53 protein-coding genes (1 of these 53 only partly in view) are annotated in these 56133 nt (G+C 67.8%); 27 read left to right on the top strand and 26 right to left on the bottom strand.

Annotated features, from left to right (window positions below; translation table 11 throughout):
* Nucleotides 1-98, bottom strand: partial view of an ExbD/TolR family protein gene (locus tag C664_RS14280; protein WP_004262259.1) — the beginning only. The gene continues 325 nt to the left of window position 1, outside the view; only the first 98 of its 423 coding nucleotides appear in the window; it begins with the start codon at nt 96-98; its stop codon lies beyond the left edge, outside the window.
* Nucleotides 99-109: 11 nt separating this feature from the next.
* Nucleotides 110-718 (bottom strand): MotA/TolQ/ExbB proton channel family protein, encoded by a 609-nt coding sequence (locus tag C664_RS14275; protein ID WP_004262257.1) that lies wholly within the window; start codon nt 716-718, stop codon nt 110-112.
* Between the two features lie 349 nt (nt 719-1067).
* Here C664_RS14275 and xseA point away from each other — a divergent pair, with 349 nt between their 5' ends.
* The 4 genes from xseA (at nt 1068) to tal (ending at nt 5304) form a co-directional block, all read left to right on the top strand.
* Nucleotides 1068-2450 (top strand): exodeoxyribonuclease VII large subunit, encoded by a 1383-nt coding sequence (xseA, locus tag C664_RS14270; protein ID WP_004262254.1) that lies wholly within the window; start codon nt 1068-1070, stop codon nt 2448-2450.
* Nucleotides 2451-2610: 160 nt separating this feature from the next.
* On the top strand, nt 2611-3195 hold the full coding sequence (locus C664_RS14265) for a superoxide dismutase (RefSeq protein ID WP_004262252.1): 585 nt from the start codon (nt 2611-2613) through the stop codon (nt 3193-3195).
* 118 nt (nt 3196-3313) lie between these two features.
* Nucleotides 3314-4114, top strand: a complete 801-nt coding sequence (locus C664_RS14260) for a pseudouridine synthase (RefSeq protein WP_004262251.1) — start codon at nt 3314-3316, stop codon at nt 4112-4114.
* A 113-nt stretch (nt 4115-4227) separates the two neighbouring features.
* The gene (tal, locus tag C664_RS14255; protein ID WP_004262249.1) at nt 4228-5304 is read left to right on the top strand and encodes a transaldolase; all 1077 of its coding nucleotides are present in this window, start codon (nt 4228-4230) and stop codon (nt 5302-5304) included.
* Nucleotides 5305-5373: 69 nt separating this feature from the next.
* Here tal and C664_RS14250 read toward each other — a convergent pair whose 3' ends face one another.
* The 10 genes from C664_RS14250 to C664_RS14205 all read right to left on the bottom strand — a co-directional run bounded on the left by C664_RS14250 (nt 5374) and on the right by C664_RS14205 (nt 15831).
* Nucleotides 5374-7269 carry a chemotaxis protein CheA gene (locus tag C664_RS14250; protein WP_198291534.1) on the bottom strand — a complete coding sequence of 632 codons (1896 nt, stop codon included), beginning with the start codon at nt 7267-7269 and terminating at the stop codon, nt 5374-5376.
* Between the two features lie 119 nt (nt 7270-7388).
* Entirely contained in the window at nt 7389-8234 is an 846-nt protein-coding gene (gene cheZ, locus C664_RS14245; protein ID WP_004262240.1) for a protein phosphatase CheZ, read from the bottom strand.
* A 30-nt stretch (nt 8235-8264) separates the two neighbouring features.
* Nucleotides 8265-8660, bottom strand: a complete 396-nt coding sequence (gene cheY, locus C664_RS14240) for a chemotaxis response regulator CheY (RefSeq protein WP_004262228.1) — start codon at nt 8658-8660, stop codon at nt 8265-8267.
* A 31-nt stretch (nt 8661-8691) separates the two neighbouring features.
* Nucleotides 8692-9648 carry a chemotaxis protein gene (locus C664_RS14235; protein ID WP_004262225.1) on the bottom strand — a complete coding sequence of 319 codons (957 nt, stop codon included), beginning with the start codon at nt 9646-9648 and terminating at the stop codon, nt 8692-8694.
* Nucleotides 9649-9656: 8 nt separating this feature from the next.
* Nucleotides 9657-10628, bottom strand: a complete 972-nt coding sequence (locus C664_RS14230) for a chemotaxis protein (RefSeq protein WP_004262221.1) — start codon at nt 10626-10628, stop codon at nt 9657-9659.
* Between the two features lie 93 nt (nt 10629-10721).
* On the bottom strand, nt 10722-11756 hold the full coding sequence (motB, locus tag C664_RS14225; protein ID WP_004262220.1) for a flagellar motor protein MotB: 1035 nt from the start codon (nt 11754-11756) through the stop codon (nt 10722-10724).
* A gap of 43 nt (nt 11757-11799) precedes the next feature.
* Complete coding sequence (motA, locus tag C664_RS14220; RefSeq protein ID WP_004262219.1) at nt 11800-12654, bottom strand: flagellar motor stator protein MotA; 855 nt, start codon at nt 12652-12654, stop codon at nt 11800-11802.
* A gap of 206 nt (nt 12655-12860) precedes the next feature.
* Nucleotides 12861-13427: a flagellar transcriptional regulator FlhC gene (flhC, locus tag C664_RS14215; RefSeq protein ID WP_004262217.1), complete on the bottom strand. Its 567-nt coding sequence runs from the start codon at nt 13425-13427 to the stop codon at nt 12861-12863.
* Between the two features lie 10 nt (nt 13428-13437).
* Nucleotides 13438-13755: a flagellar transcriptional regulator FlhD gene (flhD, locus tag C664_RS14210; protein WP_004262213.1), complete on the bottom strand. Its 318-nt coding sequence runs from the start codon at nt 13753-13755 to the stop codon at nt 13438-13440.
* A 135-nt stretch (nt 13756-13890) separates the two neighbouring features.
* Entirely contained in the window at nt 13891-15831 is a 1941-nt protein-coding gene (locus C664_RS14205) for a diguanylate cyclase (protein WP_004262208.1), read from the bottom strand.
* 197 nt (nt 15832-16028) lie between these two features.
* Between C664_RS14205 and C664_RS14200 the strand changes: the two genes are divergently transcribed.
* The 15 genes from C664_RS14200 to C664_RS14130 all read left to right on the top strand — a co-directional run bounded on the left by C664_RS14200 (nt 16029) and on the right by C664_RS14130 (nt 28593).
* Nucleotides 16029-16589 carry an NUDIX hydrolase gene (locus C664_RS14200; protein WP_004262206.1) on the top strand — a complete coding sequence of 187 codons (561 nt, stop codon included), beginning with the start codon at nt 16029-16031 and terminating at the stop codon, nt 16587-16589.
* A gap of 76 nt (nt 16590-16665) precedes the next feature.
* Complete coding sequence (gene rsxA / locus C664_RS14195) at nt 16666-17250, top strand: electron transport complex subunit RsxA (protein WP_004262203.1); 585 nt, start codon at nt 16666-16668, stop codon at nt 17248-17250.
* A gap of 46 nt (nt 17251-17296) precedes the next feature.
* Nucleotides 17297-17848 (top strand): electron transport complex subunit RsxB, encoded by a 552-nt coding sequence (rsxB, locus tag C664_RS14190; protein WP_004262200.1) that lies wholly within the window; start codon nt 17297-17299, stop codon nt 17846-17848.
* Nucleotides 17845-19557, top strand: coding sequence for an electron transport complex subunit RsxC (gene rsxC, locus C664_RS14185; RefSeq protein WP_004262198.1), 1713 nt, complete (start codon nt 17845-17847; stop codon nt 19555-19557). Before rsxB ends, rsxC begins: the two co-directional genes overlap by 4 nt.
* A 4-nt stretch (nt 19558-19561) precedes the next feature.
* Nucleotides 19562-20572 carry an RnfABCDGE type electron transport complex subunit D gene (locus tag C664_RS14180; protein WP_004262195.1) on the top strand — a complete coding sequence of 337 codons (1011 nt, stop codon included), beginning with the start codon at nt 19562-19564 and terminating at the stop codon, nt 20570-20572.
* Nucleotides 20569-21243 carry an electron transport complex subunit RsxG gene (gene rsxG / locus C664_RS14175; RefSeq protein WP_004262193.1) on the top strand — a complete coding sequence of 225 codons (675 nt, stop codon included), beginning with the start codon at nt 20569-20571 and terminating at the stop codon, nt 21241-21243. Before C664_RS14180 ends, rsxG begins: the two co-directional genes overlap by 4 nt.
* The gene (locus C664_RS14170) at nt 21240-21950 is read left to right on the top strand and encodes an electron transport complex subunit E (RefSeq protein WP_004262191.1); all 711 of its coding nucleotides are present in this window, start codon (nt 21240-21242) and stop codon (nt 21948-21950) included. Before rsxG ends, C664_RS14170 begins: the two co-directional genes overlap by 4 nt.
* Before the next feature lie 13 nt (nt 21951-21963).
* Entirely contained in the window at nt 21964-22596 is a 633-nt protein-coding gene (gene nth, locus C664_RS14165; RefSeq protein ID WP_004262190.1) for an endonuclease III, read from the top strand.
* A gap of 43 nt (nt 22597-22639) precedes the next feature.
* Nucleotides 22640-23071 carry a DUF1841 family protein gene (locus tag C664_RS14160; RefSeq protein ID WP_004262188.1) on the top strand — a complete coding sequence of 144 codons (432 nt, stop codon included), beginning with the start codon at nt 22640-22642 and terminating at the stop codon, nt 23069-23071.
* A 91-nt stretch (nt 23072-23162) separates the two neighbouring features.
* On the top strand, nt 23163-23498 hold the full coding sequence (locus C664_RS14155; RefSeq protein ID WP_004262185.1) for a PepSY domain-containing protein: 336 nt from the start codon (nt 23163-23165) through the stop codon (nt 23496-23498).
* Nucleotides 23499-23501: 3 nt separating this feature from the next.
* Nucleotides 23502-24161, top strand: coding sequence for a response regulator transcription factor (locus C664_RS14150; protein ID WP_004262182.1), 660 nt, complete (start codon nt 23502-23504; stop codon nt 24159-24161).
* 19 nt (nt 24162-24180) lie between these two features.
* Nucleotides 24181-25512 carry a sensor histidine kinase gene (locus C664_RS14145; protein WP_038011911.1) on the top strand — a complete coding sequence of 444 codons (1332 nt, stop codon included), beginning with the start codon at nt 24181-24183 and terminating at the stop codon, nt 25510-25512.
* A 117-nt stretch (nt 25513-25629) separates the two neighbouring features.
* Nucleotides 25630-26757: an aminotransferase class V-fold PLP-dependent enzyme gene (locus C664_RS14140; RefSeq protein WP_004262177.1), complete on the top strand. Its 1128-nt coding sequence runs from the start codon at nt 25630-25632 to the stop codon at nt 26755-26757.
* A gap of 134 nt (nt 26758-26891) precedes the next feature.
* Complete coding sequence (locus C664_RS14135) at nt 26892-27197, top strand: PepSY domain-containing protein (protein ID WP_004262174.1); 306 nt, start codon at nt 26892-26894, stop codon at nt 27195-27197.
* A gap of 67 nt (nt 27198-27264) precedes the next feature.
* On the top strand, nt 27265-28593 hold the full coding sequence (locus tag C664_RS14130) for a ferredoxin reductase family protein (protein ID WP_004262171.1): 1329 nt from the start codon (nt 27265-27267) through the stop codon (nt 28591-28593).
* Nucleotides 28594-28676: 83 nt separating this feature from the next.
* Here the strand turns inward: C664_RS14130 and C664_RS14125 are convergent, their stop codons facing one another.
* The 5 genes from C664_RS14125 to C664_RS14105 all read right to left on the bottom strand — a co-directional run bounded on the left by C664_RS14125 (nt 28677) and on the right by C664_RS14105 (nt 35696).
* A complete protein-coding gene (locus tag C664_RS14125) occupies nt 28677-29036 on the bottom strand; it encodes a hypothetical protein (protein ID WP_004262168.1) in 360 nt (119 codons plus the stop codon).
* A 144-nt stretch (nt 29037-29180) separates the two neighbouring features.
* Nucleotides 29181-32396 carry an efflux RND transporter permease subunit gene (locus tag C664_RS14120; protein ID WP_004262163.1) on the bottom strand — a complete coding sequence of 1072 codons (3216 nt, stop codon included), beginning with the start codon at nt 32394-32396 and terminating at the stop codon, nt 29181-29183.
* Complete coding sequence (locus C664_RS14115; protein ID WP_004262160.1) at nt 32389-33921, bottom strand: efflux RND transporter periplasmic adaptor subunit; 1533 nt, start codon at nt 33919-33921, stop codon at nt 32389-32391. The genes C664_RS14120 and C664_RS14115 overlap by 8 nt, the downstream gene beginning before the upstream one ends.
* Entirely contained in the window at nt 33918-35219 is a 1302-nt protein-coding gene (locus C664_RS14110; RefSeq protein WP_232435108.1) for a TolC family protein, read from the bottom strand. The genes C664_RS14115 and C664_RS14110 overlap by 4 nt, the downstream gene beginning before the upstream one ends.
* A 120-nt stretch (nt 35220-35339) precedes the next feature.
* Nucleotides 35340-35696: a copper-binding protein gene (locus C664_RS14105; protein WP_004262157.1), complete on the bottom strand. Its 357-nt coding sequence runs from the start codon at nt 35694-35696 to the stop codon at nt 35340-35342.
* Nucleotides 35697-35858: 162 nt separating this feature from the next.
* Between C664_RS14105 and C664_RS14100 the strand changes: the two genes are divergently transcribed.
* The 3 genes from C664_RS14100 to C664_RS14090 are packed head-to-tail and all read left to right on the top strand — an operon-like array spanning nt 35859 to nt 38412.
* Entirely contained in the window at nt 35859-36536 is a 678-nt protein-coding gene (locus C664_RS14100; protein ID WP_004262155.1) for a heavy metal response regulator transcription factor, read from the top strand.
* Nucleotides 36530-37960, top strand: coding sequence for a heavy metal sensor histidine kinase (locus C664_RS14095; RefSeq protein WP_004262152.1), 1431 nt, complete (start codon nt 36530-36532; stop codon nt 37958-37960). The genes C664_RS14100 and C664_RS14095 overlap by 7 nt, the downstream gene beginning before the upstream one ends.
* Nucleotides 37957-38412 (top strand): DUF411 domain-containing protein, encoded by a 456-nt coding sequence (locus C664_RS14090; protein WP_004262149.1) that lies wholly within the window; start codon nt 37957-37959, stop codon nt 38410-38412. The genes C664_RS14095 and C664_RS14090 overlap by 4 nt, the downstream gene beginning before the upstream one ends.
* Nucleotides 38413-38434: 22 nt before the next feature.
* Here the strand turns inward: C664_RS14090 and C664_RS14085 are convergent, their stop codons facing one another.
* The 4 genes from C664_RS14085 to C664_RS14070 form a co-directional block, all read right to left on the bottom strand.
* The gene (locus C664_RS14085; RefSeq protein ID WP_004262146.1) at nt 38435-39388 is read right to left on the bottom strand and encodes a DNA-3-methyladenine glycosylase family protein; all 954 of its coding nucleotides are present in this window, start codon (nt 39386-39388) and stop codon (nt 38435-38437) included.
* Nucleotides 39385-40434, bottom strand: coding sequence for an RNA methyltransferase (locus C664_RS14080; protein WP_004262143.1), 1050 nt, complete (start codon nt 40432-40434; stop codon nt 39385-39387). The genes C664_RS14085 and C664_RS14080 overlap by 4 nt, the downstream gene beginning before the upstream one ends.
* 93 nt (nt 40435-40527) lie before the next feature.
* Complete coding sequence (locus tag C664_RS14075) at nt 40528-40878, bottom strand: c-type cytochrome (protein WP_004262141.1); 351 nt, start codon at nt 40876-40878, stop codon at nt 40528-40530.
* A gap of 11 nt (nt 40879-40889) precedes the next feature.
* Nucleotides 40890-41210, bottom strand: coding sequence for a c-type cytochrome (locus C664_RS14070; protein ID WP_004262139.1), 321 nt, complete (start codon nt 41208-41210; stop codon nt 40890-40892).
* A 162-nt stretch (nt 41211-41372) separates the two neighbouring features.
* On the opposite strand from C664_RS14070, the gene C664_RS14065 reads away from it, so the two are divergent.
* The 3 genes from C664_RS14065 to C664_RS14055 are packed head-to-tail and all read left to right on the top strand — an operon-like array spanning nt 41373 to nt 44825.
* The gene (locus C664_RS14065) at nt 41373-42224 is read left to right on the top strand and encodes an AAA family ATPase (RefSeq protein ID WP_004262137.1); all 852 of its coding nucleotides are present in this window, start codon (nt 41373-41375) and stop codon (nt 42222-42224) included.
* Between the two features lie 8 nt (nt 42225-42232).
* A complete protein-coding gene (locus C664_RS14060) occupies nt 42233-43624 on the top strand; it encodes an EAL and HDOD domain-containing protein (protein ID WP_004262130.1) in 1392 nt (463 codons plus the stop codon).
* A 22-nt stretch (nt 43625-43646) separates the two neighbouring features.
* Nucleotides 43647-44825, top strand: coding sequence for a vWA domain-containing protein (locus C664_RS14055; RefSeq protein ID WP_004262127.1), 1179 nt, complete (start codon nt 43647-43649; stop codon nt 44823-44825).
* A gap of 34 nt (nt 44826-44859) precedes the next feature.
* Here C664_RS14055 and C664_RS14050 read toward each other — a convergent pair whose 3' ends face one another.
* Together C664_RS14050 and C664_RS14045 are read right to left on the bottom strand one after the other, a co-directional pair.
* Nucleotides 44860-46038: a multidrug effflux MFS transporter gene (locus tag C664_RS14050; RefSeq protein WP_038011907.1), complete on the bottom strand. Its 1179-nt coding sequence runs from the start codon at nt 46036-46038 to the stop codon at nt 44860-44862.
* 10 nt (nt 46039-46048) lie between these two features.
* Nucleotides 46049-46549 (bottom strand): YkgJ family cysteine cluster protein, encoded by a 501-nt coding sequence (locus C664_RS14045; RefSeq protein WP_038011926.1) that lies wholly within the window; start codon nt 46547-46549, stop codon nt 46049-46051.
* Between the two features lie 235 nt (nt 46550-46784).
* Between C664_RS14045 and C664_RS14040 the strand changes: the two genes are divergently transcribed.
* Both C664_RS14040 and C664_RS14035 read left to right on the top strand, forming a co-directional pair.
* Nucleotides 46785-47906, top strand: a complete 1122-nt coding sequence (locus C664_RS14040) for an ABC transporter substrate-binding protein (RefSeq protein WP_004262121.1) — start codon at nt 46785-46787, stop codon at nt 47904-47906.
* Nucleotides 47903-49132, top strand: coding sequence for a sensor domain-containing diguanylate cyclase (locus C664_RS14035; RefSeq protein WP_004262113.1), 1230 nt, complete (start codon nt 47903-47905; stop codon nt 49130-49132). The genes C664_RS14040 and C664_RS14035 overlap by 4 nt, the downstream gene beginning before the upstream one ends.
* A 95-nt stretch (nt 49133-49227) precedes the next feature.
* Here C664_RS14035 and C664_RS14030 read toward each other — a convergent pair whose 3' ends face one another.
* From C664_RS14030 to C664_RS14020, 3 genes are all read right to left on the bottom strand, one after another.
* Nucleotides 49228-51411 (bottom strand): malate synthase G, encoded by a 2184-nt coding sequence (locus C664_RS14030; RefSeq protein WP_004262111.1) that lies wholly within the window; start codon nt 51409-51411, stop codon nt 49228-49230.
* Nucleotides 51412-51619: 208 nt separating this feature from the next.
* On the bottom strand, nt 51620-54463 hold the full coding sequence (gene fdhF, locus C664_RS14025) for a formate dehydrogenase subunit alpha (RefSeq protein WP_004262109.1): 2844 nt from the start codon (nt 54461-54463) through the stop codon (nt 51620-51622).
* Nucleotides 54460-56133, bottom strand: a 1674-nt coding sequence (locus C664_RS14020) for an NAD(P)H-dependent oxidoreductase subunit E (RefSeq protein ID WP_004262106.1), incomplete at its 5' end; no start/stop codon positions are given. The genes fdhF and C664_RS14020, both read right to left, overlap by 4 nt.

Here is a 56133-nt window from a genome sequence, read left to right as displayed (position 1 = left end):
GTCAGCATCAGGAAGATGATGATGACGAGCACGACGTCGATGAGCGGGATCAGGTTGATCTCGGGCTCGGCACCTCGGCTGCCGCGGCGGAAGTTCATGCTGGACGCCCTCAGTCGCGACGCTCGCCGTGCGCGACTTCGACAAGTTTGATCGCCTGCTGCTCCATGTCGATGACCAGATCATCGATCAGGGCCCGGAAGTGGCGCCAGAAGATCATCGCCGGGATTGCAATGATGAGGCCGATGCCCGTCGTGTAGAGCGCAATCGAAATACCCTTCGCGAGCTGCGCCGGATTGGCGCCATTGACGCCCTGCGACGCAAAGATGTCGATCATGCCGATGATGGTGCCGAACAGCCCCAGCAATGGGCTGATCGCCGCGATCGTGCCAAGGGTGGTCATGAAGCGTTCGAGTTCGTGCGCAACCGCCCGGCCCGTTTCCTCGATCGCCTCCTTCATCATCTCCCGCGGGCTGCTGACGTTGCGCAGGCCCGCAGCCAGCACGCGCCCCAGCGGCGAATGCGCACCGACGCGCTCGACCATCGCCGTCGACACCCCGTGCTGACGGAGATCGTTCAGCACGTTGTCGAGCAGACCCGCCGGCGCCACGCGCGAACGACGCAACGTGACCGAGCGCTCGATGATCAGCGCCAGCGCCACGACCGAAGCCAGAATCAAAGGCCAGATTGGCCAGCCCACTGCCTGGATGATCGCGAACACGCTGTCAGGTCTCCGGTATGCAAAGGCGGAACTTTAGCGCTGCCGTACCGGGCCGACAAGGGCGAGCGCTCCACCTAATGACAATGGGAAGCCCCCAAACGGCATGAACAAGGATGTGCCGCGGCAGGGAGAAGCAATCCACAGAAGCTGTGGATAACTTTGTGGGTTCTTTCTGGATGTCGCCCCGAAACCCAATGATGGCAAGCCTCCGGACACTCCGATGCAAAATTGTGCAACAAATTACATCGTTTAAAAACAAATAGTTATAAATACACCCCTTGAAGATCAAGGACTTGCATCAACAGGCTTGACACGTGGGGGCGGCTGTGGATTCCGATACAATCCGCACATGCTCGACGCAGCCATTTCCTCCGATAACACCCCCTCGCGGCCGCCCGCGGGCCCGATTCCGCAGATCCTGACCGTATCGGCGCTCAACAGGCTCGCACGCGAGGCCCTCGAGGCTGCCCTGCCCCTCATGTGGATCGCAGGCGAGATCTCGAACCTGACCCGTGCGGCCTCTGGCCATCTTTACTTCACGCTCAAGGACGCCAACGCGCAGGTGCGCTGCGCGATGTGGCGCAACCGCGCACAATTGCTCGCCTTCCGGCCCGAGAATGGAATGCGTGTCGAAGTGCGTGCGCTGGCGACCCTGTACGAGGCGCGCGGCGACTACCAGCTCAATGTCGAGACCATCCGGCCGGCGGGCATCGGCGACCTCGCCGAAGCCTTTCGCAGGCTGAAGGACAAGCTGGCCGCAGAGGGTCTGTTCGACCCGGCGGGCCGCCTCCAACTGCCGCGCTTCCCGCGCGGGATCGGCATCGTCACGTCGCCGGCGGCGGCGGCGCTGCGCGACGTACTGGTCACATTGCAGCGACGCGCGCCCCACGTTCCGGTCGTGCTGTACCCCGCGCCGGTCCAGGGCGCGGACGCCGCGGGCCGGCTGCTCGATGCGCTGATGACGGCCGGACGTCGCGCCACCGGCGACGGCATCGACGTCCTTCTGCTGGTCCGCGGCGGTGGCAGCCTGGAAGACCTCTGGTCTTTCAATGACGAAGCCCTCGCACGCGCGATCCACGCCTGTCCGCTGCCCGTGGTCAGCGGCGTGGGGCACGAAACCGACTTCACCATCGCCGACTTCGTCGCCGACCTCCGCGCGCCGACGCCCACCGGCGCGGCCGAGCTCGCGACCGCCGGCTGGCATGCCGCCACTGGCGAAACCGCTGCGATCGCCGGGCGCTTGCAGCGCAGCATCGCACGTCGGCTGGAAGGCCTCGAGCAACGGGTGGACCGCGCGTCGCTCCGGCTGGTGCATCCGCGCGAACGCCTGCGGCGCGCCGCGGACGAACTCGAGGTTCAAGGCAAGCGACTGCGGCGGGCGATGCATCACCAGATCGAACGTGCGCATTTCCGCCAGGCCGCGCTGGATCTCCGTCTGGCGCGCGCACGCCCCATGTTGTCCGCCAAGCTGGACCGACTGGCGGTGCTTGAGGGACGGCTCGAGCGCGCCGCGCATCAGCTGCTCGCAGCACGGCACAGCAGGCTCGAGGCGCTCGAATCGCACCTCCAGCATCTCAGCCCCGAATCGGTGCTGGCACGCGGCTATGCCATCGCCCGCGACGCGGATGGCAATGTGCTGCGTTCGGCACGGCAGGTCGCCAACGAAGACGTGGTCGACGTCCAGCTCGCCGACGGGACACTGCGAACCCGCGTGACGGGACTCGGTCTATGATGGATCGGTGAAACGAAGGGCGCCTGGGCTTCCACGCCTTTCGTCACGCTCCGGGAGCGCCTAAGATGTCGGCCTCCAGGATTGTCACTGACACACAATCCTGACTAGAATAGTCGGGCTTTCCCCCGAGAATCCCGAGAACCTGCAAAAGGAGAGACACATGGAACACACCCTGCCCGCCCTGCCGTATGCCAAGGACGCCCTGGCTCCGCACATTTCGGCCGAAACGCTCGAGTTCCACTACGGCAAGCACCACCAGGCCTACGTGACCAACCTGAACAACCTGATCAAGGGCACCGAGTACGAGAACCTCGACCTCGAAGCCATCATCAAGAAGGCGCCGGCCGGCGGCATCTACAACAACTCCGCCCAGGTCTGGAACCACACCTTCTTCTGGAACAGCATGAAGCCGAACGGCGGCGGTGAGCCGACCGGCGCGCTGGCTGACGCCATCAAGGCCAAGTGGGGTTCGTTCGAGGACTTCAAGAAGGCCTTCCAGACCTCGGCCGTGGGCAACTTCGGTTCGGGCTGGACCTGGCTGGTGAAGAAGGCCGACGGCTCGGTCGACATCGTCAACATGGGCGCCGCCGGCACTCCGCTGACCACCGGCGACACCGCACTGCTCTGTATCGACGTGTGGGAGCACGCCTACTACATCGACTACCGCAACCGTCGTCCGGACTTCGTCGCCACCTTCCTCGACAAGCTGGCCAACTGGGACTTCGCGGCGCAGAACTTCGCCTGATCCCTGCCGGCCCGGTCCAGCGGATCCGGGCCTTCGCAGCTGCGAAAGCGACCCCTTGTGGTCGCTTTCGCGTTTTTCGGCCCCGCGCCTTTCGACACGCCCGCTCCTGCTCGCCCCCATGCTCGACATCCTCTATCGCGACGAATGGCTGGTGGCCATCCACAAGCCTTCCGGCTTGCTGGTGCACCGCAGCCCGATCGCAGCCCGTGATGAACGCTTCGCGGTGCAACTGCTGCGGGACCAGATCGGACGCAGGGTCTTCCCCGCACACCGCCTGGATCGCGGCACCTCGGGCGTGCTGTTGTTCGCGCTAGACGCCGCGATGGCTGCGGCACTGGGCGCACAGTTCGAGGCGCGGACGGTCGCGAAGCGCTACGTCGCCGTCGTACGTGGCCATCCGCCCGAGGCGGGCGCCATCGACCATCCGCTCGTCCGCAAGCTCGACGCGATCGAGCGCAGGCACGGCGTGGGCGCAGGCCGGCGGGACGCTCTGCCTGAAGACGAGGACGATGATTCCGCAGCAGACGGACAGAAGACCGAGGGCGCTGCCGCCGCCCTACCCGCGCTGACGCATTTCCGCCGGCTGGCGACCGTCGAGCTGCCCCACGCCGTCGACCGTTACCCGACCAGCCGTTACGCCCTCGTCGAACTCACACCGGAAACCGGCCGTCGTCATCAGTTGCGCCGCCACCTCAAGCACCTCTCGCACCCGATCATCGGCGATGCCACCTACGGCAAGGGTCGGCACAACCGGCTGTTCCAGACCCTGTTCGGCTGCCAGCGCCTGCTGCTCGCCTGCACCACGCTGACCTTCATACACCCGGCAACGGGGGTCCTCCTGAACATCACGGCTCCGCTGGCTGACGATTTCGGCGCCGTGCTCCGACAACTGGGCTGGGACGCGGCCGTGACGGGCTGATCTCGCGCCCAGTCCCCAGCGACGGCATTTTCAAGGCACAATCGACGCTCCACAGGCAGGCGGTACCAAGCTGGCACCGCGATGCCGTCCACCCCGACCACCCAGGTACATCGATGAATCCGCTGCTCCAGGTACGCCAGCACGGCCAGCAGATCTGGCTCGACAACCTCTCCCGCACCTTGCTCAACGACGGTCACCTCGCACGCTTGATCGCAGAAGACGGCGTCGCCGGCGTGACCACGAACCCTGCGATCTTCCACAAGGCAATCGCCGGCGGGCGCTACTACGAAGACGACCTGGCTGCCCTCAAGCAGCAGCCCCTGAGCGCCGAGGCACGCTACGAGGCGCTCGTGATTCCGGATGTCCAGCGCGCCTGCGACCTGCTTGCGCCCCGGCATCGCGACAGTGGCGGCAATGCCGGATATGTCAGTCTCGAGGTCTCACCGGCGCTGGCGCACGACGCGGACGGCACGGTCGCGGCCGGCCTGCGGCTCAGGGCCGCGGTGAACCGGCCCAACCTGCTGATCAAGGTGCCCGCCACCCCGGCTGGCGTCGAGGCCATCGAACGCCTCATCGGCGAAGGCGTCAGCGTCAACGTGACCCTGATGTTCTCGCTCGCACACGTCGAGGCGGTGGCGAGCGCCTACCTGCGGGGCCTTTTGCGACTGTGCGCGGCTGGCGGCGATCCGTCGACGGTGATGTCCGTCGCGAGCCTCTTCCTGTCGCGCGTTGACAGCTTGGTCGACAAGCAACTCGATGAACTCGGCGGCGACGCGCTCGCCCTGCGTGGCAAGAGCGCAGTGGCAACGGCCAAGCTCGCCTACCAGCGCTATCTGGCGCGCTTCCACGGCGAGGAATTCAGCGCGCTGAACGCGAAAGGCGCTCGCCCCCAGTACATGTTGTGGGCCAGTACCGGCACCAAGAATCCCGCCTACAGCGACCTCCTGTACGTGGAGCCGCTGATTGGTGCGGAAACGGTCAACACGCTGCCCGACGCCACGCTCGACGCCCTGCGCGACCACGGCCGCGTCGACGCGACGCTGGACCGGGACGTGGATGCGGCCAAGGCGCAGTACGCCGCGCTCGAGCGTGTGGGTGTCGACCTCGACGCCGTGGGCGAACGCCTGCAGCGGGAAGGCCTGGCACAGTTCGAACAGGCTTTCGCCGCGCTGCTGGAACTCACCGCCTGAGTCCGCACGTCTTCCAATGCAAAAGGGCCGCGCTCGGGCGGCCCTTCTTTTTTCAGCGGAGCTTTCCGTTCAGGCCACGGTAAGCTTCGGCGCCTGACGCACCAGGGCGGAGCGGCCGACACCGCGCTGGTCGCCGGCTGCCGTCAGCAACTCCTTCATGTCCAAGATCAGGACGATCTGGCCGTTCGACAGCGTCGTCACGCCCGCGACGCCCTTCGGACGGAAGTCGTCGAGCGACTTGATCACCGCGTCCTCGCGGCCGGCAAAGCTGTCGATCGCGAGAATGAAGGACAGCTCGGCTGCCTGCATCAGCACCCCGTATTGAGGGACGCGCTCCTGCGGCCAGCCGATCAGCGACGCCAGCGGCAGGATCTGCAGCACTTCGCCGCGCACGACCATCGTCGCCTTTGCGCCCACGTCCTGGATGTTCGCCGGATCGATCGGCAAGATCTCCCGCACCATAGACAGCGGCACAGCGAAGGGCTGGTCGCCCAGCCGCACCAGCAGCACAGGAAGGATCGCCAGCGTCAGCGGCAGGTTGATGATGAAAGTCGTGCCCTTGCCCAGTTGCGAGCGGATCTCGATCGAGCCATTGAGCTTCTGGATGTTGGTGCGCACCACGTCCATGCCCACGCCACGGCCGGAGACGTCCGATACCTGTTCGACGGTGGAGAAGCCGGGCAGGAAGACCAGGTTGTAGCTCTGGCGCTCATCCATCGTGCTCGCTTCCTCATCCGTGATGAGGCCTTTCGCGAGCGCCTTGGCGCGCAGGCGCTCGGCGTCCATGCCGCGCCCGTCGTCCGCAACCAGGATGACGATGTGGTCGCCTTCCTGGCGCGCCTCGAGGCGGACATTCGACTTCTCGGGCTTGCCCGCTGCGATACGACCGGCAGGCTCCTCGACACCATGGTCAACCGCGTTGCGAATGAGGTGGATGATCGGATCAGCAAGGTCCTCGATCATCGTCTTGTCGATCTCGGTCTCCTCACCCGCCAGGACGAGTTCGACATCCTTGCCGAGGTTGCGTGCGAGGTCGCGGGCAATCCGCGGGTACTTCTGGAACAGGCGGCCAACTGGCTGCATGCGGGTCTTCATCACCGCGTTCTGCAGGTCGGACACCAGCAGGTCGAGCTGGCTCACCGCCAGATCGAGCGCATGCAGGGTCTCGGTGTCATTGCGGCCGCTGAGGATGTCGCTGCGCAGCGCATTCAGGCGGTTCTTCGTCAGGCCGATTTCACCCGACAGGTTCAGGACCTGGTCGAGGCGCGCGGTGTCGACCCGGATCGAGTTGTCGCGCTGGCGCTCGGTGTCACGCCTGCCGCTCGGCCCGGTGGCGCCCGGCTTGTCGATCGCGCGCCGCCCGATCGCAGCCTTGATGATCGCCTCGGGCGACTCTGCCGGCGCTTGCACGGCCGGCAAGGTCTGCGCAGGCGCCGCAACGGCAGCCTTGGGCTGCACCACCGTCTTGCCGGTCACGGCCGAATAGAGCACGTCCCAGTCGGGCTCGCCCGGCTTCGGGATCGCCATGGGCGCAACAGGCGCCGCCTGCGCCGCGCCAGACAGTCGAACCTGCTCGCCGGCCAGGGCCGCCTTGAGTGCCGCAATCAGCGCAGGGTCGGCCGCAGGCGGCTGAGTCCCGTGCTCGAGCTGGCCGAACATGTCGCGCACGGCCGAAGTCGCCGCCAGGATGACATCCATCGTTTCCGGGGTCACCGACAGCTCGCTGTTGCGCAGTTTGTCGAACAGATTCTCGGTCAGATGGCACACGTTGACCAATTCGGTCGCATTCAGGAAGCCTGCGCCGCCCTTGATCGTGTGAAAACCGCGGAAGATGTCGTTGAGCAGGCCGACGTCGTCTGGCGAACGTTCGAGATCGACCAGCTTGTTGTCTACCCCCGATAGAAGGTCCCCGGCCTCGATGAGGAAGTCCTGAAGCAGGTCCTCCATTCCGGCAAAATCACTCATGGCTGTTTGGCTCCAATCTCTCATCAGCGGGTGCCCCGGCCTCTGCTGCGGGCACCCGTCAAGGTCAGGTCTTCAGGTACGCGACATCAGGGGTAGCGACGTCAGCGTCACGACGCGGCTCAGAACCCGAGGCTCTCGAGCAGGTCGTCCACCTGGGCCTGCGTGGTCACGACGTCGGGTCGTTTGCCGTCGATGACCGGACCATTCATCAGGTTTATCTTGTGCTCGAACTTCAGATTCGGCGGAGCGGTTTCGAGCAGCACCTGCAACAGCTGGCTCTCCAGTGTCTGCGCGAGCTCGACCACACGCTTGATAACCTGCCCGGTCAGGTCCTGGAAATCCTGCGCCATCATGATTTCCATCAGCTGGGCGTTGGTCGCACGGCTATTCGCATCGACCGTGCCGAGGAAATCGCGGGTCTCGGCACTCAGCTGACGGAACTCGTCAGGCGACAGCTGTCCGGCGAAAAGCTGATCCCAACGTCCGCGCAGGGCACCGGCTCCGCTTTGCAGACCGTCCTGCAGCGGACGGGCGATGTCCGTCGCATTGAGCACCCGGCTCGCCGCCTGCTCGGTCATCTGCGCGATGTAGTCGAGTCGCTGACGGGCGTCGGGCATCGCGACGGCAAATTCCTGCAGCGCCTGGTTGAGTCCCAACTCACGCAGCGTGTCGTGCAATTGGCGTGTCATCTGGCCAAGGCGGTTGAACACGGCCTCGCCCTCCGCATCGGCGGCCGGCGGCTCAGAGGCTGCGGCGGGGGCGGCGCCCGCCTCCGCAGCCACTGCGTCGAACAGGGCCTGGAGCTCGTCGTTGTCCCCCGATCCGTCGGCAGAGGGGGCTACCACGGCAGGCGCAGGTTTCGGCGCGGGCGTCGATGCGCCCGCAGGCTCGGATGCAATGCTGTCAAACAGCGCCTGCAGGTCGTCCGAGTCGCCCGATTCGTCTAGTCTTGCCTTTTTGCTCATGTCAGGCTCCAGCTATGGACGCGCCGCCGTTCAGGCGGAGTGCCCCATCTTCTCGAAGATCTTCTGCATCTTCTCCGACAGTGTCGCGGCCGTGAAAGGCTTCACAATGTAGCCGCTCGCACCCGCCTGCGCCGCCGCGATGATGTTCTCCTTCTTTGCCTCGGCGGTGATCATGAGCACCGGCAGGTGCTTGAGATGGGGCGAACGACGGATCGTCTGCAGCAGGGTCAGACCGTCCATGTTGGGCATGTTCCAGTCGGTAACGACGAAGTCGAACTGCCCGCTGTTGAGCTTCTGCAGCGCGATCGCGCCATCCTCGGCCTCATCGACGTTCGTGAAACCCAGCTCCTTGAGCAAGTTGCGGACGATGCGCCGCATGGTCGAGAAATCATCGACGACGAGGAATTTCAGTTTGGGGTCGGACATTGTGTTCTCCAGATTCGGCAGCACTCGCCGCTCAGGCGGCCCGCTGCGCCCGTTCCAGCATCGGACGCAAGGTGTCAGCGAGTACATCGGCGTCGAATTTTGCCACGTAGGCATCCACACCCACACGCTTGCCCATCGCCCGGTTGGCCTCGGACGACAGCGAGGAATGCATCACGACCGGAATGTTCTCGAAACGGGGGTCGGCCTTGATGTTGCGCGTCAGGACATAGCCGTCCATCTCCGGCATCTCGGCATCGACCATGATGAGGTCGATCTCCTCGGTCAGGTCGCGCCCGACCAGATCGCAGTGGTCGGCGATGCTGATGAGCCGGGTCCAGGCTTCCATGCCATTCACCGCATGCTTGTGGCGCACGCCGAGCTTGTCGAGCACCTCGGTGATCTTGCGCCGAGCCACACCCGAGTCATCGACGAAGAAGACGTTGACTTCATGCCCGTTGTGGAGCGGCGCGATGTTGCCGACGACTGCATCGCCGAAGGTATTCGCCATGATCGTCTCCACGTCGAGGATGGAGACGAGGCGGCCGTCGGGCAGTTCGGTGATCGCGGTGATGTAGCTCTGCGTGCCGGCCGAAACGTTATCCGGCGTGCGCACCTTCTCCCAGTCGACCCGGATGATGCGGTCGACTTCCTGCACCAGGAAACCCAGTGTGCGCTTGCTGTACTCGGTCACCATCATCGAGCCGCCAAGCGCCATGCCCGGCTCGGACACCCCGAGAATGCTCGACAACGAGAGCACCGGGATCACGTTGCCACGCAGGGAAATCAAGCCTTCGACACCGCGCGGCATGTTGGGGGTGCGTGTGATGAAGGGGGTCGTGCAGACTTCGCGCACCTTGAACACGTTGATGCCGAAGTTTTCCGTCGTGCCGAGCGAGAACAGCAGGATCTCCATGCAGTTCGAGCCGGCCAGCGTCGTGCGGCTATCGACCGATTCAAGCAGGGCGTGGTCCTTATCAGCTTTCAACATGGTGTTCCTCACTTCGTATCGCCTTTGTGGCCGCGCTCGGCCAGCAGCCGGGCCAGCGTCTGGGCCAGGCGCTGCGGTTCGAACTTGGGCACGTACTCATCCACGCCGACCGACATCCCGAGCTGCTGATTCGACATGCCCGACAGCGATGAATGCATCAGCACGGGAACGCCGGCAAAGCGGCGGTCCGACTTGATCTGCTTGGTCAGGATGTAGCCGTCCATCTCCGGCATCTCGACGTCGGTCAGCACCAGGCTGACGAGATCCGTGACCTTGCGTCCGGTGGCATCGGCAAGTGCCGCGACCTTCTTGAGCTCTTCCCACGCCTGGCGGCCATTGACCGACCCGACGTAGCGCACCCCCAACGCGTCGAGCGTCTGGGAGATCTGGCGGCGGGCGACCGAGGAGTCGTCGGCGAAGAACACCACGTGCTCATTCGCATCGGGCAGGCGCTCGATATCCTTGAACATGAAGTCGTCGTCATAGTTGGTGGTCTCCGACAACACCTTCTCGACGTCGAGCATCATGACGAGCTTCTTGTCGGCAAGCTCGGTCACCGCAGTGACGAGGCCGCCGAGGTTGGCCGTCAGCATGTCGGGCGGCACGCGCATCTGCGACCAGTCCAGTCGCAGGATGGTGTCGACCGCCTCGACCAGGAAGCCCTGGGTGTGGCCGTTGTACTCGGTGACGATCATGATGTCGCGTGGCGTTTCGACGCCGATGCCGACGTAGCGCGCCAGATCGACCACCGGCACCAGCACCCCGCGCAGGCTGACCATGCCTTCGACCGAGGCCGGCATCTCGGGCGCGGCGGTGATCTTGGGCGTGCGCATCACCTCGCGCACCTTGAAGACGTTGATGCCGAACGTCTCGCGTCGTCCCGTGCGCGAATCCACGCCCAGCGTGAACAGCAGAATCTCGAGCTTGTTGGTGCCCGCAAGCCGGGTACGGGCATCGATATTCTTGAGCAGATCGGACATTTTTTCCCCCGCCTCCGGCGGTCAATACGGGCCGCGAAAGCGACCTCGTGTTTCACACATAACGGCCCGTCCATGACGGACTTGAGCCGAAAATCAACGCACCTGCGCAGGACCGCCCACGGGCGTGACCCCCGCGTCACCGGCGCCTGTCCCGGATGGCAGCCCACCCTGGATGCGATCGCCGATCTCCGCGCCTTCATCGCCGCCGCGCACCTCGACGCCGGTCGTGCTCGAAGCGCCGCGCAAGGCCTCTTCCGTCGTCTTGTTGAGCACGATGATGCTGATGCGGCGATTGATCGGATCGAACGGGTCGTCCCGATTCAGCGGGATCGTGTCGGCGAGGCCGACCACGCGCACCATCTTCCCGGCCTCGAGTCCGCCAGCCACCAACTCCCGCCGCGATGCATTGGCGCGGTTCGATGACAGCTCCCAGTTCGAGAAGCCGCGCTCGCCGCCGGCGTACTGCGCGGAGTCGGTATGCCCGGAGAGACTGATCCGGTTGTCGACATCGTTCAGCGCCCGCGCAATCTCGCGTAGGAGTTCACGCGTGTAGGGCCTCAGTTCGGCGCTCGACGAGGTGAACATCGGCCTGTTCTGCTCATCCACGAGCTGTATCCGCAGCCCCTCGGTCGTGATGTCCATCAGGATCTGGTTCTTGAACTGGCGCAAGGAGGCATTCGCCTCGATGATCGCCTCGAGCCGTCCCTTGAGGTCGATCAGCCGCGAGCGCTCCCGACGCTCGGCCAGTTGCTCGGCCGCGAGTTCGGCATCGGTCTTGCGCTTGCCGCCCGCCGCGTCGAGGTTGATGGCACGGGAGCTTGCCACGTCGCCCCGCTTGACCTGCCCCACCGAGCGCGTCAGATCCTCACCCCCGCCCTGCAGGATGCTCGAGCTGTCACCCGTTCCCTCGCCCCCCTGCATCGCCACCTTGAGCGGGTTCTGGAAGTAATCCGCGATCCCTTCGAGGTCACCCTGTGCCGTGGACCCCAGCAGCCACATTAGCAGGAAGAAGGCCATCATCGCCGTGACGAAGTCGGCATAGGCGATCTTCCACGCACCACCGTGCGCGCCACCACCGCCCTTCTTGATGCGTTTGACGACGATGGGCTGCTGGGTGTCGTCGCTCATGACGCCTCCAGCTCAAGCCGGTCGATCGACTGCGTGTGCATCCTCAACCCTTGCGGCTCTTGATCTCTTCCTCGAGCTCGACGAAGCCCGGGCGATCGTTTGCATACAGCACCTTCCGTCCGAACTCGATCGCGACCTGCGGCGCATAGCCGTTCATGCTCGCCAGCAGCACCACCTTCATGACCTGGTAGATCTTGCCGCTCTCTTCCACCTTCTGCTCGAGCTGGCTGGCGATCGGCGAGACGAAGCCGTACGACACCAGGATGCCGAGGAAGGTACCGACCAGTGCGCCACCGATCATCTTGCCGAGCACCGCCGGCGGCTGCCCGACCGAGCCCATGACGTTCACCACCCCCATCACCGCCACCACGATACCGAAAGCCGGCAGCGCGTCCGCGACCTTGGAAACGATGTGCGGCGCCTGGTGCGCCTCCTGATGGTGCGTCTCGATCTCCATGTCCATCAGGTTCTCGATCTCGAACGCATTCAGGTTCCCGCCGACCATCATGCGCAGATAGTCGGTCAGGAATTCGATCGCATGGTGGTCGGCGGCGACGTTGGGATACTTTGCGAATATGGGGCTTGATTCGGGATTCTCGATGTCGCCCTCGATCGACATCAGGCCCTCCTTGCGGACCTTCGCCAGAATTTCGTAGAGCAGGGCCAGCAGGTCAACATAGAGCGCCTTGTTGTAGGGCGAGCCCTTCAACACGGACGGAAGGGCAGCCATCGTTGCCTTGATCGCCTTCGGGCCATTGCCTGCCACGAAGCCGCCGATCATCAGGCCGACGATCGCGAGGTACTCCATCGGCACCCACAATGCGGCCAGGCTGCCGTGCACCGCATAGGTTCCCAGCGAGGCAGCAAGAATGATGACGTAGCCAATGATCAGAAACACCGGTCACTCCAGGTGGAATTTCGCTGCGGCAGAGCCTAGCCACAACCGTATCGACAGTCTCGTGATTTTTAACGTCTCTGTCCTGCAAAACTTGAGTCGGACGTGATCGACGATGCAGCGCCGCAAACAAAAGGGCCGCCCGACTGCTCGGGCGGCCCTGCCTTCGTGGAGTATCCGGTCGCGCCGGAAAGGCTCCGCCGTATCGATCAGGCTGTGGCTGCGGCCGGCTTGCGACGTGTTGCGGGACGCGCCTGGGTGGTGCGGCGCGACTTGCCCGCACGCGAGGGCATGTTGCACAGCCCGCACACGTAGTCCTGCACCGGATCATGCGCGTGTGCCACGTAGTGGCCGCCGCAGGCCTTGCACGGCGCCATCTGCAGCAGATCGGCGTCGAAGAAGCGCACCAGCGTCCAGGCACGGGTCAAGCTCAGCACCGGCTCCATGACGTTGCATTCGATGTGGTCGAGGTACAGGTGGTAGGCCTTGATGATGGCGTCCAGCCCCGCAAGCCCCGCACGCTCGCAGTAGAAACGGTGCAGCGCCATGAACAGCGACGAGTGCACGTTCGGCTGCCAGGTCATGAACCAGTCGGTCGAGAACGGCAGCATGCCCTTTGGCGGCGAGACGCCACGGACTTCCTTGTAGATCTTCAGCAGTTTCTCGCGGCTGAGGCGGGTTTCAACCTCGAGCATCTGCATGCGCGCGCCCAGTTGAACCATCTCGACGGCACGGCGGATGTCCTCCGCCTCTTCGATCACGCTCTTGTTCTTCATGTCTTGCTCCTCAGGCCGCCCCGGTTGCCGCCTTGCCCGCCGCGAGGATCGCGGCATGCAGACCTGCGCTCGACGCATCGCGCCCCTCGCCAGCCATCAGGCGTGCGAGTTGGGCATCGTCGAAACGGAAACAGGGTACCAGCATCTGGCTGCCGGCCATTCTCACGAGTTTGGCCGCAGTCATCGATTCGATCACGTCAGCCAGCTCATCACCGATGCCGAGACGGAACATTGCGGTCGCCCGATCGCTACGCAACATCTGCTGCGCCAGCATCAGGTAGGCCAGATTCAGCTCACGTATCTCGGTCTGGAAGTCGGGTCGATCCATAGTTTTCCAATCCCTTTCAGGGATGAACGGACCCGAACTTAAAGTAAATCCTCAGTATCAGCAAGTTACAAAGTCACACACAGATGGATTCGACCCCGTCGAACCGTTGCCCAAGTGCAACAACGGGCGCCGAATTCAGGATGTGGCATGAACGACCTGGGCGCTCATCACGCAATTGCGGCCCCGCTCCTTGGCGAGGAAGGCACCGCGGTCAGCGAGCTTGATCAGGGCATCGGCGTTGGCCATCGACGGCTCGCGCATGGCAACGCCGACGCTGACCGTCAGCCTCACCCGCGGCCCACCGGTGTCGATCGGCATGTCGTGCGCGGCGCTGCGCAAGCGTTCCGCGCAACCCAGCGCCGCGGACAGGTCGGTGTCCGGACAGATCACCAGAAACTCGTCGCCACCGGTGCGGCAAATGACATCCTGCGCGCGCAAGGCGCCGCGCAGCGTCGCCGATATCTGGCGCAAGGCAATGTCGCCGACGTCGTGGCCATGTGCGTCGTTGATTTCCTTGAAGCCGTCGAGGTCGACCAGCATGACCGACAACGGACGGCTATGGCGCGCAGCGGCCGCCCACTCCATCTGGATACGGTCGATCGCGAAGCGACGGTTCGGGATGCCGGTCAGCGCATCCGTCATCGCGGCTTCCTGCAGGCGCCGGTTCGAAATCGAAAGCTCCGCGGCGAAATGACGGAGTTCCTCGCGTTCGCGCTCCAGCTCGCGCTGCAGTGTCACGGTGCGGCGTCCGGCCCGCAGCCGGACCGCGAGCACCGCCGGCCTGATCGGCCTGAGGATGAAATCGTCTGCCCCCGCCGCTGCAGCCTCCTCGAGAAGTCCGTCGTCGTCCGCATCGAGCAGCGCCAGGATGTGCAGTGTGCGCCCGAAACGCGTGGTGCGAAGCGCGCGCACGAGCGACGCACCGCAGTTCTCACCCAACCAGTCGACCAGCAGCAGGCATGGCTGAACGTCGATGGCGCTCTCGATCGCCTGCGTGCAATCCGCCTGCTCATGCACGCTGAACCCCGACTCCTCGAGCAGCACCCGCATGTGCGCGCGCTCGGAAGCATCACCCGCGACGATCAACACCGGCATGTCGCTGCCCGGCTGGGTCGTGGTCGGATCCGCCGCGCTCGCCGCCGGCTTCGATTCCGTCTCGTCCGCTGCACACAGGCTGCCGAAAGCCGGGGCACGCGCCGTGCCGATCTGCAGCAGCTTGCCCCACTCGCCCCACTCCCGCGCGATGCGCTCGCACAGCGAGACGAAATCCCCGCGCGGCAGTCCCAGCCGCCCGGCAAGCTGCAGCATGGCCGGCATCAGCCGCGCCTGCTCCGACTCGGGGGCGAGGCACAACTGGGCAATCGCCCGCGACAGCACCAGACACTGCACGAGCCCCGCCTCACGCGAGCCCTCGGCAAAATCCGTGAGCTCGGGACGCTCGAAGCACAGCACCGGATTGACCAGTTGCGTGGGCACACCCCAGTCGATCAGCATCGCCGCACCGAGCTCGCAGTGGGTCATCGCAAATGCCGTCTGCTCGAGATCGAGCTGGCGCAGCTGCGGTGATCGCGCCACCTCCTTAAGGAGACGCGAGAAGTCGGCCGGATAGAGGGTCGCGAGCGCGAGTTCGCCAACGCGCGCGAGCAGGCCCAGGCTGAACGCTTCGTCGGCCGGAACGACACGCACCCGCTGGACGAGCGCCTGCATCGAAAGCGCCATCAACAGCGACGACGACCAGAAGCGCCCGTAATCGAAGCCCTCGCACGCCCCCTTGCGGTAGTTGGAGAGCAAGGAGAAACCCAGCGCCAGGGTCCTGACGGCCGGCAGCCCCAGCACCATCAAGGCTTCCTGGACCGAGACCACGGCACGCCGGTTCTCTGCCACAAGGCCGTTCGCGGCCTTTATGAGGCGCCCGACGAAGGCCGGGTCGCTCTTGATCACCCGTGCCAGCTCCGCCATCGACACATCGGCAGACTGAGTCAGACGGATGATGGCAATTGCGACACCCCGCGGCGATGGCAGGTCACCCACAGCCTTGAGCTGCTCGAAACGCTTGATGTCGATCGGAGGGGGCATGGACGAACCGCGATGGCCTCATGAAATGCCGCAATATTGCGACCGATCAGGACTCTAGCCGCTCCACGACCTGCTGTCAGCGGGGGGAACCCTAATTTCCGGGGCTTTCCGCGAATCCCGTCACAGTCGGCACCCGCCCGCCGGCGGCAGGCGAAAAACACGTAGAATTCACGCCGCCCTCACTTTCGTGGCATTCCATGAATTTCTGCTCGAACTGCGGCGCTGCCGTCGAATTCCGCGTCCCGGCCGGGGACAGCCTGCCGCGCCACGTGTGCCCTCAGTGCGGCACGATCCACTACCAGAATCCGAAGCTGGTCGTGGGCGCGCTGGCCGAATGGGAGGACCGCATCCTGCTGTGCCGCCGTGCTATCGAGCCGCGCCTGGGCTTCTGGACGCTGCCTGCCGGTTTCATGGAGAACGAGGAAACCACGGCGCAGGCCGCCGCCCGGGAAACCGCCGAGGAGGCCTGCGCACGCATCGAGGTGGGCGAGTTGTACACCCTGATCGACGTGCCCTACATCAGCCAGGTCCACCTGATCTATCGTGCCCGCCTGCTCGCCCTCGACTTTCGCCCCGGCGAGGAGTCGCTCGAGGTCGCGCTCTTCCGCGAGGACGAGATCCCGTGGGACGAGATCGCCTTCCGCAGCATCGCCCTGAGCCTGCGGCACTATTTCGACGATCGCCGAAGCGGCCGCTGGTCGTTCCACACCGCGAGCCTGCCACCTCCGCCGGGCTGGCCCATCCGCCCCACGGCATAAGCCTATAAGCGCATCAGGGTTGAGAAGCCCTTCTCCGCGGGCGATAATCCCCGGATTCTTCCCCGCCCGGCGGATCATGAGCAGCTACATCTTCGTCGTCATCAGCGCCGTCTTGGTGAACAACGTCGTCTTCGTGCGCATCCTGGGGCTATGCCCCTTCATGGGTGTGTCGAAGAAGCTCGAGACCGCCATCGGCATGGGTGCGGCGACCACCTTCGTGCTCACGCTCGGCTCCGGCTCGAGCTACCTGATCGACCACTATCTGCTGCAGCCCTTCGACCTGGGCTACCTGCGCACGCTGTCCTTCATCGTCGTCATCGCGGCGATCGTGCAGCTCACCGAACTCGTCATCCAGAAGACCAGCCCGCTGCTGCACCAGGTGCTGGGCATCTACCTGCCGCTGATCACCACCAACTGCGCCGTGCTCGGCGTGCCGCTGCTCAACGTCGGCATGAAGCACAACCTGCTCGAGTCGCTGCTGTTCGGCTTCGGCTCCTCGGTCGGCTTCACGCTCGCGCTGGTGCTGTTCGCCGGCATCCGCGAACGGCTGGAAGGCGCCGATGTGCCGGCACCTTTCAAGGGCACCGCCATCGCCATGATCACCGCCGGCCTGATGAGCCTGGCCTTCATGGGCTTCGCCGGCCTCGACCGCTTCCACTGAGATCCGCAGCCCGCGATCTCACCACGAACGAACAAGAATCCACGCAATGCTGACCGCCCTCCTCGTCATGACCGGCATCGCCCTCGTGCTCGGTGCGGCACTGGGCTACGCCGCCATCCGCTTCAAGGTGGAGGGCGACCCGCTGGTCGAGAAGATCGACGCCATCCTGCCGCAGACACAGTGCGGCCAGTGCGGCTATCCCGGCTGCAAGCCCTACGCCGAAGCCATCGCCAAGGGCGAAGCCGAGATCAACCAGTGTCCGCCGGGCGGCGAGGAAGGCATCCGCAAGCTCGCCGACCTGCTCGGGCGCGAGTTCAAGCCGCTGTCCGAAGAGCACGGCGTCGAGAAACCCAAGTCGGTCGCCGTCATCGACGAGCAGACCTGCATCGGCTGCACGCTGTGCATCCAGGCCTGCCCGGTCGACGCCATCGTCGGCGCTGCCAAGCAGATGCACACGGTGGTCGAGCCGCTGTGCACCGGCTGCGAGTTGTGCGTCGCACCCTGCCCGGTCGATTGCATCGCCATGGTGCCGGTCGCCGACACCGTGCAGACCTGGAAATGGAAGTACCCGGTGGTCGAAATCAGGAAAGCCGCATGATCACGCGCCTGTTCAAGTTCCACGGCGGCATCAAGCCCGACGCGCACAAGCACGAGTCGGCCGGCGCCCCCATCCAGCGCGCCCCGCTGCCCTCCCGTCTGATCGTGCCGCTGCGCCAGAGCACCCGCGCCACGGCGCGCTGCATCGTCGAAGTCGGGCAGAAGGTATTGAAAGGGCAGCGCATCGGCGAGCCCGAAGGCTTCCTCGGCACCGCGGTGCATGCCCCGACCTCGGGCACGGTCGTCGATTTCGGCCGCTATACCATGGCGCATGCCTCCGGGCTGGAGACGCGCTGCGTCGTCATCCAGCCTGATGGCGAGGACCGCTGGATCGAGCACGCGCCCTTCGACGCCGAGGCCGCGGGCCGCGAAACCACGCTCGCATGGCTGCGCGACTGCGGTCTCGTCGGCCTGGGCGGCGCCACCTTCCCGAGCCACGTCAAGCTCGGCAAGGGCAGCGGGGTCGACACGCTGATCCTGAACGGTGCCGAATGCGAGCCCTGGATCACCTGCGACGACCGCCTGATGCGCGAGCGCGCCGACGGCATCCTGGCCGGCGCCCGCATCCTGTACCGCCTCATCGGCGCGCGCGAGCTGGTCATCGGCATCGAGGACAACAAGCCCGAGGCCATCGAGGCGATGCGCGCCGCGGCCCAGCGCGTTGGCGACGCGGTGCGCATCCAGGCAGTGCCCGCGCTCTATCCCGCCGGCGGCGAGAAGCAGCTCATCCGCGTGCTCACCGGCATCGAGATCCCCTACGGCAAGCTTGGCGCCGACTACGGCGTGCAGTGCTTCAACGTCGGCACCGCACATGCGGTCTATCGCGCCATCGCGCACGGTGAGCCGCTGGTCAGCCGCATCGTCACGCTCACCGGCAACGTCGCCCGGCCCGGCAACTGGGAAGTACTGATCGGCACCCCGATCGACGAACTGCTGCCGCTGGCCGAACCCCGGCCCGACACCAATCGCTACCTGATGGGCGGGCCGATGATGGGCTTCGCCCTGCCGCGGCTCGACGTGCCGGTGGTCAAGGGCAGCAACTGCATCATCTCCGCCTCGCCGACGCTGCTGCCTCCGCCGCCGCCCGAGCAGCCCTGCATCCGCTGCACCGAGTGCGCCAAGGCCTGTCCGGCCGAGTTGCAGCCCTTCGAGCTGTACTGGTTCAGCCGTGCCAAGAACTTCGGCAAGGCGCAGGAATACCATCTGTTCGACTGCATCGAATGCGGCTGCTGCGCCTACGTGTGCCCCTCGCACATCCCGCTGGTGGACTACTACCGTTTCGCCAAGAGCGAGATCTGGGCGCGCGAGCGCGACAAGGCGGCTGCCGACCAGGCACGCGAGCGCTTCGAGTTCCGCAACTACCGTCAGGAGCGGGAGAAGGAAGAGAAGGCCGCCAAGCTCGCAGCCAAGGCTGCCGAAACGCGCGCGAAGCTGAGCAGCGAGGGCAGTGAGGCGTCGTCCGCCGCAGCCGCCGCGGCGCCAGCGGAAGACCCGAAGAAGGCCCTGATCGCGGCTGCGCTGGCGCGTGCGCAAGCGCAGAAGGCGGCGACCGAACCGCGCAACACCGACAATCTGAGCGCCGAGACCCAGGCCGAGATTGCCGAGATCGAGGCACGGCGCAAGGCACAGGGCGGCGAGACCCCGCCACCGGCCGACCCCGCCGTCAAGGCGGGCACGCCCACGGAAACCGAAGGTTCACCTCGTCCCTGACCCCATGATCCACTCTCCCTACATCCGCAAACCGGCCAGCGTCCAGCGCGTGATGGGCATGGTCCTGCTGGCGCTGGTGCCCGGCATCGTCGCCTACGCCGCCAAGGTGGGCGCAGGCATTCTCGTCAATCTCGCCATCGCCACCCTCACCGCGATCGCGGCCGAGGCGCTGATCCTCCGCCTGCGCAAGCGCCCGGTCGGCGTCGCCGTCACCGACCTGTCGGCCGTCGTCACCGCCTGGCTCGTGGCGCTGTGCTTCCCGCCCATCGTGCCGTGGTGGCTGACGATGATCGCCGTACTGGTCGCCATAGTCGTCGCCAAGCACCTGTTCGGCGGTCTCGGGCAGAACCCCTTCAACCCGGCGATGGTCGCCTACTGCTCGATGATCGTCGCCTACCCCGCGCTGATGTCGCAGTGGCCACCGGCCGGCGGACTCAGCTTCGAGACCCAGCTCGGACTCATCCTGGGCGGCGCGCGCGACATCGACGGCATGACCGGCGCCACCGCACTCGATGCCCTGCGCACCGGGCTGCGCAGCGCCACGGCCAGCGTCGATGCGGTCATGGAGGGCTCGGCCTTCGGCTTCCTCGGCGGACGCGGCTGGGAATGGATCTCGCTCGGCTATGTTGCCGGCGGCGCCTTGCTGCTGATCACGCGCACGATCACCTGGCACATGCCCGCGGCCTTCATCGGCACCCTGGCCCTCGTTTCCGGCATCTTCTGGCTGTTCGATCCCGTCCGCTTCGCCTCGCCGCTGTTCCACCTCGCCAGCGGTGGCGCCATGCTCGCAGCCTTCTTCATCGTCACCGACCCGGTGTCGGGCGCCACCACGCCGCGCGGCAAGCTGATCTTCGCAGGCGGCATCGCGCTCATCGCCTGGCTGATCCGGACCTTCGGCGCCTACCCCGAAGGCATCGCCTTCGGCGTGCTGCTGATGAACATCTGCGTGCCGCTGATCGACATGAAGACGCAGCCGCGCGTGTTCGGCCACCGTGGCCAGGGGGATTCGCGATGAGCGCACGCTACAGCGCCACGCGCACCTCGCTGCGCACGGCCCTGATCATGCTGGTGTTCACCGTGGTGTTCACCGCCCTGATGGCCTCCACCTACACCTACACCCGGCCGGCCATCGAGGCCTCGGCGCAGGACGCGCAGATGCGCCTGATCGACGAAGTGCTGCCGCCGGACAGCTACGACAACGCGCTGCTCGAGGACGTCGTACGCATCGGCCCCACACCGGCGATCGGCCTCGACGACGGTGGTCGCATCTGGCGCGCACGCAAGGCGGGCGAACCGGTCGCCCTGATCGTCGAAACCGCCGCCACCGACGGCTACGCCGGGCGCATCGCGATGGTGGTGGCGATCAACACCAACGGCCTGCTGTCGGGCGTGCGTGTCACGGCGCACAAGGAAACCCCGGGACTCGGCGACTACATCGACCCGAAGAAGGACAGGCGCAAGGACATGCCCTGGATCGGCCAGTTCGCCGTTGCCACCTGGAAGGACGTGAACACCGCCGGATGGACGGTACGCAAGGATGGCGGCACCTTCGGCTACCGCACCGGCGCAACCATCAGCGCACGCGCCGTGGTCCAGGCCGTCGGCCGGGCCACGGCGTGGGCGGTCGAACGCCAGGACGCCCTGTTCTCCGCCCCCGCTGGCAGCACGTTCGGAGCGCAACCATGACCCCCCAGCAGTTCCGCGACATTTCCTACAACGGCCTGTGGAAGCAGAACACCGGCCTCGCCCAGTTGCTCGGCCTGTGCCCCATCCTCGCGATCAGCACCAGCATGGTCAATGCCGTCAGCCTGGGCCTGGCGACCATCCTCGTGATGGCGATGTCCAACCTCGCGGTGTCGGCGCTGCGCAACTTCATCCCGTACGAGATCCGCATCCCGGTGTTCGTCCTGATCATCGCCGCGCTGGTCACGGTGGTCGACCTCGCCTTCAACGCCTTCCTGCACGACCTCTATCTGGTGCTCGGGATCTTCATTCCGCTGATCGTCACCAACTGCATCGTGCTGGCCCGCGTCGAGGCCTACGCGGCCAAGAACGACCCGCTCACCTCAACCGTCGACGGCATCATGATGGGCCTCGGCCTCGTGTGGGTGCTGGCGCTGCTGGGCGGCATCCGTGAGTTGCTCGGCGCCGGCACGCTGTTCTCCGGCATCGAGATGATCATCCCCGGCCTGTCGGCGTGGAACGTCTTCGGCGACGACTACCCCGGCTTCCTGATCGCCATCCTGCCGCCGGGCGCCTTCTTCGCGCTCGGCTGCCTGATCGCTGCATTCAATGCCATCAACGCGAACCTGGCGGCCCGTGCGCGTCGGCGACCGCCCCCCTCCGCGCAGGCTGCGGAGTCGCCGACCGCCGAGCCCGCAGCCACGAGCTGAGCCAATGGCATCGATGAAGCGCGAGGCGATCCGCGAGTTCTTCCGCCGCCTGCACGACGCCAATCCAAACCCGCAGACCGAGCTCGAATACGCCTCGCCCTATCAGCTGCTGGTGGCGGTCGTGCTGTCGGCGCAGGCTACCGACCGCAGCGTCAACATCGCCACGCGCAAGCTGTTTGCCGATGCCCCGACACCGGAGGCCATGGTGTCGCTCGGCGAGGAAGGCATCGCCGAGCACATCAAGACCATCGGCCTGTTCCGCAACAAGGCGAAGAACACCCTGGCGCTGTCGCGCCTGCTGCTCGAGCGCCACGGCGGCGAGGTCCCGGCCGAGCGCGAGGCGCTCGAGGCCCTGCCCGGCGTCGGCCGCAAGACGGCCAACGTGGTGCTCAACACCGTGTTCCGCCAGCCGGTGATGGCGGTCGACACCCACATTTTCCGCCTGTCCAACCGCACCGGCCTCGCCCCCGGCAAGGACGTGGTGGAGGTGGAGAAGGCGCTGATGCGGCGCGTGCCCAGGGACTACCTGCTCGACGCCCACCACTGGCTGATCCTGCACGGGCGTTACGTGTGCACCGCGCGCAGCCCGAAGTGCGGCCAGTGCAGCGTGCGCGACCTGTGCCTGTTCCGCGACAAGACCGATTGATCCGTTCGCGCTCCATGGTGGAGCGCCCCACCCTGGAGCCGACATGTTCAACCCCAGCCGTGACCAGGTCCGCAGCTTCTTCATCGAGACCTGGCGCAAGCATCGCGCGCGCGAAGTGCTGACCCCGATGGAGACGATCGCCGCCGACATCATCGGCCTGCACCCCGAATACCATGCCATCGTCGAGGACCCGGACGCGATCGACCGCGACTTCACCCCCGAGGACGGCGCCATCAACCCGTTCCTGCACCTGTCGTTGCATCTGGCGATCGAGGAGCAGCTGTCGATCAATCAGCCGCCGGGCATCCGCGCCGCCTTCGACGCCGCCTGCGAACGTCGCGGCGACCGCCACGCGGCCCTGCACGATGCGCTGGAATGCCTGGGTGAAACGCTGTTCAATGCGCAACGTAGCGGCGCCCAGCCCGATGGTCTGGCCTACGTCGGCTGCCTGAAGAAGAAGGCCGGCATCGCCTGACGGCCGCATGGCGGCGTTCAGCTTCGCTTCAGGCAGCGTTGGCGATACTGCACGCGTCCCCAAGGGACCCACGACAGTCAAGGAGCCCAGCATGAACATCCGCCCCACCCTCAGCGTCACCGCCGCCGGCTTCGCGCTCGCCATTCTGGCCGCCACCGCGCTGCAACCTACCGTCGCCCAGGCGTCGGACGACCGTGCCCGTGCGAGCGAGGTCCGCCAGCTGCGCGACAGCGGCAAGATCATGCCGATGGAGGACATCCTCGCCCGCAGCCGTGCCGCGCAGCCCGGCCAGGTCGTCGAAGTCGAACTCGACCGCGAGGACGGTCGCTATGTGTACGAGGTGAAGATCATCGACGACACGGACAAGGTGCACAAGCTCGAGATCGACGCCGCCAGCGGCGACATCCTCAACCGCAAGGCGAAGTGAGCCATGCGCCTGCTCGTCGTCGAAGATGACATCGAACTGGGCGATCGCCTGCGTGCCCGGCTCGAGCAGGAAGGCTTTGCCGTCGATATCGCCACCAACGGCATCGACGGCGCCCACCTCGGCGCCAGCGAACCCTACGACGCCGCGGTGCTGGACCTCGGCCTGCCGGGCAGACCGGGCCTGGCGGTGCTGAAGGACTGGCGCCGCGCTGGCAGCCGCCTGCCGGTCGTGATCCTGACCGCGCGCGACGGCTGGGCCGAGCGTGTCGAGGGCCTGCAGGCCGGTGCCGACGACTACCTCGGCAAGCCCTTCCACGTCGAGGAACTGCTCGCCCGCCTGCAGGCCCTGCTGCGCCGCACCGCGGCCACGCCGGCCGTCGAGCTGCGCGCCGGATCATGGCGGCTGGACGAGGCGCGCCAATGCCTGGTTGGCACGGACGCCCGCGAGCAGACACTGACCGCCACCGAGTTCCGGCTGTTGCGCTACCTGATGCGCCACCCCGGCGAAGTGCTGTCGAAGACGCGGCTCTACGAACACATCTACGACTATGGCGCCGAGCACGACAGCAACGTCATCGAGGTCTACATACGCCGCCTGCGCAGCCTGATCGGGGCCGCGCACATCGAGACCCGGCGCGGCCAGGGCTATCTGTTCCATCCATGACCGCGTGGGCCGAAACCGCATGATGTCCCTGCGCAACCGCCTGTCGCTGGCCATGGCAGCGGTGCTGGTCGCCGCCGGCCTGCTGCTGGCGCTCGCCCTGCAGGATTTCCCGCGCCGCCTCGTCGAAGACTACGTCGTGTCGCGCCTGCAGCACGACGCCGATTTGCTCTACGTGCGGGTGCTGGATGCCAGCGACCCGGAAACCGCCGCCCAGGGCGCCGCCGGCACGGTCTACCAGCTGCCGCTGTCCGGCCACTACTTCCTGATCCGCATCGGCGAGGGCCCCTGGCTGCGCTCGCGCTCGCTGTGGGACGAGGACCTCGCCGTTCCGCTGCCGGACGCGCGCGGCGAGGCCGTTTTCCGCCTCGACGGCCCGGCGGAACAGACGCTGCTCGGCTACGCGAAGCGCTTCCCCTCGCCCGCGGGCGGCATCCTCGTCGTCGTTACCGAAGACGTCGCCCGCCTCGATGCGGCCATCGCCAGCTTCGGCCAACGCATGCTCGTTGGCCTGGTCCTCGCGCTGCTCCTGCTGCTGGTGCTGCAACGGCGCCTGCTGCTGCGCGGACTGGCACCGCTGCAGGACGCCGTTGCCGCATGCCGCCGCATCGAGCGTGGCGAGCCCGCCGCGCTCGACAGCACCGCGCCGCGCGAAGTGCAGCCCATGCTCGATGCGGTCGATCGCCTCGCCCGCCATCACGCGCAACGCCTCGGCCGCATCCGGCACGCGGTGGGCAACCTGTCGCATGCGCTCAAGACCCCGCTCGCCGTGCTGCAGCATCGCGCCGACGAACTCGCTCATCAGGGGCACGACGACCAGGCCCGCGCCATCCAGGCCCAGGTCGACGCCATGCGCAACACCGTAGAGCGCGAACTGCGTCGCGCCCGCCTCGCCGGCGGCGGCCCGACCAGCGCGGGCTTCGACGCGCGCAACCAGCTGGAAGCCCTGGGCGAGGCCCTGCGCCGGTTGCATGCCGGCCGCGCGCTCGACATCGTCCTCGAGGTTCCCGACCGGCACTACCCGCTCGATCGCGAGGACATGCTGGAACTGTTCGGCAACCTGCTCGACAACGCCTGCAAGTGGGCACGCTCGCGCGTCGTACTGCGAGTCGCCAGCGCGGTCGAGGCCCCGGACGCGCTCGCCTGCACCATCGAGGACGATGGCCCCGGCGTGCCGCCGGACATGATCGGGCGCCTCGGCACGGCCGGTCTGCGCAGCGACGAACAGCGCCCGGGCCACGGCATCGGCCTCGTCATCGTCGGCGACATCGTCACGCAGTACGGCGGCAGCATCGACTACGCGCCCTCACCCACGCTGGGCGGCCTGCGCGTGTCCCTCCGCCTGCCGCTCTAAGCGCCCACCCGCTTCGCTCAGCCGCTACAATCGATCGTCCCTGCAGGCTCGCGCCTGCCCCGGACCCGCAAGGCGGCGTGATCCCGCGCCCCTCGGCCAACAAATCTGGAGGTGACCATGCCCGGACTGCTGCCCGACGTCGATCCCGATGGCCTGCTCGAATACTCGGTGGTCTTCACCGACCGCTCGCTCAACCACATGTCCAAGGCCTTCCAGGGCGTGATGCGCGACATCTCCGCCACGCTGAAGAAGGTCTACAACGCGAGCTCCGTCGCCGTGGTCCCGGGCGGCGGCACCTTCGGCATGGAAGCCGTCGCGCGCCAGTTCGCCAGCGGTCGGAAGGCACTCGTCATCCGCAACGGCTGGTTCAGCTACCGCTGGACGCAGATCTTCGACATGGGCGGCATCCCGTCCGAATCCGTCGTGCTCAAGGCGCGCCCGGTCGCACCCGGCCCGCAGGCTGCCTTCGCACCGGCGCCGATCGACGAGGTCGTGGCCGCGATCCGCCAGCACCGCCCCGACGTGGTATTCGCCCCGCACGTCGAGACGTCCGCCGGGATGATCCTGCCCGACGACTACCTGCGCGCGGTCGGCGACGCGGTCCATGAAGTCGGCGGCCTGTTCGTGCTCGACTGCATTGCCTCCGGTGCCATCTGGGTCGACATGCAGGCCTGCGGCGTCGATATCCTCATCAGCGCACCGCAGAAAGGCTGGACGAGCTGGCCGTGCGCGGCGATGGTGATGATGAGCGCTGCGGCGCGCGAGCGCATCGACGCCACCACCAGCACCAGCTTCGCCGCCGATCTGAAGAAGTGGCTGCAGATCATGGAGGCCTACGAGGCTGGCGGCCACGCCTACCACGCCACCCTGCCCACCGACGCACTGGTGCGCCTGCGCGACGTGATGAAGGAGACCGAGTCCTACGGCTTCGACAAGGTCAAGACCGAGCAGCAGGAGCTCGGCCGCCGTGTGCGGGCGCTGCTCGAGTCGCGCGGCATCCGCAGCGTCGCCGCCGAAGGTTTCAAGGCGCCGGGCGTGGTCGTCAGCTACACGGAGGACGACGGCGTCAAGAGCGGCGCCCGATTCGCTGCAGCTGGCCTGCAGACCGCCGCCGGCGTGCCGCTGCAGTGCGACGAGCCCGCCGACTTCAAGACCTTCCGCATCGGCCTCTTCGGACTCGACAAGCTGCACGCGATCGAGCGCACCGTGGCGAACCTGGCGCGCGCACTCGACACGCTCGGCTGAGCCCGGCAGGCCGACCAGGACGGCTGCACGCCGGATGCGACGCCCCCGTCGCGTTCAGCGTGCATTCAGCTAGCCCCACGCATGATGGCGTCACGGTCGAAGCAAGACCGCAGACCCATCAAGGAGAAGCCATCATGCGTGCCACCACCCTCATCGCCACCCTCGCCCTGACGGGCGGCCTCCTCGGCGCCGGCGCCGCTTTCATGCCGGCCATGGCCCAGACCGCGGGCACAAGCGCAGCGACCCAGGCCAACTGGCTGACGATGCAACAGGTTCAGACCAAGCTCGAAGCCGCCGGCTACCGCGATTTCGAGAAGATCGAGCGCGACAGCGACAAGTACGAGGTCAAGGCCACCGACCCGCAGGGCAAGCGCGTCGAACTCGACATCGACCCGATGACGGGCGACGTCCTCAAGACGGAAGTCAAGCGCAGCAAGTAAGGCCCTGACGCAGGGGGTGCAGGCAATGCCCGCGCCCCCTTTTCACTTCGCACCCGGGAGCCTCACCATGATCTCCGTTCTGTCCGGCTTCATTACCATCCTCGCCCTCGCCTGGGGGCTCAATGCGGCTGCCCTCGATGGCGGCCAGACTTCCCTGCCCTGGCTGATCCGCGAACAGGGCCTGTACCTGAGCGGCCTGCTCTCCATCGGCCTGATGTCGCTGGCGATGGTGCTGGCCACGCGCCCCGTGATCCTCGAGCGGCCGCTCGGCGGCATGGACCGCATCTTCCGCCTGCACAAGTGGGCGGGCATCCTCGCCGCGGTGTTCGCCGCGCTGCACTGGCTGATCGAGATGTCGGACGACCTCATCAAGGCCCTGTACGGCCGCAGCGGGCGCCCGGCGGAAATGGCGTTCGGCGGCCTGCTCGAGACCTTGCGCGACGCCGGCGAGGAACTGGGCGAGTTCGCGATCTATCTCGTGCTCGGCATGATCGTGCTGAGCCTGTGGAAGCGCTTCCCGTACAAGTTCTGGCGCCATCTGCACCGCGCCATGCCGGCGCTCTACCTGCTGCTCGCCTTCCATGCCGCAGTGCTCGCCCCGCTCGACTACTGGTCGCAGCCGGTCGGCATGTTGCTGGCGCTCCTGCTCGCCTCGGGCACGGTCGCCGCGGTCATCGCGCTCAGCGGGCGCATCGGCCGCGACCGTCGCGTGCAGGGCGAGGTCACGGCCGTGTCCTCGCCGGCCCCGGATGTGACCGAAGTGGTCTGCCGCCTCGGCGGCGAATGGCGCGGTCACCGTGCCGGCCAGTTCGCCTTCGTCGCCTTCACCGGGCTCGACCGCTTCGAGGGCGCCCATCCCTTCACCATCGCCAGCGCCGATCATGGCGACCGCACGCTGACCTTCCAGATCAAGGCCCTGGGGGACCACACCCGCCAGCTCGCAGGCCGGGTCGCCGTCGGCCAGCCGGTCACGGTGGAAGGCCCCTACGGCCGCTTCGTGCTCGAGCGCCGCGACCGCAAGGCCCGTCAGGTCTGGGTCGCGGGGGGCATCGGCGTGACGCCCTTCCTCGCCTGGCTGGACGAACTGCGTACGCGCCGCGACACCGCCGTGCCGGTGGAACTGCACTACAGCACGCGTGCCGCGACGCAGGACCCCTTCGTCGCCCGCCTCCGGACGCTGTGCGCCGACCTGCCGGACGTAACGCTGCATGTCCATGACAGCAGCGCAGGAACCGGCCTCAAGCCCGAGGCGTTCGCCACGGCGCAGGCGGACGGGACGCGCACCGAAGTGTGGTTCTGCGGCCCATCGGGCCTGGGCGACCAACTGAAGGCAGCATTGGCCCGCCTGTGGAACCGCCGCGTGCGATTCCACCGCGAAGCCTTCGAAATGCGCTGAAGCCGTTGCAGCAAGGACAAGGCCGCCCGCGTCATTGGCGCGGGCGGCCTTGCTTCATGGTCTTCAGCCGCTCATACGATCACTCAGCGACCGCCTCCCCCCGGACCCATGCCGCCCCGCTGTCCCATGCCACCACCGGGGGCCATTCCGCCTCCAAGTCCCATGCCGCCGCGCATCGGAGGCTCTTCCGGCAAGGTCACGCCACGCTCGCGGGCGCGCTCCACCATCAGCTTGTGATGCTCGCTGCGGACCTGCTCACGCTCTTCCAGGGTCCTGGCCGAGCGCATCCTGATGCGATGCTCGGCACGCTCCTCGGGCGTCATGATCTGCGAGCCGTAGATCGGCGCGTCGTCGGGAACCGGCGGCAAGTCGCCCTGCTGGGCAAACGCCGTGCCTGCGAGCAGCAGTGCAGCGGCAACGCTCGTCAGATAACGGTGATTCATGATCCTGTCCTCCATGATTGGTTACACATCGGAAACACGCCCGGACCGCCTCGGCAGGCCGTACGGAACCCTTTGCTCGATTCCAATCTAGGTCACGCCACCGCGCACATCTGTATCCACGTGTAGCGCACGCCGCGCGGGCCGTCACGACACGGCCTGCCTGCGCAGCTCCCACTGCCTGACCAGCGCGAACAGCACCGGAATCACCGCCAGCGTGAGCACGGTGGAAGACACCATCCCACCCACCATCGGCGCCGCGATGCGGCTCATGACCTCGCTGCCGGTGCCCGTGCCCCACATCACCGGCAACAGGCCGAGGATGACCGTGATCACCGTCATCATCTTCGGCCGCACGCGGCCGGCCGCGCCCTCCATCACCGCGGCATAGAGGTCGGCCGCCGAGGGGATGCGGCCCTGCGCTGCGCGTTCCGCACGCACGCGTGCCCAGGCCTGATCGAGGTAGATCAGCATGATCACGCCGGTCTCCGCCGCGACGCCGGCGAGCGCGATGAAGCCCACCGCCACCGCAACGCTCATCTGGTAGTCCAGCCACCACATGAGCCACACGCCGCCGATCAGCGCGAAGGGCACCGACAGCATCACGATCAGCGTCTCGGCCAGACGGCGGAAGTTCAGGTACAGCAGGACGAAGATCAGGGCCAGCGTCAGCGGACCGACGACCGCCAGCTTCGACTTGGCCCGCTCCATGTTCTCGAACTGTCCGCTCCAGGTGGCGTAGTAGCCGGGCGGGAAGCTGACCTGCGCGGCCACCGCCTGCTGCGCACGGGTGACGAAGGCGCCGAGATCGGCCTCGCGCGTGTCGACGTAGACGTAGGCGGCCAGCATCGCATTCTCGGTGCGCACCGCCGGTGCGCCGCGCACGATGCGCACGTCGGCGAGCTGGCCGAGCGGCACCGGACCGGTTGCGGTCGGCACGAGCACGCTGGCGGCAACGCGCGTCGGGTCGTCGCGCAGCGCGCGCGGGTAGCGCACGCTGACGTTGTAGCGCTCCAGCCCCTCGACAGTCGTCGTCACACGCTCGCCACCGAGTGCCGTCGCCAGCGTTTCCTGCACGCGGTCGATGGTCAGGCCGTAGCGCGCCAGCTGGTCACGACGCGGCTCGATGTCGACGTAATAGCCGCCCGCGACGCGCTCGGCGTAGGCGCTACTGGTGCCGGGCACGGCGCGCACGGCGGCCTCGACCGCCTTCGCCACCTGCTCGAGCGTTTCGAGGTCCTTGCCGAACACCTTCACCCCCACCGGTGTGCGGATGCCGGTCGACAGCATGTCGATGCGGGCCTTGATCGGCATGGTCCAGGAGTTGGCCAGGCCGGGAAACTTGAGCGCCGCGTCCATCTCGGCGATCAGCGCATCCACCGTCATGCCCGGCCGCCACTGCTGCTGCGGCTTGAGGTTGATGACGGTCTCGAACATCTCCAGCGGCGCGGGGTCGGTTGCGGTATTTGCGCGGCCGGCCTTGCCGTACACCGACTCGACCTCGGGGAAGGTCTTGATGATGCGGTTCGTGGTGGCGAGCAGACGCCCGGCCTCGGTCACGGACATGCCCGGCAGCGCGGCCGGCATGTAGAAGATCGCTCCCTCGTTGAGGGTGGGCATGAACTCGCTGCCGAGCTGGCGCGCCGGGATCAACGTCACCGCCATCGCCATCAGCGCCAGCACGAGCGTCGTCAGCTTGAAGCGCATCACCAGCGCGATCAGCGGGCGGTACATCGCCACCAGCACGCGGTTGATGGGATTGCGATGCTCGGCCACGATCCGCCCGCGCACGAAAAACAGCATCAGCACGGGCACCAGCGTCACCGACAGGAAGGCCGCACCGGCCATGGCGAAGGTCTTGGTCCAGGCCAGCGGCGAGAACAGCCGCCCCTCCTGCCCTTCGAGCGTGAACACCGGCAGGAAGGAGACGGTGATGATGAGCAGCGAGAAGAACAGCGCCGGCCCCACCTCGCGGCAGGCGCCAATCAGCACTGCGGCGCGCTCGGCCGCAGTCGCATCCGCGTGCACGGTCTCCAGGCGCTTGTGCGCGTTCTCGATCATGACGATGGAGGCGTCCACCATCGCGCCGATGGCGATGGCGATGCCGCCCAGGCTCATGATGTTCGAACCGATGCCCAGCGCCTGCATGCCGATGAAGGCCACAAGGATGCCGAGCGGCAGCGTCACGATGGCGACCAGCGCGCTGCGCACGTGCAGCAGGAAGACCACGCACACCGCGGCGACGATCAGGCTTTCTTCCAGCAGGGTCCATTTGAGGTTGTCGATGGCGCGCTCGATCAGCGTCGAGCGGTCGTACACCGGCACGACTTTCGCACCGTCCGGCAGGCCCGGTGCCACCTCGGCGAGCTTGGCCTTGACCGCGGCGATGACATCGAGCGCGTTCTGTCCGAAGCGCGCCATGACGATGCCGGAGGCGACCTCGCCCTCGCCGTTCAGCTCGGCCAGGCCGCGCCGCTCGGCCGGCACCCATTCGACTCGGCCGACATCGGCGATGCGCACCGGTGTGCCGCGGTCCATCTTCAGCACGATGCCGGCGATGTCGTCCGCGTCGCGCAGGTAGCCACGGCCGCGGACCATGTACTCCTTCTCTGCCAGCTCGATGACGCGCCCGCCCACATCGCGGTTCGACTCGCGGATGGCGCGCGTCACGTCGTCGAGCGTGACACCGTAGCCGGCGAGCCGGTAGGGATCGACCGTGACCTGGTACTCGCGCACGAAGCCGCCGACGCTGGCGACCTCGGACACGCCCTCGGCCTGCGTCAGCTGGTAGCGCAGATACCAGTCCTGCAGGCTGCGGGTGTCGGCCAGGGACAGGTCGCGGCCGGTGACCGCGTACTGGTACACCCAGCCGACGCCGGTGGCGTCCGGCCCGATCTGCGGTGCCACGCCCTGCGGCAGGCGCGCCGCCGCCGTGCTCAGGTACTCCAGCACGCGCGAGCGCGCCCAGTAGATGTCGGTGCCGTCCTCGAAGATCACATACACGTAGGACGCACCGAACATCGAGAAGCCGCGTACCACCTTTGCCCGCGGCACGGCCAGCATCGACGTGGTGAGCGGATAGGTGACCTGGTCCTCGACCACCTGCGGCGCCTGGCCGGGGTAGTCGGTGTAGACGATGACCTGCACGTCCGACAGGTCGGGCAGCGCGTCGAGCGGCGTATGCCGGAGCGCGTACAGGCCGGCGCCGATCAGGAACAGGGTCGCCAGCAGCACCAGGAAGACGTTGCGCGCCGACCAGTCGATCAGGCGGCCGAGGGCGCCCCCCTCGCCGACCTGCGCCGGCAGCGAGCGCGCTGCGTCGGCTCGTGCTGGATGGTCGGCCTCGCGCACCGCCTCAGTCATGACGATGCTCCGCCGCCGGGGTCGCGGCGTCGCCAAGGCCTTCGATGCGGGTCACGACGTAGTCGCCGGGTCCGCGCTCCTCGAAGCGGAAGCGGATTGGCGCCCCTGGCGCAAGACCGCGCACCAGGTCCGGCGACGCCAGACCGAAGTCCATCGTCATCTCCGGCCATTTCAGCGCCGGGATCTCGCCGTGGGTCAGGGTCACGCTGCCCAGTTCTGCATCGAAGGCCTCGAAGCGGCCTTCGGCCTCATGGATCGGCAACGGCGCAGCGGCCTCGGCCATGTTCGACAGCGCCGCCCGCAGCTGGCTCTCGGAGTCGATCAGGAAGTTCGCGGACACCACCACGCGCTCGCCGGCCTGCGCCCCCTCGCGCACCTCGACGAAGTCCCCGTCGCGCGCGCCAAGGCGCACCGGACGTGGCTGGAAGCGTCCCTCATCCAGCGCCATCAGCACCACCTGGCGGTCGCCGTCGTCGATCACGGCCGAGGCCGGTACGACCAGCGTCGGTGCCGCGCCGCCGGTCTCCAGTTCCACCCGCGCGAACATGCCGGGGCGCAGCACGCCGTCGGGATTGTCGAGCTCGAGCCGCAGCGGCGTGCTGCGCGTGGCGGCGTTGAGCGTCGGGTAGAGGTAGTCGACCCGCGCCTCGAAGGTTCTGCCGGGGAAGGCGTCCAGCGTCACCCGTGCATGCTGGCCGGGCCGGACCTGCGCCAGATCGCGCTCATACACCTCGGCAATGACCCATACTCGCGACAGGTCGGCGATGCGGAACAAGGCCTCGCCTGCCGCGAAGCGCGCGCCCTCGATCGCGGCCTTGTCGAGCACGATGCCGGCAACCGGCGCATGCAGGGTCTGGCGCGGTCCGGCCTGGCCGCCCACCTGCAGGTTGCGCAGGCGCGCACGCGTCGCATCGGCCAGGCGGGCGGCGGCCTCACCCGCCACCGGGTCGGCGCTGCTGTCGCGCTGCAGACGCTCGGCGATGCGCAACTCCTCGCCCGCCGACTGCAGCTCGGGGCTGTAGGTACTGAACAGCGGCTGGCCCTTGCGCACGACGTCGCCTACGGCACGCACGTGCAGGCGTTCGATCCAGCCGTCGAAGCGCGGCGCCACCACCACCTGCGCGCGCTCGTCAATCTCCACGCGGCCGCTGGCGCGCACCGGCACTGCCAGCGTGCGCGACTCAACCACTGCGGTCCGAACCCCCAGCGTCTGCACGCGCGCAGGACTGACACGGACCGCACCGGCGTCGTCGAGCTGGTCGTCGGCATAGACCGGGATGTAGTCCATGCCCATCGAATCCTTCTTGGGGACGGGCGACGTATCCGGCAGGCCCATCGGGTTGCGGTAGTAGAGGATCGTGCGTTCGCCGCCGGCGGGCGCCGCCGCCTGCGCATCGCCTCGCGGCGTCGCGGCATCGCCGTGGCTGCCCGCGGTCGCACCCGCGCGGCTGCCGACCCAATAGCCCCCACCAACCGCCAGCGCCGCGAACAGCACCACCACGGCAAAGCCCAATCCCTTGTTCACTTCGCTTCCCCAGACAGTTTCTCGATCTCGCTGAGTGCGAGGCGGGTTTCGATCTCGGCCTGCAGCAGCCGCTCGCGCACGGCGATGAGCTGGCGTTCGGCCTCGAGCACGCTGTCGAAGTCCGCCTGCCCACCGACCAGTGCCGCACGCGCGGCGTCACGCGTGGCGACGACCTGCGGCAGCAGGCTGTCGCGCAGCAGACCCAGGCCATCGCGACCGCCTGCATAGCGCGCCCAGGCCGCGCCAAGCTGGCCGGCCGCGGCATCGGCGCTCGCCTCGCGACGCGCCTCGGCCGCCGTCAGCATCAGCTCCGCCTCGCGTTCGCGTGCCCGGCGGCTACCCTGCTGCAGCGGAATCGTCACCTCGATCATCAGGTCCCAGGACGGGCGCCCTTCGTCCGGCCGGTTGTAGGTCAGCCCGACGCTGAAGTCCGGCTGGCGTTCGCGGTAGGTGCGCGCCCGCTCGGCGCGGGCGACATCGACGCCCTGCGCCGCGCTCAGCACCTCGGGACTGCGTGCGCGGGCGCGCTCGAACAGTGCCGCGGCATCAAGCGCATCCGGCAGCGCTGCCGGCTCGGCCGGCGACGCCAACGGCGCATCGGGTGCGCGCGCGAGCAGGCCGTTGAGCATCGCCACCGCGCCACGGCGCGCCTGCTCACGCGTCAGCAGCGTCATCCGCTGCTCGCTGATCTCGCGCTGCGCGCGCAGCACGCCCTGCTGCGGCAGCAAGCCGAGGCGGTAGCGCGCAAGCGCCAGCGTCTCCAGCTCCTGCAGCAGGACCAGCGCATCGCGGGCCAGCACGAGTTCGCGATCGGCGGCGTAGTACCGCAGCCAGGCGGCCTCGATCGCCGCCACCCGCTCGGCCCAGCCGGCATCGCGTATCGCCGCCGCGCGGCGAGCCTGCGCCTCGGCCGCATCCACCGCCAGTTCGCGCTTGCCCCAGCCGGGCAGGGGCTGCACCACGCGATAGCGCGTCTCGCCGACCTGCCCCGGCAACACCGAGGCCGAGCGGCCGTTCATGGTGTTGGTGAAGTCCATGAGCTCCAGTTCGAAGCGCGGGTCGGGCAGCGCGCCGGCCGGCTCGATACGCTCGCGCGCCGCATCGGCATCGGCGCGATCGGCCGCGTAGGCGGGACTGTGCTGGCGGGCATGCTCGATCAGGGCGCGTACATCGGCGCCAAGCCTGAATTCGCCCGCGGCGCCGGCGTCGGCCCCGAGGGCCGCGGCAGGCGTCACCAGTGCAAACGCGAGCAGGCTGGCAAGGGCACGCAGGCGCATGCCGGATGAAGGGGCGCTCATGGATGACCTGTTCGAATGAAGGGCAAGCGGGGGCCTAGCCGCGATGACTGATCACCGCACATAAGCGGCTTGCAGGGCTCCGGCGCCGTGATGCGGTCCAGGAATCGATCAGGCGCTTGCTCAAGGCAGGCGCTCGAGTTCGACCACGGTGAAGGTGCTGCCGACCTTGTCGGCGATGAAGCGGATGCGGTCGCCAGCCTTGACCTGCTCCAGCATCGCGGCGTCGGCAACGGCGAAAGCCATCGTCATCGGCGGCATGTCCAGGCGCGGCAGCGGCCCGTGTGCGATCGTGATCTTGCCGGCCGTCCTGTCCACCTTGCGTACCGTGCCTTCGGAATGGTCGCTGGCCGCGGGCGCCGCAGCCCGAGTCGCACCATGGCTGCTGTGGCGATCGTGGCCCGACTGCGCCAGCGCACCGGCCGGCACCGCCAGGATCAGCGTTGCCGCCAGCAGCGGGAGGTGAAGTGCCTTGTTCATGTCGGATCTCTCGCATTGCGTTGGGGTGACGACATGCTGCCCCGCCCTCCCCGTCCACACCCTGACGCCCGGATTACATCTCTGTAATGTGGCGTCCGCCGGCGCGCCGAGAGGGCACAATGGGCTCGCATCTGGCAAGACCTTTTCCAAACCCGCAGCGACATGAAGATCCTGATCGTCGAAGACGAACCCAAGACCGGCGACTACCTGCGCCAGGGCCTGGCCGAGGCCGGCTTCGTCGTCGACCTCGCCCGCGACGGACTGGACGGCCTGCATCTGGCGTTGAACGGCGACTATGCGCTGGTGGTGCTGGACGTGATGCTGCCGGGGCTGGATGGCTGGGGCGTGCTGCAGACGCTGCGTCGCGGCGGGCGCGAGATGCCGGTGCTGTTCCTCACCGCACGCGACCAGGTCGAGGACCGGGTGCGCGGCCTGGATCTCGGCGCCGACGACTACCTCGTCAAGCCCTTCGCCTTCTCCGAACTGCTGGCACGCGTGCGCACGCTGCTGCGCCGGGGCCGCAGCAAGGAACCGGATGTGCTGCGCGCCGCCGACCTCGAGCTCGACCTGCTACGCCGGCGCGTGCTGCGCGGTGGCCAGCGCATCGACCTGACCGCCAAGGAGTTCGCCCTGCTGGAACTGCTGCTGCGGCGCCAGGGCGAGGTGCTGCCGCGCTCACTGATCGCCTCCCAGGTTTGGGACATGAACTTCGACAGCGACACCAACGTGATCGAAGTCGCCGTGCGCCGGCTGCGCGCCAAGGTCGACGACGCCTTCGAGCCCAAGCTGATCCGCACGGTACGCGGCATGGGCTACGTGCTCGAAGTGCCGGAATGCTGAAGATGCCGCCGCGCCTGTCGCTCACCGCCCGCCTTGCGCTGCTGTTCGCTCTGCTCACCGCAAGCCTGCTGATCGTCGTCGGCGTCGTGCTGGGCCGCGCGGTCGAGGCACACTTCGATGAACTCGACACGCACGAGCTGGCCGGCAAGCTGACGCTGGTCGGCAACCTCGTGCGCGAAGCCGGTTCGGATGCCGGCCAGCACCTCGATGCGGCCTTCGCCGGTCAGGATACGGTTGGCCTGCTGCTGCGCGCGGCCGACGGGACGGTGCTGCACGCGATCCAGCCCGGCGCGTTCACGCCTGCCCATCTCGCGGGTGCGGCGCTGACGCAGGGCGGCGAGGGCTGGCACTCGGGACCACGCCAGTTCATCGGTCGCGAGCTTGCAATGGAAACGGGCGGCGACACCGGCGATGCACTGCGCGTGGCCGTGGCGCTGGACATCTCCCACCATGCGCACTTCCTCGACGAGGTACGACGCGGGCTGTGGCTGGGCATCTCCGCGGCCGCGCTGGTCGCCGCCCTGCTCGGCTGGTTCGCCGCGCACCGCGGGCTCGCTCCGCTGCGGCGGGTGACGGCGACCGCGCGCGGCCTGTCGGCCGAACGCCTGTCCCAGCGCCTGGACGAGACCGGCGCCCCGGCCGAAGTCCGCGACCTGGTCGACGCCTTCAACGGCATGCTCGAACGGCTGGAATACTCCTTCACCCGCCTGTCGGACTTTTCTGCCGACATCGCACACGAACTGCGCACACCCGTCTCCAACCTCATGACGCAGACCGAGGTCGCCTTGTCGCGCGCACGCACCAACGAGGAATACCGCGAGGTGCTCGCCTCCAACCTCGAGGAGTTCGAGCGCATCGCGCGCATGGTCGGCGACATGCTGTTCCTTGCCCAGGCCGAGAACGGCCGCCTGCCGCGCCCGGTCGAGACCGTCGCGCTCGACGATGACGTCCGTGCGCTGATCGAGTTCTACGAGGCACTGGCGGAGGAACGCCAGGTGCGCATGACGATCGAAGGCCGTGCCTGCGTGACCGGCGACAGGCTGATGCTGCGGCGCGCGGTGTCGAACCTGCTGTCCAACGCGCTGCGCCATACGGCGACGGGTGGCACGATCGACATCCTGATCGAGGATGGCATTCGTGGCGGGAACGATGCCGTCACCCTGTCGGTCTGCAATACCGGCGACACCATTCCGCCGGACCAGTTGCCACGCATCTTCGATCGCTTCCATCGCGCCGGAACGAACCGCGCGCGTCACGGTGAAGGCGCGGGCCTCGGGCTGGCGATCACACGCTCGATCGTGCTCGCGCATGGCGGCGACATCGTTGCCACCTCGGCTGACGGCCTGACGCGGTTCACCATCACGCTGCCGCGCGCCACGGATGTGCGCCCCCCATTTTCCGAAACGACAGGAGTCTCCCCATGAAACCCCGCCGCCCTTCCCTTCGCACCCTGCTGGCCGCCACGGCGATCGGCCTCGCCACCCTCGGCCACGCGACGGCCGCCGATGACGAGGTGACGATGTTCAAGGACCCCAACTGCGGCTGCTGCGGCAAGTGGGCCGAGCACATGCGCGCCAACGGCTTCAAGGTCAAGGAAGTCGCCACCAGCGAGATGGGTGCGATCAAGCGCACGGCCGGCGTCCCGCAGCCGCTGGGTTCCTGCCATACGGCCAAGGTCGGCGGGTACGTGGTCGAAGGCCACGTGCCAGCGGCCGACGTCAAGCGCATGCTGGCCGACAAGCCGGCCATCACCGGCATCTCCGCCCCCGGCATGCCGATGGGTTCGCCCGGCATGGAAGGCCCTTACCCGGCCGACCGCTACGACGTCGTGAGCTTCGACGCCCAGGGCAAGACCGCGGTGTTCGCCAGCCACTGAGCAGGCCGAGGTGCCGCCGCGCTCAGTCGCCGACCTTGAGTGTCCACAGGTGCGCGGCGACCAGCGCGCGCCACGGCGAGAACGGCGCCAGCCAGCGCTCGGCCTCGCGCTCGCCGATTCGGTCGGACGATCCGATCAGGTGCTGCAGGCCGCGGCGCACTGCGGCGTCGCCATGCAGCGAACCGTCCAGCCAGCCGAAACCGCGCAGCAAGGCGTAGTTGACCGTCCACGGCCCGATGCCGCGGATGGCGAGCAGGCGGGCACGGATCTCATCGACCGGCAGCGCCGAACTTGCATCCCCCTGCAGGCCTCGCCCCATCCAGTCGTCCAGCGGCAGTTCGCCCTCGACCTCCGCGCGGGCCAGCGTGAGCAAGGCCTCGGCCTTGGTCTGCGAGCAGCCGGCCACGCGCAGGGCGCCGGCATCGAGCTGCAACAGGCTGGACGCGTCCGGGTAGCACATCAGACCGCTGGAGTGCTGCCGGCCCACGGCCAGGATGAGCTTGCGCCGCAGCGCGACCGCCGCGCCGAGGCTGACCTGCTGGCCGACAATCGCCCAGCTCAGCGCCTCGAAGGGAGTGGCCGCCTGCGGCACGCGCAGGCCGGCATTGCGTGCGAGCAGCGGCCCGAGCTGCGGATGCCCGGCATGGGCGCGCTCGAAGGCCTCGACCGGTTGATCGAGGCCCAGCATGTGGCGCACGAGTCCGGCAAGCGCGTCCTGTGCATCGGCATCGCCGGCGTTCGCCCCGTCCACGCCGTCGATGACGCAGCGGGCACGCAGTTCAGCGCGGTTGACGCGAATCTCCAGACAGGCGGGCCGCCCCTTCCACACCAGCCCTTTGTCCAGCCCGGTCCCGACATCCGATTCGAACGTGCGTTCTGCAAGCTGCTGCGGGTCGCGGCGATGGAACGCGAGCACGTCCGCCATGCGAAAGCCCTCGGGCAAGGGCAGGCGACAGTGCAGCGCGTGCGCTGTCATGGCCGGGCAGCGCGCTCGGCCAGCCGGCGTTCGCGCGCGACGAAGCCGACCTTGATCTCGCGGGCGCGCAGCTGCCCGCAGCCGGCATCGACGTCCTGTCCGGCCGAGCGCCGCAGCTTGGTCAGCACGCCGCGCTGATGCAGCCAGCGCGCGATGTCGGCGGCCTTTTCCCAGCTCGGGCGGCGGAAGTCGAGCCCCTCGACGGTGTTGAACGGGATCATGTTCATCACCGCGTACTTGCCGGCGAGCAGGCGGACGATGCCTTCGAGTTCCTCGGCGCTGTCATTGACGCCGTCGAGCAGCGTCCATTGGTACTGGATGGGGTAGCCGGTGGCCCGTGCGTAGGCCTCGCCCAACTCGACCAGCGCCTCCGGGTCGATGCGTGGCGCGCGCGGCAACAGTTGCGCACGCAGCCCGGCGCGCGTGGTGTGCAGCGACAGCGCCAGTGCGGGCTTCACGCGCATCTGCGGCAGGCGTTCGAACACGCGCTCGTCACCCACGGTGGAAAACACCAGATTCTTGTGCGGAATGGCACCGTCGGTGCCGAGCGTCTCGATCGCCTCGACGACGTTGTCGAGGTTGTGCGCCGGCTCGCCCATGCCCATGAACACCACCTTGTGCACCCGGCGCAGGCTGCGCGCCAGCGCCACCTGGGCGACGATCTCGGCACTGCCGACCTGGCGCAGCAGGCCGTCCTTGCCGGTCATGCAGAAGACGCAGCCCACCGCACAGCCGACCTGGGTGGACACGCACAGACCGTCGCGCGGCAGCAGCACGCTTTCCACCGTCTGGCCGTCGGCCAGCTCGACGAGCAGGCGGGACGAGCCGTCCTCGCCCGGATGCTGCGAACGCAGGCGGGCGAGTCCGTCGAGCTCGGCGGTGAGCGCAGGCAGGGCCTGGCGCAGTGCCAGCGGCAGGAAATGTTCCTGCGGACGCGGGCCACCGTCGAGCGGCAGGCGTTGCAGCCAGGCCCGCATCAGGCGGTCCTCGTGACAGGGTTTGGCGCCCAGTTCCCGCAGGCGGGCGCGAAGGGTTTCGATGCGCATGGGGCCGGCATCCTAGCACCCGCGGGCGAGCGCGTCAGTGGTCTCCCGCACGGGGCGGATGCTGGGGGGAACGCAAGCCTGCGGCCCTCACCCTCAACGCTTCACATACAGCCCCTTCTGCGCGCCGTACCAGGCCGCGAGGTCGGCCATGTCCTGCTTCGACAGGGCCTCGACTTGCGCCGCCATGATCGGGTTCCTGCGCTTGCCGGCCTTGTAGTCGAGCAAGGCCTGCAGCAGGTAGTCGGTGTGCTGGCCGCCGATACGCGGGAAAGCCGGGGTGGGACTGTTGCCGTCCGCACCATGACAGGCTGCGCACACTTCCGACTTCTCCTTGCCCCGCATCGGGTCGCCCGCTGCATGCGCGGACACGAGGGCCGCGGACATCACCACGACACCCAGGCCCCGCAGCAGGCCCGGGAACGCACTCCGTCGATCGAATCGCATGGCTCGACTCCTCAGCGCGCGACGCTGTAATAGGCGGCCAGATCGGCCATGTCCTGGTCGGACAGTCCCCCGGCAACGCCCTGCATGGTCGGATGACTGCGTTCGCCGGCCTTGTAGGCCTGCAGCGCAGCGACGATGTATTCCGGATGCTGGCCGCCCAGCTTGGGCACCGAATAGACCTGTGGAAAGGTGGTGCGATAACCCTCGATGCCATGACAGCCGACGCACATCGAGATCTTGCCCTTCGCCGCCTCGGCATCGCCCTCGACCGCCAGCGCAGGCCAGGCCGAAGCCGCAAGCGCCAGACCGCAAACCAGATATCGTCCCTGCATGGTGAATCCTCCGTTGGGGGGATGCTGCACAAGCCGTTGTCGATAAGATCTGTCCCAGGCCGGGCAATCGCTATTCATCATGCCTAACCTGGCGCGGCTGTTTCGCCGGTTTTCCGTAACGTAACGGTATAATCATTTGTAAATAAATCAGAGGATTCCCGAATGTCCACCCTTCGCTTCGAAGGCACTGCCGATTACGTCGCCACCCCCGACCTGATGCTTGCCGTCAATGCGGCGATCCGTCTGCAGCGTCCGCTGCTGATCAAGGGCGAACCGGGCACGGGCAAAACGATGCTGGCCGAGGAGGTCGCGGCCGCACTGGGGCTGCCGCTGCTGCAGTGGCACATCAAGTCGACGACCAAGGCGCAGCAGGGGCTGTACGAGTACGACGCCGTCTCCCGCCTGCGCGACTCGCAACTTGGCGACGACCGCGTCAAGGACATCGGCAACTACATCGTCAAGGGCGTGCTGTGGCAGGCCTTCGAGGCCGAACGCCCGACCGTGGTGCTGATCGACGAGATCGACAAGGCCGACATCGAGTTTCCCAACGATCTGCTGCGCGAACTCGACCGCATGGAGTTCCATGTGTACGAGACGCGCGAGACCGTCCGGGCACGGCACCGGCCGATCGTGTTCATCACCTCGAACAACGAGAAGGAACTGCCCGACGCCTTCCTGCGCCGCTGCTTCTTCCACTACATCCGCTTCCCCGACCGCGACACGATGCAGCGCATCGTCGACGTGCACTTCCCGGGCATCCGCAAGCAACTGCTGACCGAGGCGCTCGAGGTCTTCTTCGGCCTGCGCGAGGTGCCGGGACTGAAGAAGAAGCCCTCCACCTCCGAGCTGATCGACTGGCTGAAGCTGCTGGTCGCCGAGGACATCCCGCCCGAAGTGCTGCGCAGCCAGGACGGCAAGGTGGTCGTTCCGCCGCTGCATGGTGCGCTGCTGAAGAATGAACAGGACATGCACCTGTTCGAGCGCCTCGTGTTCATGTCGCGTCACAACCGCTGAGCTGCTGCATGCGCATGTTCAAGGGCATTCTCGACTGGCTGTTCGGACGTTCCCGCAACGCAGCGCAGCGGCCGGCGCCGACGGCAGAGCCGGCGGATTTCGAGCGGCTCAACCGCAATGCGCCGCTGCGCGACGCGACGCTGCGGGAGGACGTGCCGTCGGGCGTCGGCACCTTCCTGTGCCGTGAAGCCGTGCTCGGCCGTGACCAGCGCATCGCCGGCTACCAGTTCATGCTGCAGGAGAGCACCCGCAACCGCATCCAGCTCAGCAGCCGGCGCATCCACCACCTCTACGCCGAAGTGCTGGTACGCAGCCTGGTCGGCGCGAATATTGCCCAACTGCTGGGGCACCGGCGCGCCTTCCTCGAGGTGCCCGACTCCTTCCTCGGACACCCCTGTCTCGACGAACTGCCCGCAGCCCAGGTGGTCCTGATCGCCGCCCCTCACCATGAACAGGGCTGTGTACCGCCCGAGACACTGCGCCCGGTCGTGGAGGCGCTCAAGCGTCGTGGCTTCGGCTTCGCCCTGCCCGACCCGCTGGTCATCCGCGAATATGGCCCGCTACTGCCACTGGCCGACATGATCGTCGTGCGCGCGCCGGCCCTCGATGCCCGGCACGGTCTGCAACTCACCGGCCTCCTCAGCGAGGGCGCCCCGAACGCACGCCTGCTCGTCCGCGATCTCCCCTCGCTCGAGGATTTCCGCTTCGCCTTCAAGATGGGTGCCGCGCTGTTCCAGGGCCCGTTCATCACCAGCCGCGAGGACTGGAGCGAACACGAACTCGGCCCCGACGCTCTGCGCATCGCCACCCTCATCGGGCGCCTGCGCCAGAACGCCGAGACCCGCGAGCTGGCGGCGCTGCTCAAGGAAGACGGCGCGCTGTCGCTGCGCCTGCTGCGCTACGTCAATTCCGCCGCCAACGCGCTGCCGACCCCCGTCTCGTCCATCGAGCACGCGCTGGCCATGATCGGTCACGAGCGCCTGCACCGCTGGCTCGTGCTGCTCGCCTGCAGCACCGACGGCCGCAATGCGCGCGCCGCCTCGGCGCTGGAAACCGCGCTCATCCGCGCCCGCCTGATGGAGCTGCTCGGTCACGATTGCCCGCAACTGAAGGCCGACGCCCTGTTCCTCGTCGGCCTGCTCTCGCTCGCCGACGTGATCATGCAGGTGCCGCTGGACAAGGTGCTCGCCCCGCTCGCGCTCGACCCCGACATCGAGGCTGCATTGCGGCACGGCGAGGGGCCGCTGTTCCCGCTGCTCGAACTCGCGATCGCCTGCGAAAACGGTGACACCGACCCCGCGCGCCTGCACGACCTCGCCGAGGCCCGCGGCATCTCCGCGCAGCAGGCCTCGGACTGCCACCTCAAGGCCATGCTGTGGGCCATCGAGCTCAACATCTGAGCCCGGCCCGGGAGCCTCGACGATGCTGATCGACTTCTTCCTGCACCTCAAGGCACGCAAGCTGCCGGTGTCCACGCGCGAGTTCCTGACCCTGCTCGAGGCGCTGCAGGCGCACGTTTGCGGCCCGTCCATCGACGATTTCTACGTGCTGGCGCGCGCCTGCCTGGTCAAGGACGAATCGCTCTACGACCGCTTCGACCAGGCCTTCGGCGAGTATTTCAAGGGCGTGACCGAGATCCCGGGCCTCGAAGCCGAGTTGCCGGAGGAATGGCTGCGGGCGATGGCGAGGAAGCACCTGACGCCCGAGGAACGCGCGAAGCTGGAAAAGCTCGGCTGGGACAAGCTGATGGACCAGTTCCGCAAGCGCCTGGTGGAACAGAAGGGGCGCCACCAGGGCGGCAACAAGTGGATCGGCACCGGCGGCAGTTCGCCCTTCGGCAACAACGGCACCCACCCGGAAGGCATCCGCATCGGGGGTGAATCGGCCGGTAACCGCACGGCGGTCAAGGTGTGGGACAAGCGCGAGTTCCGCAACCTCGACGACTCGGTCGAGCTGGGCACGCGCAACATCAAGGTCGCGCTGCGCCGGTTGCGCCGCTTCGCACGCCAGGGAGCCGCCGAGGAACTGGACCTGGACGGCACCATCGCCGCCACCGCGCGCAACGCCGGCTGGCTGGACCTGATGATGCGCCCCGAGCGCCACAACGCGGTGAAGGTACTGCTGTTCCTCGACGTCGGCGGCTCGATGGACGACCACATCAAGGTGTGCGAGGAACTGTTCTCCGCCTGCCGGCTGGAGTTCAAGCACCTCGAGTACTTCTACTTCCACAACTGCGTGTACGAAGGCGTGTGGCGCGACAACCAGCGGCGCCATGCCGAACGCACGCCGGTGTTCGACGTCATCCACAAGTACGGTCCGGACTACAAGCTGATCTTCGTCGGCGACGCGACCATGAGCCCCTACGAGATCCTGCACCCGCACGGTTCGGTCGAGCACATGAACGCCGAGGCCGGTGCCACCTGGCTGCGCCGCCTGCTCGACGCCTACCCGGCCGCTGCCTGGCTCAACCCCGAGCCCGAACGCCTGTGGGACTACCGCAAGTCGATCGAGCTGATCCGCCAGATCATGGCCGACCGGATGTACCCGATGACGCTCGACGGCCTCACGCGGGCAATGCAGGGCCTGTCGAAGAAGCACTGAGGGCAGCGCGCGCCGCGGCGCCCCGGGTCAGGCATCAGCGGCGCAGGCTGAGCGCCCAGGTCGCCAGGCTGAACAGCATTCCACCGGCCACCGTCAGCGCCAGGGGCGTCGGGCTGGCCTGCACGCCATGGCCGACGATCATGCCGGCGCCGGCGCCGAGCCCCATCTGCACGAACCCCATCAGCGAGGCCGCCGCGCCGGCCATCTTCGGGTAGCCTGCCAGCCCCAGGGCCGCCGAATTGGGCATCACCAGGCCGATGGCCATCGTCACGCCCCACATCGGACCCATGATGGCGGCCGGATGATGCACGCCCGCAAGCGCCAGCACGGCCATCAGCAGCCCGCAGGCCGCACCGAGGAAGACGCCGCTGCGGATCATTTCTTCGGCCCCCAGTCGCCGTGACAGCCGCGCGGACAGCACCGAGCCGACCATGAAGCCGGTGACGTTGGCGCCGAACGCGAGGCCCATCTGCTGCGGCGACATGCCATACAGCTCGATGTAGACGAAGGGCGAGCCCGAGATGAAGGCGAACAGCGCGGCAAAGGCGCCGCAGCCGGTCAGTAGTGCGCCGCGATACACGCGGTCGGCCAGCAGCACGCCGTAGTTCGCCACCATGCGCGACGGACGCATCGCGTGCGGGTCGGGGTGGCGGTTGGTTTCCTTCAGCACCGTCCCCACCATCACGGCCAGCACCAGGCCGTAGCCGGTCAAGGTGAAGAAGGTCGAGCGCCAGCCGAAGGATGCGCTCAGCCAGCCACCGAGGACGGGCGCCGCGAGCGGTGCCAGTGCGGTCGCCGTCGCTACGTGCGACAGCACGCGTGCCGCCGCGTGCGGACCATACACGTCGCGCACCACCGCCCGCCCCAGCACCGGTCCCACGCAGGCGCCGAAGGCCTGCACCAGCCGCGCTGCCACCAGGGTCTCGATCGTCGGCGCCAGCGCACAGGCGGCCGACGACAGCACGAACACCACCATGCCCCACAGCATCACCGGCCGCCGCCCGAAACGGTCGGAGAGCGGACCGATCAGCAGCTGTCCGAAGCCGAAGCCGAGCAGGTAGACCGACAGTGTGAGCTGCGCCCCGGCCGTGTCGGTGCCGAGGGCACGCCCGATGGCCGGTAGTGCTGGCAGGTAGAAATCGGTCGACAGCGGACCAAGGGATGTGAGCGCGACGATGAGGACGGCGAGCAAGACGCTGTGTTGTACGGGCATGAAGATCGATTCAGAAGGTGAGCGCGAACCACTCGGTGAGGCTGCGTGTTTCCCCGCTCGCCGAAAGCGCCCGATCGATGACGTCCTGGTTGCCCCACACGACGTCGTCCAGTTCCCCCTGCGCCACGCGCGCCTCGATGTCACTGCAATAGAGCCCCAGCTCGCGCTGCACGTAGAAGCCGTAGGTGCGGCAAGCCACGGGTCGGTACGCGTAGACGGGACAGGCACCGCTCTCGCGGTCGAGCATCGGGCACACGATCGGCGCGCTCGCGCCATGGCCCAGCAGCCCGACCTCGTCGCGGATGGCCTGCAGGCGCTGCGGGGGGAGCGTCCGCAGGCCCTCCAGCAACAAACCCCATTCCGCCGCCGTCAGGCGCGGGACGTCCGCCAGCCGACGGCAGCAGGTGTCACAGCCCTTGCTGCAGGGCCAGTCTGGGCGTGTGTGCCGTATCGCGCCGACGCGGGCATCGACATCGGCGTGGAGACGGAACAGCGGGGATCGTTCGGGCATGGCACTGATGAGGGAGGAATGACCGGGCATCGGACCAGGTGGGTCCGGGCGCGCACGGCCTGGGCGCGCATTGTAGCGCGCCAGGCCGGCAGGCTTTTCGTGCATGCATGTGCCGCATTGCACAAACGTCACGACCTTACTCAAGTAGAATGCCGGGTCCCGCCGAAACGCCCGGATTGAGCCGCTTCTGCGCCGCCCACTGCCGTGGCACCGTCCCCGAAAAGACCAGACCCGAATGCGCCCGATCCTGCGCCTGATGATCGTTTTGCTGCTCGCCGCCGTGCTCTCGCCCGCCGGGGCGATGTCGGTGACCTTCATCAACCCGGGGAAGTCGAGCGAAATGTTCTGGCACACCTCGGCACGCGCCGCCGAAGAAGCGGCCCGCGCGCTTGGCATCGACTTCGAGCTCATCTACCTCGAGCGCCAGCATCTCGCCGCGCTCGAGGTGGTGCGCGGACTTGCCGCGCGCCCGGCCGAGCGGCGTCCGGACTACGTCATGCTGGTCAACGAAGGGGGCGTGGCGCCCGAAGCGCTGCGCATCCTCGACGAGGCCGGTCTCAGGACCCTGCTCGTCTATAGCGGCATACAGGGTGCCCAGGAACGCGCGCTGGTGGGCACCCCGCGCGATACGTACCGCCACTGGCTCGGTTCGATCGAGCCGCGTGCCGAGGAGGCCGGCTACCTCACCGCCAAGGCCCTCATCGACAAGGGCCGTGAAGCGCGTGCCTTCGGCCCCGACGGCAAGCTGCACCTGCTGGCGATCGCCGGCGACCGCGCCACGCCAACCTCGATCCGGCGCAGCGAAGGCATGCGCAAGGCGGTCGAGGAAGCCGGCGACGCGGTGCTGGACCAGGAGGTGTTCGGCGCCTTCAGCCGCGAGAAGGCCACCGAGCAGAGCGCCTGGCTGTTCCAGCGCTTTCCCCACGCGCGACTCGTGTGGGCGGCAAACGACCAGATGGCCTTCGGCGCCATGGCATCGTGGGAAGCGCGTGGAGGGCAGCCCGGTCACGACGCCTGGTTCAGCGGCATCAACACCTCGGGCGAGGCCATGACGGCGCTGCGCTCGGGTCGCCTGACAGCGCTGTCCGGCGGGCACTTCATCGTCGGCGCCTGGGCCGTGGTGATGTTGTACGACTACCATCACGGTGTCGACTTCGCCGACAGCGAGGGCCTCGAACTGAGCGCATCGGTGTTTCCGCTCTTCAGCGTACGCGATGCCGGCACCTTCGAGCGGCGCTACGGTAAGGGCCACTTCGACGCCATCGATTTTCGCCGCTTCAGCAAGGTCCACAACCCGGCAATCACGCGCTACGACTTCGGCTTCCGCCAGTTGCTGAAGGGACGCGGCACGCCATGAGCGACGCCCCGACCCATTCGATCGCCGCCCGACTGGCAAGGCGCATCCTCCTCTACGCCAGCGCCTGCGCACTGCTCATCGGCGGCGTGCAGACGCTGCACCTGTCGCAGGAAGTGAGGCAGCGCTTCTCGCAGTCGATCGAGGCAGCGGGCCTGACCCACGTGCCCCTGCTGTCGGTCGCCGTGTGGGACATCGAGCCCGATACCATCCGGCGCCAGTTGCACCAGCTCGCCAGCCAGCACGCGATCGGCCACGTCCGCCTGGTGACCGACGTCGGACGCGTCTTCGAGGCGGGCGACCCGGATGCACGCGACTTCAACGAAGCGCGGCGCTTCGACGTGCCCAATCCGACCCTGCAGGGCGAACCCATCGGCACGCTCGAGATCGTCGCCGACACCCGCGCGTTCTACCGCGAACTGGCGACGACCATCGGCGTCGGCCTGCTCGGCTACGCCGTGCTGACGCTGTTGATGTGCGGCCTGGTCCTGGTCGCCTTGCGGCGCGAGCTGGGTCCGCTGCGCCACATCGCCGAGTTCGTCAAGACGCTGTCGCCCGAACGGCTGACCACGCCGCTGACGGTCGACCGCGGCCCGCGGCATCAGCGCGACGAGATCGACCTCGTCGTCGAGGGCTTCGAGATCCTGCAGCGCGGCATCGACAGCCACATCCGCAACCTCGACCATCAGGTGGCAGCCCGCACGCACGACCTCGAAGCCGCACTGGCCTCGATCCGCACGCTGTCGACCACCGACACGCTGACGGGCTGCTTCAACCGCCGCCTGTTCGACGAACGCATCGCCGACGAAGTCGAGCGCGCCGACCGCTACGGGCGCCCCCTGTCCATCGTGTTCGCCGATGCGGACCACTTCAAGCGCATCAACGACACCTGGGGCCACAACGCCGGCGACGAGGTGCTGCGCGCGTTCAGCGCGAGCCTGAAGGCCCAGGTCCGCGACCACATCGACTGGGTCGTACGCTACGGCGGCGAAGAGTTCGTGATCGTGCTGCCCGAGACCACGCTCGACCGCGCCCGCGCGCTGGCCGAGCGCATCCGCGTGGTGGTGGAATCCGAGCCGCTCACGATCGACGACAGGCCGATCCGCCTCACGGCGAGCTTCGGCGTGGCGCAATACGCGCCGGGCGAGGCGCTGGCCGACTGGATCGACCGCGCCGACAAATGGCTCTACCTCGCCAAGGAACAAGGGCGCAACCGCGTCTGCGGCTGAGGCCCGGGACACCGCTCACCCCCACCCCGTCCATACGGCAGGCGAAAAAAACGCCGGCGCAGCGGCCGGCGTTTTCGTTCGAAGCCCGAGCTCGATCAGGCGCCGACCTTGGCCTTGAAGACCTGGCGGTAGCGGTGCAGCAGCGGCTCGGTGTAGCCGCTGGGCTGGGCGCAGCCTTCGAAGATCAGCGCGCGGGCGGCCTGGAAGGCGACCGAGTCGTCGAAGTTCGGCGCCATCGGACGGTAGGCGGCGTCACCTGCGTTCTGGCCATCCACCACCGCGGCCATGCGGCGCAGCGTGGCATCGACCTGCTCGGCGGAGACGACGCCGTGGCGCAGCCAGTTGGCGATGTGCTGGCTGGAGATGCGCAGCGTGGCACGGTCTTCCATCAGGCCGACGTTGTTGATGTCGGGCACCTTCGAGCAGCCCACACCCTGCTCCACCCAGCGCACCACGTAGCCGAGGATGCCCTGGCAGTTGTTGTCCAGCTCCTGCTGGCGTGCCTCGGCGCTCCAGTCAGCCTGGGCAGCGACCGGCACGGTCAGCAGGCCGGTGAGCAGCGTATCGCGCTCGGCGGCCAGGTCGATCTTCTCCATCTCCTGCTGGATCGCGGCCACGTTGACCTGGTGGTAGTGCAGTGCGTGCAGCGTGGCGCCGGTCGGCGACGGCACCCAGGCGGTGTTGGCGCCGGACTTCGGGTGGGCGATCTTCTGCTCGAGCATGGCGGCCATCAGGTCGGGCATGGCCCACATGCCCTTGCCGATCTGGGCCTTGCCGCGCAGGCCGGCGGTAAGGCCGACCAGCACGTTGTTGCGCTCGTAGGCCTGGATCCAGGCGCTGGACTTCATGTCGCCCTTGCGGATCATCGGGCCCGCTTCCATGGCGGTGTGCATCTCGTCGCCGGTGCGGTCGAGGAAGCCGGTGTTGATGAAGGCGACGCGGCTCCTGGCGGCGGCGATGCAGGCCATCAGGTTGATCGAGGTGCGGCGCTCCTCGTCCATGATGCCCATCTTCATCGTGTTGCGCGGCAGGCCGAGCAGGTCTTCGACGCGGCCGAACAGCTCGTCGGCGAAGGCGACTTCGGCCGGGCCATGCATCTTCGGCTTGACGATGTACATGCTGCCGGTGCGCGAGTTGCCCTTGCGCTGGAGGTCGTGCATCGAGATCAGCGTGGTGACGACGCCGTCGAGGATGCCCTCGGGGATCTCCTTGCCTTCGCCGTCGAGGATGGCCGGGTTGGTCATCAGGTGGCCGACGTTGCGGATGAAGAGCAGCGAGCGGCCATGCAGGCGCAGCGTGCCACCGGCCACCGCGGTGTATTCGCGATCCGGGTTCAGGCGGCGGGTGATGGTCTTGCCGTTCTTTTCCAGGTCTTCGGTCAGCGTGCCCTGCATCAGGCCCAGCCAGTTGCGATAGACGTCGACCTTGTCGTCGGCATCGACCGCGGCGATGGAGTCCTCGCAGTCCATGATGGTGGACACGGCAGCTTCCATGACCAGATCGTTGATGCCGGCGGCGTCGGTCTTGCCGATGGCGCCGTTGCGGTCGATCTGGACATCGATGTGCAGGCCGTTGTTCTTCAGCAGCAGCGAACTCGGCGCGGCGGCATCGCCCTGGTAGCCGACGAACTTCTCGGGCTGCTGCAGGCCGACGGTGGAACCGTTCTTGAGCGTGACGGCAAGCTTGCCATCGACCACGGCATAGGCGGTCGAGTCGGCATGCGAGGCGCCGGCCAGCGGCGCGGCCTGGTCGAGCACGTTGCGCGCGAAGGCGATGACCTTGGCGCCGCGCACCGGGTTGTAGCCCTTGGTGATCTCGGCCCCGTCGGTGTGCGGGATGGCGTCGGTGCCGTACAGCGCGTCGTACAGCGAACCCCAGCGGGCGTTGGCCGCGTTGAGCGCGTAGCGGGCGTTCATCACCGGCACCACCAGCTGCGGGCCGGCCTGAGCGGCCAGTTCGCTATCGACGTTGGCGGTATCGACCTTGACGCCGGCCGGCTGCGGCAGCAGGTAACCGATCGACTCCAGGAAGGCGCGGTAGGCGGCCATGTCGGCAATCGGGCCCGGGTTGGCGCGGTGCCAGGTGTCGAGCTCGGTCTGCAGGCGGTCGCGTTCGGCCAGCAGGGCGCGGTTCTTCGGAGCGAGATCATGTACCAGCGCATCGAAGCCTTTCCAGAAGGCGGCGACATCTACGCCGGTGCCCGGCAGGGCCTCTTCTTCGATGAAACGCTTCAGGTTCGCAGCCACCTGCAGGCGATGGCAGTTCACTCTCTCGGTCATGTTACGCACTCTCTGGAATCATTCATGGGAAACCAAACGCTGGCAACATTGTTGCAGCGCAGGCGAACGCGAGGATGCGACCGATTTGTGCTTGGGTCAAGGGTGGACGGCAAAAGTCCTCTATAAGACACACGGGATATCAACACGGGTGTCATCCAAGACGACGCGGCCTCATCGACAGGCGTGGCGCGCCCGTCCCGCGGCCGCATCAGCCCGGCACCGTAGCCGCCGGCGACACCCGCAACGCGCAATACTTGAACTCGGGAATCTTCCCGAAGGGGTCGAGCGCCGGCTGGGTCAGCAGGTTGGCCGCCGCCTCGTGGTAGCAGAACGCCATGAAGACCGAGCCTTGACGCACCCCCTCGTCCGCCCTCGCCTCCAGCTCCAGCTGCCCGCGCCGCGTCTGCAGGCGAACGCGCCCGCCGGAAGACACGCCGATCGAGGCCAGGTCGTCCGGATGCATGCCGCACCACGGCACCGGGTCGAGCGCGTCGAGCACGTCGGCGCGCCGGGTCATGCTGCCGGTGTGCCAGTGTTCCAGCACGCGGCCGGTGATGAGCACCATCGGGTAGTCGTCGTCGGGTAGTTCGGCCGCCGGCAAGGGCGACACCGGCACGAAGCGTCCGCGCCCGCTGGCAGTCGGGAAGGTCTGCTGGAACAGCACGGGTTGGGAGGGTTCCGCCGCCGAGAACTTGGGCGCCACCACCGCGCCCTCCCGTTCCAGCATGTCCCAGCTCAGGCCGGCATAGCTCGGCATCGCCTGCGCCAGCTCGGCGAAGACCTCGTGCGGGCCGGCGTAATGCCAGTCGAGACCCAGGCGCCGCGCCATTTCCTGGATGATCCACCAGTCCTGGCGTGCGTCACCGGGCAGCGGCAGCACCGGCTGCGCGAGCTGAACGAGACGGTCGGTGTTGGTGAAGCTGCCGGTCTTCTCGTAGAGGCTGGATGCCGGCAGTACGACGTCGGCCAGCATCGCGGTCTCGGTCAGGAAGATGTCCTGCACCACGAGGTGCTCCAGCTTCGCCAGCCCTGCCCGCGCGTGGTCGAGATCGGGGTCGGACATCGCCGGGTTCTCGCCCTCGATGTACATGGCGCGGATGCGGCCCTCGCAGGCAGCGTCCATGATCTCGACCACGGTCAGGCCCGGGGTGTCCGACAGCGGAGCCTGCCACAGCGCCTCGAAGCGCGCCCGCACCCCCGGCTCGGACACGCGCTGGTAGTCAGGCAGCATCATCGGGATCAGGCCGGCGTCCGACGCGCCCTGGACGTTGTTCTGCCCGCGCAGCGGATGCAGGCCGGTGCCGGGTCGGCCGATCTGGCCGGTCATCAGCGCCAGCGCGATCAGGCAGCGCGAGTTGTCGGTACCGTGGGTGTGCTGCGACACGCCCATGCCCCAGAAGATGATGCTGTTGGGACCACGGGCGTAGGCGCGCGCGACCTCGCGCACGGTGGCGGCGGGGATGCCGGTGACGGCCTCCATGCGCTCGGGCGTGTACTTCAGCGCGGCGTCGCGGAAAGCCTCGAAGCCCTCGGTACGGGCGGCGATGAAGTCCGGGTCGGTCAGGCCCTCCTCGATGATCGTGCACGCCATCGACAGCAGCAGCGCGACGTCGGCATCCGGGTGGAACTGCAGGAAGCGCCAGGCATGGCGGGCGAGCGGCGTCTCGCGCGGGTCCATCATCACCAGCTTCACGCCGCGCTCGGCGGCGTTCTTCATGAAGCTCGCCGCAACCGGGTGATTCGCTGCCGGGTTGGCGCCGATGACGATGGCAAGGTCGGCGAACTCGACGTCGCGCACCGGGTTGGACACCGCGCCCGAACCGATGCCTTCGAGCAGCGCCGCCACCGACGACGCATGGCACAGCCGCGTGCAGTGATCGACGTTGTGCGTGCCGAAACCGGTGCGCACCAGCTTCTGGAACAGGTAGGCCTCCTCGTTGCTGCCCTTGGCCGACCCGAAGCCCGCCAGCGCGTGCGGCCCGTGCGCGTCCTTGATGCGGCGCAGGCCGGCGGCGGCGAAGTCGAGCGCCTCCTCCCAGCTCGCCTCGCGGAAGGCAGCCAGCGGATCGGCCGGGTCGACATTGACACCCTTCGGGATGCCGGGCTTGCGGATCAGCGGCACGGTCAGGCGCTGGTGGTTGCGGCTGTAGGTGAAGCCGTAGCGGCCCTTCACGCACAGGCGGCCGGCGTTGGCCGGACCGTCGCGGCCCTCGGCGAAGACGATCTTCTGCGCCGCGCCCTCACCCGCGACGTGGTAGCTCACCTGGCAACCGACGCCGCAGTAGGGGCACAGTGAATCGACGCGCCTGGTCGGCACCCAGTTGCGGGCCGCCGGGGTTTCCCGCGGCTCGGCCAGCGCCGTCGTCGTTGTCGTTGTCGTTGTCGCCGTCGTCGCAGTCACGGCCGGCGCCAGCGCGCCCGTCGGGCAGGCCTGCACACATTCGCCACACCCGACACAGCTCGACACGCCCATCGCTGTATCAAAATCGAACACTATCTTCGACTCGGCGCCACGGTGCGCGTAACCGATGACGTCATTGACCTGGATCTCGCGGCAGGCCCGCAGGCAGCGGTTGCACTGGATGCAGGCGGACAGATCGACTGCGATGCCCGGATGGCTGACATCCGGCGCAGGCTGCTCGCGCGCCTCGAAGCGGCTTCCGCTGACGCCGAGCGCGCGGCACCATCGGGCGAGTTCGGAATCCGGTTTCTCGGCTGCGGCCGGCACATCGGCGCGCAGCAACTCCAGCACCATGCGTTGCGAGGCCAGGGCGCGCGCACTGGCCGACTGCACCTTCATGCCCGCCTTCGGCGCGCGGCAGCAGGACGGCGCCAGCACGCGCTCGCCGTCGATCTCGACCACACAGGCGCGGCAGTTGCCGTCGGCGCGCAAGCCGTCCGTGTAGCACAGATGCGGGATCTCGACGCCCGCGCGGCGCGCGGCGAGCAGGATGGACTCGCCCGGCGCAGCCTCGACCGGGCGGCCATCGAGTTCGAAGCGGATGGAGTCGGCCGCCAACGGGGCGGCGCTGTCCTGGGTCGCGATGCTCATTGCGCACCCTCCTTCTCGGTCGTGACCGGCGCACCCACCTCGTGCGGGAAGAAGCGCAGCACCGATCGCATCGGATTCGGCGCGGCCTGCCCCAGGCCGCAGATCGAGGCGTCCATCATCGCCTGCCCCAGTTCCCCGAGCAGGCCGGCATCCCACTCCGGCGCCGCCATCAGGCGCGCGGCCTTGTCGGTGCCGACACGGCACGGCGTGCACTGGCCGCAGGATTCATGGGCGAAGAAGTGCATCGCGTTCTCGGCCAGCAGACGCGCCTTGTCGTGCTGGGAGAACACGACGATGGCGGCCGAGCCGATGAAACAGCCGTAGGGCGCCAGGGTGTCGAAATCGAGCGGCACGTCGGCCAGGCTGGCCGGCAGGATGCCGCCCGACGCGCCGCCGGGAAAGTAGCCATACAGATCGTGCCCCGGCAGCATGCCGCCGCAATGCTCGTCGATGAGCTGGCGCAGCGTGATGCCGGCATCGGTAACCACCACGCCCGGCAAGGCCACCCGGCCGCTGACCGAGAAACTGCGCAGCCCCTTGCGCCCGTTGCGGCCACGGCCATCGAGCCAGTCCTTGCCCTGCTGGCTGTACTCGACGATGCCGCGCACCCACCATAGCGTCTCGGGGTTATGCACCAGCGTCGGGCGGCCGAGCACGCCGACCTCCGCCACATAGGGCGGACGCAGCCGCGGCATGCCGCGCTTGCCTTCGATGGATTCGATCATCCCCGACTCCTCGCCGCACACGTAGGCGCCCGCGCCGCGGCGCACCTCGATCGGCGGCAGATCGGGCCAGGCGGCGCGCACCTTGTCGAGTTCGGTATTCAGCATGTGACGCAGAGCCGGATATTCGTCACGGATGTAGATCCAGATCGCCGCGACGCCGACGACACGGGCGGCGATCAGCATGCCCTCGATGAAACGGTGCGGGTCGCTGCCCAGGTAATGGCGGTCCTTGAAGGTGCCCGGTTCGCCCTCGTCGATGTTCACCGCCATGTTGCGCGGTGCCGGCTGAGCCATCACCGAGCGCCACTTCCGCGCCGACGGAAAGCCCGCGCCGCCCAGGCCACGCAGGCCTGCAGCCTCCAGCGCGGTGATGATCGACTCGCCGCTGCATGCACCCTCGCACACTGTCTCGAACAGGCGGTAACCGCCGGCCGCACGGTAGGCGTCGAAATCGACGATCTCCGGCAGCGGCTCGGTGCGCTCGCCGGACGCGACCACCGCGGCCACGGTGTCCGCATCCGCCTTCACCACCGGATTCTGGCCGACCACGGCCACGGGCGCGCAATCGCAGCGACCGACACAGGGCACCCGCTGCACGCGCACCCCGGCGCCGAACCGGCCCTCCAGCGCCTGCGCAAGCGCCGCGCCGCCGTGCATCGCACAGGTCAGCGAATCGCACACCCGCACCGTCAGCGGCGGCGGTGGCGTCTGGCCCTCACCGACGACATCGAAGTGGTGATAGAAGGTCGCGACCTCGAACACCTCGGCGCGCGCCAGCTTCATCGCTTCGGCCAGCGCGGCGAGATGGTCGGCGAACAGCGCGCCGTGCGCGTCCTGCAGGCGATGCAGGTATTCGATCAGGCGGTCGCGGCGCGGAGTCTCGCCGCCGATCGCGGCGCGGGCCGCGGCAAGCGCGGCGTCGGGCAGGGGCGGACGCGTCGGTCC

The organism is Thauera sp. 63 (genome assembly GCF_000310165.2).
Lineage (GTDB): Bacteria > Pseudomonadota > Gammaproteobacteria > Burkholderiales > Rhodocyclaceae > Thauera > Thauera humireducens.
This window is presented reverse-complemented; position numbering and strand designations above follow the sequence as displayed.

What these genes read in the sequence shown, in the direction of transcription:
- C664_RS14095 (WP_004262152.1), top strand. Translation starts at nt 36,530, where the DNA reads ATGCTGAAGATGCCGCCGCGCCTGTCGCTCACCGCCCGCCTTGCGCTG.
- C664_RS14065 (WP_004262137.1), top strand. Translation starts at nt 41,373, where the DNA reads ATGTCCACCCTTCGCTTCGAAGGCACTGCCGATTACGTCGCCACCCCC.
- C664_RS14260 (WP_004262251.1), top strand. Translation starts at nt 3,314, where the DNA reads ATGCTCGACATCCTCTATCGCGACGAATGGCTGGTGGCCATCCACAAG.
- xseA (WP_004262254.1), top strand. Translation starts at nt 1,068, where the DNA reads ATGCTCGACGCAGCCATTTCCTCCGATAACACCCCCTCGCGGCCGCCC.
- motB (WP_004262220.1), bottom strand. Translation starts at nt 11,756, where the DNA reads ATGAGCGACGACACCCAGCAGCCCATCGTCGTCAAACGCATCAAGAAG.
- C664_RS14265 (WP_004262252.1), top strand. Translation starts at nt 2,611, where the DNA reads ATGGAACACACCCTGCCCGCCCTGCCGTATGCCAAGGACGCCCTGGCT.
- C664_RS14035 (WP_004262113.1), top strand. Translation starts at nt 47,903, where the DNA reads ATGAGCGACGCCCCGACCCATTCGATCGCCGCCCGACTGGCAAGGCGC.
- rsxB (WP_004262200.1), top strand. Translation starts at nt 17,297, where the DNA reads ATGCTGACCGCCCTCCTCGTCATGACCGGCATCGCCCTCGTGCTCGGT.
- C664_RS14030 (WP_004262111.1), bottom strand. Translation starts at nt 51,411, where the DNA reads ATGACCGAGAGAGTGAACTGCCATCGCCTGCAGGTGGCTGCGAACCTG.
- C664_RS14135 (WP_004262174.1), top strand. Translation starts at nt 26,892, where the DNA reads ATGCGTGCCACCACCCTCATCGCCACCCTCGCCCTGACGGGCGGCCTC.
- C664_RS14150 (WP_004262182.1), top strand. Translation starts at nt 23,502, where the DNA reads ATGCGCCTGCTCGTCGTCGAAGATGACATCGAACTGGGCGATCGCCTG.
- C664_RS14140 (WP_004262177.1), top strand. Translation starts at nt 25,630, where the DNA reads ATGCCCGGACTGCTGCCCGACGTCGATCCCGATGGCCTGCTCGAATAC.
- C664_RS14110 (WP_232435108.1), bottom strand. Translation starts at nt 35,219, where the DNA reads ATGAGCGCCCCTTCATCCGGCATGCGCCTGCGTGCCCTTGCCAGCCTG.
- rsxA (WP_004262203.1), top strand. Translation starts at nt 16,666, where the DNA reads ATGAGCAGCTACATCTTCGTCGTCATCAGCGCCGTCTTGGTGAACAAC.
- C664_RS14070 (WP_004262139.1), bottom strand. Translation starts at nt 41,210, where the DNA reads ATGCAGGGACGATATCTGGTTTGCGGTCTGGCGCTTGCGGCTTCGGCC.
- C664_RS14050 (WP_038011907.1), bottom strand. Translation starts at nt 46,038, where the DNA reads ATGCCCGTACAACACAGCGTCTTGCTCGCCGTCCTCATCGTCGCGCTC.
- cheY (WP_004262228.1), bottom strand. Translation starts at nt 8,660, where the DNA reads ATGTCCGACCCCAAACTGAAATTCCTCGTCGTCGATGATTTCTCGACC.
- C664_RS14100 (WP_004262155.1), top strand. Translation starts at nt 35,859, where the DNA reads ATGAAGATCCTGATCGTCGAAGACGAACCCAAGACCGGCGACTACCTG.
- C664_RS14180 (WP_004262195.1), top strand. Translation starts at nt 19,562, where the DNA reads ATGATCCACTCTCCCTACATCCGCAAACCGGCCAGCGTCCAGCGCGTG.
- C664_RS14090 (WP_004262149.1), top strand. Translation starts at nt 37,957, where the DNA reads ATGAAACCCCGCCGCCCTTCCCTTCGCACCCTGCTGGCCGCCACGGCG.
- C664_RS14230 (WP_004262221.1), bottom strand. Translation starts at nt 10,628, where the DNA reads ATGTCCGATCTGCTCAAGAATATCGATGCCCGTACCCGGCTTGCGGGC.
- C664_RS14205 (WP_004262208.1), bottom strand. Translation starts at nt 15,831, where the DNA reads ATGCCCCCTCCGATCGACATCAAGCGTTTCGAGCAGCTCAAGGCTGTG.
- C664_RS14105 (WP_004262157.1), bottom strand. Translation starts at nt 35,696, where the DNA reads ATGAACAAGGCACTTCACCTCCCGCTGCTGGCGGCAACGCTGATCCTG.
- flhD (WP_004262213.1), bottom strand. Translation starts at nt 13,755, where the DNA reads ATGGATCGACCCGACTTCCAGACCGAGATACGTGAGCTGAATCTGGCC.
- C664_RS14235 (WP_004262225.1), bottom strand. Translation starts at nt 9,648, where the DNA reads ATGTTGAAAGCTGATAAGGACCACGCCCTGCTTGAATCGGTCGATAGC.
- C664_RS14055 (WP_004262127.1), top strand. Translation starts at nt 43,647, where the DNA reads ATGCTGATCGACTTCTTCCTGCACCTCAAGGCACGCAAGCTGCCGGTG.
- C664_RS14130 (WP_004262171.1), top strand. Translation starts at nt 27,265, where the DNA reads ATGATCTCCGTTCTGTCCGGCTTCATTACCATCCTCGCCCTCGCCTGG.
- C664_RS14120 (WP_004262163.1), bottom strand. Translation starts at nt 32,396, where the DNA reads ATGACTGAGGCGGTGCGCGAGGCCGACCATCCAGCACGAGCCGACGCA.
- C664_RS14170 (WP_004262191.1), top strand. Translation starts at nt 21,240, where the DNA reads ATGACCCCCCAGCAGTTCCGCGACATTTCCTACAACGGCCTGTGGAAG.
- C664_RS14080 (WP_004262143.1), bottom strand. Translation starts at nt 40,434, where the DNA reads ATGCGCATCGAAACCCTTCGCGCCCGCCTGCGGGAACTGGGCGCCAAA.
- nth (WP_004262190.1), top strand. Translation starts at nt 21,964, where the DNA reads ATGAAGCGCGAGGCGATCCGCGAGTTCTTCCGCCGCCTGCACGACGCC.
- C664_RS14085 (WP_004262146.1), bottom strand. Translation starts at nt 39,388, where the DNA reads ATGACAGCGCACGCGCTGCACTGTCGCCTGCCCTTGCCCGAGGGCTTT.
- flhC (WP_004262217.1), bottom strand. Translation starts at nt 13,427, where the DNA reads ATGAAGAACAAGAGCGTGATCGAAGAGGCGGAGGACATCCGCCGTGCC.
- C664_RS14075 (WP_004262141.1), bottom strand. Translation starts at nt 40,878, where the DNA reads ATGCGATTCGATCGACGGAGTGCGTTCCCGGGCCTGCTGCGGGGCCTG.
- C664_RS14125 (WP_004262168.1), bottom strand. Translation starts at nt 29,036, where the DNA reads ATGAATCACCGTTATCTGACGAGCGTTGCCGCTGCACTGCTGCTCGCA.
- C664_RS14040 (WP_004262121.1), top strand. Translation starts at nt 46,785, where the DNA reads ATGCGCCCGATCCTGCGCCTGATGATCGTTTTGCTGCTCGCCGCCGTG.
- rsxG (WP_004262193.1), top strand. Translation starts at nt 20,569, where the DNA reads ATGAGCGCACGCTACAGCGCCACGCGCACCTCGCTGCGCACGGCCCTG.
- cheZ (WP_004262240.1), bottom strand. Translation starts at nt 8,234, where the DNA reads ATGAGCAAAAAGGCAAGACTAGACGAATCGGGCGACTCGGACGACCTG.
- C664_RS14145 (WP_038011911.1), top strand. Translation starts at nt 24,181, where the DNA reads ATGATGTCCCTGCGCAACCGCCTGTCGCTGGCCATGGCAGCGGTGCTG.
- rsxC (WP_004262198.1), top strand. Translation starts at nt 17,845, where the DNA reads ATGATCACGCGCCTGTTCAAGTTCCACGGCGGCATCAAGCCCGACGCG.
- C664_RS14045 (WP_038011926.1), bottom strand. Translation starts at nt 46,549, where the DNA reads ATGCCCGAACGATCCCCGCTGTTCCGTCTCCACGCCGATGTCGATGCC.
- C664_RS14155 (WP_004262185.1), top strand. Translation starts at nt 23,163, where the DNA reads ATGAACATCCGCCCCACCCTCAGCGTCACCGCCGCCGGCTTCGCGCTC.
- tal (WP_004262249.1), top strand. Translation starts at nt 4,228, where the DNA reads ATGAATCCGCTGCTCCAGGTACGCCAGCACGGCCAGCAGATCTGGCTC.
- C664_RS14160 (WP_004262188.1), top strand. Translation starts at nt 22,640, where the DNA reads ATGTTCAACCCCAGCCGTGACCAGGTCCGCAGCTTCTTCATCGAGACC.
- fdhF (WP_004262109.1), bottom strand. Translation starts at nt 54,463, where the DNA reads ATGAGCATCGCGACCCAGGACAGCGCCGCCCCGTTGGCGGCCGACTCC.
- C664_RS14200 (WP_004262206.1), top strand. Translation starts at nt 16,029, where the DNA reads ATGAATTTCTGCTCGAACTGCGGCGCTGCCGTCGAATTCCGCGTCCCG.
- C664_RS14060 (WP_004262130.1), top strand. Translation starts at nt 42,233, where the DNA reads ATGCGCATGTTCAAGGGCATTCTCGACTGGCTGTTCGGACGTTCCCGC.
- C664_RS14250 (WP_198291534.1), bottom strand. Translation starts at nt 7,269, where the DNA reads ATGAGTGATTTTGCCGGAATGGAGGACCTGCTTCAGGACTTCCTCATC.